Below are 56614 nucleotides of genomic sequence, written 5' to 3'. Positions count from 1 at the left end.
CGAGGTGCAGGTCGCCCGACGGGCTGGGGGCGTAACGGCCGGCGCCGGTCGTTCGTGGGCGGACGGTGTCCGCGGGCCGGGCGTCACTGCTCGGCGAGGGGAGGCGCGGGCTGGACGGGGCGGTCGGTGCGGTCACCATTTCAGCGTAGGCGGGGTGGTCCGACGACACGATCCGGCTCCGGTGCACTGTCAGTCGTCGATGAAATCGGTGAGCCACCGGCGGATCTCGATCAGCGTCGATGAGTCCACCCGGCCGGCGCGGCCCACTACACGTCGGCGGGAGATGGTGCGCACCTGCTCGGTCATGGCCCACGATCCGCGAGGGGGCACATCGCCCCGGAGTCGCACGTGGTTCGACCACTTGCGGTCAACCGACGTCACCGGGACGACGATCACGAGGGTGTCAGCGATCGAGAGGTGCCCGCGGGAGGACACCACCATGGCGGGCCGTCGGCCGCTCTGCTCTCGGCCCACGGTGGGGTCGAGGGTCACCCACACGACGTCGCCGGGTTCGGGATCAGGCATCCTGCACGGAATCCCACCAGTCGGTCTCCTCGCGATAGGAGGCCAGATCGGCCGGATCTGATGCATCGATCTCGGCACGAAGCCGGTCGAACCGCTGCTGTTTCTCGACGAGCGAAGCGAGATAGGCCAGATGCTCGCCCAGCGTGCGGTGCTCGGCGGCCGCCTGATGCTTGAGAACGTCACGCAGCTCACGACTGACCTTGATCGTCGTATGAGTCATACCCGGAGTATACCTTCGCGGGTCGGTCAGCGCGGGGTGCGGCGAACTGTCAGACTGGGCGGCATGAGCGCAGACGACAACACCCGCCTGACCGAGGAGCAGATCGAGGAAGGTCTCGCCGATCTTCCCGGCTGGGCGTTCTCGGAGGGGTCCCTGACCTACACCGCGGTATGCGAGTCGCCGCAGGCCGCGATCGACCTGGTTTCCGCCATCGGGCAGGCGGCGAACGGCCAGAACCACCACCCTGACCTGCTGTGGAGCTACGACGAGGTGACCCTGGACCTGCGCAGCCACGACGTGGATGGCGTCACCCAGCGGGACCTGCGGCTCGCACGCGCGGTGTCGGCGCTGTCGGGAGAGTTCGACGCGACCCCGCTGGGCATCGACGACGTCTGAGCGCCCGCTCCGCCCGCCGGGCGTCGACGACGCCTGAGTCCCCGACTCGCCCCGCCCTGGCCGTTGGCAGAGGCCGCCGCCGGCTGCTCACCGTGCCCTAGATTGCGCCGCCGCCTGCTCACCGGGCTCGAGGTTTCGTCGAGTGGTCGCAGATGCGGGGTTCGGCAGCGGGTGTCTTGGGAAAACGTGAAGGGGTCAGACCACTCGACGATCGGCGGTCCGGTCAGCCGGCGGTCCGCACAGCCGGCGGTCCGGTCAGCCGGCGAACGCGAACGCCGAGGCCGCGCCGGCGAGGTCCAACAGCGGCTGCGGGACGCCCCCGAGCACCAGCGTGACCGCCACCGACACACCCACCACCGCGAGGGTGGCCGGCCGCTGCGCGAACGCCACGTCGGGAGACCCCGCCGCCGCGTCCACATCCCCGTGCGCGGCCGCCGCGCCCGAGTACGCCTGCGCGGCCCCCGCGCCCGCGGGAGCCCCCGCACCCGCCCCACCAGGCGTCTCGCGGAAGAACATCACCACGATCACGCGCACGTAGAACGACGCCGCGATCGCGCTGGAGAGCACACCGATCAGCACGAGCCACACCGCGCCGGCGTCGACCGCGGCGGAGAACACCGCGAACTTGGCGATGAAGCCGCTGGTCAGCGGGATTCCGGCGAGCGCCAGCAGGAGCACCGCGAACGCCCCCGCGATCGCCGGCTGCCGCCTCCCGAGCCCCGCCCACGAGCGCAGGTCGGTGATCTCGGCGCCCTCGGGATCGCGGACCAACCCGGCCACCGCGAACACCCCCACCGTGCTCACCGCGTACACCGCGAGGTAGAACAGCAGCGCCGTAGTCCCGGCGGCCGGCGCGCCGACCATCCCCGTAAGCAGGAAGCCGGCGTGCGCCACCGACGAGTACGCGAGCAGCCGCTTGACGTCGTTCTGCGTCACGCCCACCACGGTGCCCACGACCATCGTCAGCGCGGCCACGGCCCACAGCACGGGCACCCACTGCGACTCGAGCCCGGGCACGGCCACGTAGAAGAACCGCAGGATCGCCCCGAACGCGGCCAGTTTGGTCCCTGCGGCCATGAAGGCGGTGATCGAGATCGGCGCCCCCTGGTACACGTCCGGGGTCCAGTTGTGGAACGGCGCGGCGCCGACCTTGAACAGCAGCCCCACCGACATCAGCGCCACCCCGATCAGCGCCAGGGTGCTGCCGCCCTCGGCCCGCACGGTGGCGGCGATCCCGTCGAAGTCGACGGTCCCCGCATAGCCGTACATCATGGCGATGCCGTAGGCGAAGATCGCCGACGAGAACGCCCCGAGCAGGAAGTACTTGAGCGCCGCCTCCTGCGAGAGAAGTCGTCGTCGTCGGGCCATCCCGCACAGCACATACAGCGGCAGCGACAACACCTCCAACGCGATGAACAGCGTGATCAGATCGTTCGCGGCGGGGAACAGCATGAGGCCGCCGGTGGCGAACAGCACCAGCGGGAACACCTCGGTCTGGGTGACGCCGGCGCGCTCGGCGGCCCGTTCGTTGTCGCCGCCCGGCGCCAGCGCGGCCTGGGGCGCGAAGCCGGCGAGGACGGGCCCGCGGGAGGTGCCCGCGCGTGTTCCGGGAGACGATGACGACGACAACGCCGACACCGCGCCCGCGCCCACCCGTCCGGAAGCGGTCGCCACACCGGCCCGGCCGCGTTCGCTGATGAGCAGCCCGGCACCGAGAGCCACCACCACGGTCGCACCCTGCAGGAACAGCGCCGGCCCGTCGACGGCCACGGCGCCCTCGGCGGTGACGACCTGCGTGCCGGCGAGCAGCAGCACCGCGACCAGCGAGACGGCGAGCCCGCCGAGGTACAGCGCCAGCTGGGTGACGTACCGGGCCCGTGCCGGCACGAACGCCTCGACGAGCACCGAGACGATCGCCGTGCCCAGCACGATGAGCAGGGGCAGGACGGCCTGGTAGTCGATGTCCGGGGTCATCGGGCGGCACCTTCCACGTGGGCGACGGTCGCGGCGACCGCCGGATCGATCACGTCCAGCGCGGGCTGCGGGTAGAAGCCCAGCGCGACCAGTGCCACCACGAGCGGCGCCAGCACCACCCGTTCGCGGACGCTCAGGTCGCGGGTCGACTCGAGCCCCGGCGCAACGGGCCCACCCATCACGCGCTGGTAGGTCCACAGGATGTAGACCGCGGCCAGGACGAAGGTCGCGGTGGCGAGCACGGCGGCCACGGGGTACGGACCGAACGTGCCGACGAACACCAGGAACTCGCTGATGAACGGCGCGAGCCCCGGTAGCGACAGCGTGGCCAGCCCGGCGATGAGGAATACCCCGGCCAGCACGGGCGCCACCTGCTGCAAGCCGCCGTAGTAGGCGATCTCGCGCATCCGGTGCCGCCGCACGAGGAACCCGCTCACGAGGAACAGCGTGGCCGTGGCCAGCCCGTGGTTGACCATGTAGAGCGTCGACCCGGCGGCGGCCTGCTCGGTCCCGGCGAAGATGCCCAGCACGATGAACCCGAAGTGCGAGATCGACGCGTACGCGATGAGCCGCAGCAGGTCGGTCTGGGCGATCGCCATGAGTCCGCCGTAGATGATGCTGATCACCGCGAGCGTGATGAGCACGGGTGCCGCGGTCCGCGCGGCCTCGGGGAACAGCGGGAGGCTGTAACGCAGCAGGGCGAAGGTGCCGACCTTGTCGATCACCGCCATCATGAGCACCGCCGAGGCGGGCGTGGCGGCCACCGCGGCGCCGGGCAGCCAGGTGTGGAAGGGCCACAGCGGCGCCTTGATCGCGAACGCGAGCGTGAACCCGGCGAACAGCCACAGCATCGCACCGGGCGGGATCGAGAGGCTGCCGTCGGCCACGGCGGCGGTGATGAGCCGGTAGTCGAACGTGCCGCCCCCGTCGGGTCCGATCCCGGACCACGAGGTGTACATATACAGCGTGATCACCGCGGCCAGCATGACCAGCCCGCCGAGCAGGTTGTAGATGAGGAACCGCACCGCCGCGCGCGCCCGCTCCGCCCCGTCGTCCGAGCCGCCGCCGAACATGCCGATGAGGAAGTACAGCGGGATGAGCATGGCCTCGAACGCCACGTAGAACAGCAATACGTCGAGGCTGAGGAACGTCACGAGCGCGAGTGCCTGCGTGGCCAGCATGAGCGCGGGGTAGGCCTGCGCGCGCCGACTGTCGGGCCCGCCGGCGTCGCGCCACCCGGCGAGCAGGAGCAGCGGCATGAGCGCGGTCGCGAGCAGCACCATGACCAGTGCCACGCCGTCCACGCCGAGCGAGTAGGTGGCGCCGAACGCGGAGATCCACGGCCGGGACTCGACGAACTGGTAGCGCTCGCCGCCGGGTGAGAAGCCGACCGCCACGGCGACCGCCAGGCCGAGTGCGATGAGGGAGGCGAGCAGGGCGAGGGGCCTCGCCGCGCGTGTCGCTCCCCGGGGCAGAACGACGACGACAATGGCGCCGATCAGGGGCGTCAGCCACAGGGCGGTGAGCAGTCCGGGGCCGGTCACAGGGTACCTCCCACGAGCATGGCCGCGATCACCAGGCCGGCGCCCGCCAGCATGTACAGGGCGTAGGTCCGGGTGAGTCCGGATTGCAGGAGGCGCCCGCGGGCGGAGGCGTCCCCGACGGCCGCCGCGACCCCGGTGGCCGCGCCCGCGACAACGGTGCGATCGACGACGGCCGTGCCGGCCACGACCGCCTGGCCGGGCCGCATGAACAGCGACTCGTTGAGGTCGTCGGCGTAGAGGTCGCGCCGGGCGGCCCGGGTGAGCGCGGAGCCCTCGGGCGCGGTCACCGGGACGGCTCTGCGGCCGTAGAGAACGACCGCCACCGCCACACCCAGGGCCACCACGACCAGCGACAGCGTGGTGACCAGCCACACCGGCAGGACGTGCGCGGCGTGGTGTTCGCCCACAACGGGGGCCAGCCAGTCCTGCAGGCGGCCGCCGATGGCGAGCACCAACCCCGCGAGCACCGAGCCGATCGCGATCACGATCATCGGCCCGGTCATCACCGGCGGCGACTCGTGTGGGTGGGCCTCCGTGTGCCAGCGCTTGGGACCGAAGAAGGTCAGGATCATCACGCGGGTCATGTAAAAGGCGGTCAGTCCGGCGCCGAGCAGCGCGAGCGCCCCGAGCAGGTAGCCGCCGACCGAGCCCGCCCCCGCCGTGCTGCCCAGGTCGAACGCGGCAGAGATGATGCCCTCCTTCGAGTAGAAGCCGGCGAACGGCGGGACGCCGATGATCGCCAGGTACCCCAGGCCGAATGTGACGAAGGTGATGGGCATGACCGCGCGCAGGGCCCCGTAGCGGCGCATGTCCACTTCGTCGTCGAGCCCGTGCATCACCGAGCCGGCGCCGAGGAACAGCCCGGCCTTGAAGAAACCGTGGGTTAGCAGGTGCATGATCGCCAGCGCGTACCCGGCGGGGCCGAAGCCGGCCGCCATGACCATGTAGCCGACCTGGCTCATGGTGGAGGCGGCCAGCACCTTCTTGATGTCGTCCTTCGCGCAGCCGACGATCGCGCCGAACAGCAGCGTCACCGCGCCCACGACGATCACCGCGGTCCGGGCCGTGGGGGCGGCGTCGAAGATCGGGTTCGCGCGGGTGATGAGGTAGACGCCCGCGGTGACCATGGTCGCTGCGTGGATGAGCGCAGAGACCGGGGTGGGGCCCTCCATCGCGTCGCCGAGCCAGGACTGCAGCGGCACCTGTGCCGACTTGGCGCACGCACCCACCAGCAATAGCAGCCCGAGCGCCGTGACCAGGACTGTGCTGGCCGGCCCGTCGACGGCCGCGAACACGCCCTCGTAGCTCAGCGTGCCCAGCTGGGTGACCATGACGAACAGCGCGATGGCCAGTCCGATGTCGCCGACGCGGTTGACGAGGAACGCCTTCTTGGCCGCGGTCGCGGCGGAGGGCTTGTGCTGCCAGAACCCGATGAGCAGGTACGAGACCAGGCCCACGCCCTCCCAGCCCAGGTACAGGACGAGAAAGTTGTCCGCCATGACCAGCAGCAGCATCGCCGCGAGGAACAGGTTGAGGTAGGCGAAGAACTTACGCCGCGCGGGATCGGTGGCCATGTAGCCGATCGAATAGATGTGGATCAGCAGGCCCACACCGGTGATGAGCAGCACGAACACCATCGACAGCTGGTCCAGCCGCAGCCCGAAGTCCACGTGCAGCTCGCCCACGGAGATCCACGTGAACAGGGTCTGGGTGGCGGCCCGCTCGCCGGCACCGCGGCCGGTCATCTCGACGAACTGCCACAGCGCCACCGCGAAGGCGGCCAGCGCGACCGCGCACGCGAGCAGATGCCCCCATGCGTTCGCGCGTCGCCCGATCAGCAGCAGGAGTACCGCGCCGAGCAGGGGCAATGCGGGGACGAGCCAGAGGGCGGGGTCGGCGACGGCCGGCGCGAGGGTGTGCGCGAGGGCGGTGGATGTCATCGTCGTCGTCCCCCTAGTACCTCAGTAGGTCGGCGTCGTCGACCGACGCCGACCTGCGCGAACGGTAGATGGACATGATGATCGCCAGCCCGATCACGACCTCCGCGGCGGCGACCACCATGACGAAGAACGCGATGACCTGGCCCGTGACGTCGCCGTGCATCCGCGCGAACGTCACCAGCGCGAGGTTGGTGGCGTTGAGCATCAACTCGATGCACATGAAGACCACGATCGCGTTGCGGCGCAGCAGGAAGCCGGCGGCGCCGATCGTGAACAGGATCGCGGACAGGTAGAGGTAATACTCGGGGCTCATCGCCGCGCACCGCCTCGGCGGCCCCGCGCGCGGGGCCCGGCCGCCTCGCCGGCGCCGGACCCGCCCGCCTCGCCGGACTCCAGCTCGCCGCCGGCCGCCGCACGATCGCTGTGCCGGCGCAGCACGTCGCTGACCGAGTCGGGGGCGTCGGAGCCGTCGGGCAGTCGGGCGGGCTGGTCGGCGGCGTTGCGCCGCGCGTACACGCCCGGGCTGGGCAGCGGGGTGACGCGGGCGGAGTCGTCGCGCTGCCAGTCGAGGAACCGCTGCTCGGACAGCTGTCGCTGGGTCAGCCGGCCGGTGAACCGCTCGCGGTGCGCCAGCACCATGGCGCCGAGAGTGGCGATGATGAGCAGCACGCCGGTCAGCTCGAACGCCCACACGTGCCGCGTGAACAGCAGCTCGGCGAGTGCGGGCACGTCCTGATGATCGGGCCCGAAGCCGGCGAACGGCCCCAGCTGCGCCCGCGCCAGGCCGGTGGCCAGCAGGATGCCGAACCCGAGCCCCGCCACGATCGCCGCGACCCGGTGCCCGCGGATCCGCTCGACCAGCGAGTCCGAGGACTCCACGCCGATGAGCATCACCACGAACAGGAACAGCATCATCACCGCTCCCGTGTAGACCACGATCTGCCCCACCCCCAGGAACACCGCACCCTGCGCCATGTACATCACCGCCAGCGACACCATGGTCGCCGCCAGGCACAGCGCCGAGTAGACGGCCTTGGTCGCCGAGACCACGCCCAGCGCCCCGGCCACCGCGATCACCGCGAGGACCCAGAACAGCACCGACTCGCCGCCGGACATCAGCTCGCCTCCCCGTCGTACGGCTCGCCCTGCTCGGGCGCGGAGCCGGTGATCTCGCCGCGGTAGTAGTCGCCGTGGTCGGCGCCCGGGTACAGGTCGTGCGGCGCCGGGACCATGCCGGTGCGCAGCGGCGCGAGCAGGTCGTCCTTGGTGTAGATGAGGTCGGTGCGGTTGTCGTCGGCCATCTCGTAGTCGTTCGTCATGGTCAGCGCGCGGGTCGGGCACGCCTCGACGCACAGCCCGCAGCCGATGCAGCGCAGGTAGTTGATCTGGTAGTTCCGTCCGTACCGCTCGCCGGGGGAGTAGCGCTCTTCGGCGGTGTTGTCCGCGCCCTCGACGAAGATCGCATCCGCCGGGCACGCCCACGCGCACAGCTCACAGCCGATGCACTTCTCGAGCCCGTCGGCGTACCGGTTGAGCTGGTGTCGCCCGTGGTAGCGGGGCGCGACCGGCACCTTCTCCTCGGGGTACTGCTCGGTGTGGGCGGGCTTGAACATCGTCCCGAACGTCACCCCGAACCCGGCGAGGGGCTCGAGGAACCTGGGCACCTCAGGCATGGCGGGCCTCCTTGGTCGGCGGCGTGGCGGAGCGCTGGTGGGGGAGCGGGGGGACGGGGAAGCCGCCGGCGGTGGGGTTGAACGGGGCCGGGTCGAATGAGGTCGGGTCGAACGGGGACGGGTCGGAGGCGCCGGAGCCGACGGCGGAGGTGGCCGGGCCGGGTCGGGGGCCGTCGTGCGCGGCGCCGCGTCGGGAAAGGACACGCCTGACGACGACGATGACGGCCACCGCGGCCAGTCCCGCGATCACCATGGCGGGGGTCAGCAGCGCCGACTCCGGGCCGACGATTACCCGGATGGCGGCCACCACCATCACCCAGGCCAGGGAGACGGGGATGAGCACCTTCCAGCCGAAGGCCATGAACTGGTCGTAGCGCAGGCGCGGGAGGGTGGCGCGCAGCCACATGAACACGAACAGGAAGCCCCACACCTTGATGACGAACCACAACAGCGCCCACCATCCGGAGTCGGCGCCGGGGAGGAGGGAGAACGGCAGCGGGGCCCGCCAGCCGCCCAGGAACAGGGTCGCGGCGAGGGCGGAGACCGTGGTCATGTTGACGTACTCGGCGAGCATGAACATCGCGAACCGCAGCGACGAGTACTCGGTGTGGAAGCCGCCCACGAGCTCGCCCTCGGCCTCGGGCAGGTCGAAGGGGGCGCGGTTGGTCTCGCCGACCATCGAGATCACGTAGATGCAGAACGACGGCAGCAGCAGGAACACGAACCACACCCGCGACTGCGCGTCGACGATCCCCGAGGTGGACATGGTGCCGGCGAACAGGAACACGCCCACGAAGGACAGCGCCATGGCGATCTCGTAGCTGATCACCTGGGCCGTGGACCGCAGGCCGCCGAGCAGCGGGTACGTGGAGCCGGACGACCAGCCGGCCAGCACGATCCCGTATACGCCGATCGAGGTCACGGCGAGGATGTAGAGCACGCCCACGTGCAGGTCGGTGAGCTGGAGCGGGGTCCGGTGGCCGAGGATCGAGACCTCCGGTCCGAAGGGGATCACGGCGAACGCCATGAATGCCGGGATCACCGCGATGACCGGGGCGAGCAGGAAGATCGGCTTGTCGACGCCCTTGGGGATCAGCCCCTCCTTGAGGGCGATCTTCACGCCGTCGGCCAGGCTCTGCAGGATGCCGAACGGGCCGACGCGGTTGGGGCCGATCCGCATCTGCATCCAGGCGAGGATCTTGCGCTCGAGGTAGATCGCCGCGAGCACGGTCACCACCAGGAACACGAACACCCCGAGCACCTTGACCAGCACGAGCCACCACGGGTCCGTGCCGAACGCGGTCAGGTCGGCGCTCGTCGTCGCGAGTTCCGAGCCGGTCGCGGCGAGCAGGTGCGGGCGGGTCATGACGCCCCCTCCCCGGCGGTGTCGTCCGGCGTGTCGCCTCCGGCCGCGATGTCCACGAGGTCGCCGGCGGCCGCCCCGAGCGTGACGCCCACCGCCGAGCCCGGCGAGTTCTGCGGCAGCCACACCACGCGGTCCGGCATCTCGGTGACGGCCAGCGGCAGGGTGATCGCGCCGCGGTCGGTCGAGACGGTCACCGGCTGGTCGTCGACGGCCCCGATCTCGGCCGCGGTGCCCGGCGACATCCGCGCGACCGGGCGGCGCGCGGTTCCGGCCAGATGCGGCTCCCCGTCCTGGAGGCGGCCGGCGTCAAGGAGCATCCGCCAGGTGGCCAGCACGGCCTGCCCTCGTTCTGGAGCGGTGCCGGCGTGCGGCTGCGAGGCATCGGTGCGCGCCTGTGCATCTGCGCGCGCGGATGCCGGGCTGAGGGCCTCGCGCACGGCGGCCATCTCCCGGCGTGCGGACTCGACGTCCTGCAGGCCGAACCAGGCGCCCGTCTCCTCGGCGAGGGCATTGAGGACACGCAGATCGGGCATCGCATCGGTGCCGGTCAGCGCGGCGGCGAACGGGCGCGGGCGGCCCTCCCAGGTCAGGTAGGTGCCGGACTTCTCGGCGGTGGGCGCGATGGGCAGGACCACGTCCGCGCGGTCGGTGATCTCGCTTCGGCGCAGCTCGATGCTCACCACGAACCCGGCGGACTCGACGGCGGCGAGGGCGGCGGCCGGGTCGGGCAGGTCCGCGGCCTCGACCCCCGCGATGAGCAGCGCGTCGAGTTCGCCCGCGGCGGCGGCCTCGAGCTGCTCGGTGGTGGCGCGGCCGGGAGCGGTGGGCAGCTCGTCGCAACGCCACAGCTCCGCGAGCGCGTGGCGGGCGGCGGCGTCGGTCACGGGCCGGCCTCCCGGCAGCAGGCCCGGCAGACACCCGGCTTCGAGGGCACCGCGCTCGCCGGCGCGGCGGGGGACCCAGGCCAGGCGGGCGCCGGTGGCGTCGGCGAGCGCGGCCGCGGCGGGCAGGCCGCCCGGGATCGCGCCGAGGCGTTCGCCGACCATGATCACCGCGCCGGGCCGGCGCAGCAGGGTGGAGAGCACGTCGTGGTCTGGTTCGGCGGCGGCGAGTGCGTTGAGGACCTGTGGCTCGACGCCGGGGACGGTCGGCAGCAGGGTGGCATCGGTCTTGAGCACCGCCGGGGAGGCGAAGGGCGCGATAGCGAACACCGGCAGGCCGAGGTCGCGGGCGCAGCGGCGCAGCCGCAGGAAAACGATCGGCGACTCCTCCTCCGGGTCGAAACCCACGAGCAGGGCGACCGGGGCCGTCTCGAGATCGGAGTAGGTGACCGCGGCCGGCGGGCCGCCACCGGGCGCCCGGCCGACCACGCGCTCGGCGAGGAAATCAGCCTCCTCGGCGCTGTGGTGGCGGGCCCGGAAGTCGATGTCGTTGGTGTTCAGGACGGCCCGCGCGAACTTGGCGTACGCGTAGGCGTCCTCGGCCGTCAGTCGCCCGCCGGCCAGCACTCCCGTCCGGCCGCGGGCCGCGGCGAGCCCCTCCGCGGCGACCGCCAGCGCGGTCGACCAGGGCACCGGCACCAGGCCGCCGCCCTCGCCGCGGATCATCGGCGTGGTGAGGCGATCACGAGCGCGTGCGTAGGTGAACGCCCAGCGGCCCTTGTCGCAGTTCCACTCCTCGTTGACCTCGGGATCATTGCCGGCCAGGCGGCGGAGCACCTTCCCGCGGCGGTGGTCGGTGCGCTGGCCGCAGCCGCTCGCGCAGTGCTCGCACACGGCCGGGCTGGAGACCAGGTCGAAGGGGCGGGCGCGGAACCGGTAGGCGGCGCCGGTGAGGGCGCCGACCGGGCAGATCTGGACGGTGTTGCCGGAGAAGTAGGACTCGAAGCCCTCCTCGCCGTACACGCCGACCTGCTGCTGGGCGCCGCGCTCGAACAGGTCGAGGAGCGGATCGCCGGCGATCTGCTCGGAGAAGCGCGTGCAGCGCGCGCACATCACGCAGCGCTCGCGGTCGAGCAGCACCTGCGAGGACAGGGACAGCGGCTTGGGGAACGTGCGCTTGACCTCGGTGAACCGCGACAGCGCGTGCCCGCTGGACAGGGCCTGGTTCTGCAGTGGACACTCGCCGCCCTTGTCGCAGACCGGGCAGTCGAGCGGGTGGTTGATCAGCAACAGCTCCATCACGCCGCGCTGCGCCTTGTCGGCGACCTCGGACGTGGCCTGAGTGCGCACCACCATGTCCGGGGTGACCGGGGTGGTGCACGAGGTGACCGGCTTCGGCGCGCCCTCCACCTCGACGATGCACTGACGGCACGCCCCGGCGGGCTCGAGCAGCGGGTGGTCGCAGAAGCGGGGGATCTCCACGCCCATCCGCTCGGCGGCCCGGATGATCAGCGTGCCCTTGGGGACCGACACCTCGCGGCCGTCGATCGTCAACGTGACCTGCTCGTCAGCGGGCGGGGTCATCGGGGCACCTCCCCGGCGCCGGCGGTGGCGCGATCGGCGAACACGGTGGAGCGACGGTGGTCGAACGGGCAGCCGCCGGGGATGTGGGCCAGGTACTCGTCGCGGAACAGGCGGATGGACGACATGATCGGGGTGGCCGCGGCGTCGCCGAGGGCGCAGAACGACTTGCCGAAGACGTTGTCGGAGATGTCCAGCAGCCTCTCGATGTCGTCTTCCCTCGCGGTGCCGTCCTCGAGCCGCTGCATGATCTGCGTGAGCCAGTAGGTGCCCTCGCGGCAGGGCGTGCACTTGCCGCAGGACTCGTGGGCGTAGAACTCGGACCACCGGAGCACCGCCCGCACGACGCACGTGGTGTCGTCGAAGATCTGCAGCGCCTTGGTGCCGAGCATCGTGCCCTCGGCCGCGCAGCCCTCGTAGTCCAGCGGCATGTCCAGGTGGGCGTCGGTGAGGATCGGGGTCGACGAGCCGCCCGGGGTCCAGAACTTGAGGGTGTGTCCCTCGCGGATCCCGCCGGCCAGCTCCAGCAGCTCACGCAGCGTGATGCCCAGCGGCGCCTCGTACTGACCGGGCCGGGTGACGTGCCCCGACAGCGAGTACAAGGTGAAGCCGGGCGATTTCTCCGAGCCCATCGACCGGAACCACTCGGGCCCGTGCTGCAGGATCGACGGCACGCTCGCGATGGACTCGACGTTGTTCACCACGGTGGGACAGGCGTAGAGGCCCTCGACCGCGGGGAAAGGCGGCCGCAGTCGGGGCTGGCCGCGCCTGCCCTCGAGCGAGTCGAGCAGCGCGGTCTCCTCGCCGCAGATGTAGGCCCCGGCCCCGGCGTGGACGACCAGTTCCAGGTCGAACCCGCTGCCGAGGATGTCCTCGCCGAGGTAGCCGGCCTCGTACGCCTCGGCCACCGCGGCCTGCAGCCGCCGCAGAACCGGGACCACCTCGCCGCGCAGGTAGATGAACGCGTGCGAGGCGCGGATCGCGTACGCGGCGATGATCACGCCCTCGATCAACACGTGCGGCGTCGCCAGCATCAGCGGCATGTCCTTGCAGGTGCCGGGCTCGGACTCGTCGGCGTTGACCACCAGGTAGTGGGGCTTGGCGGCCGGCCCGTCGGGGTCGGCGGGGCCGTCGGCCGGCTGCTGCGGGATGAAGCTCCACTTGCGCCCGGTCGGGAAGCCGGCGCCACCGCGCCCGCGCAGTCCGGCATCGAGGACGGTGGAGGTCACCGCGTCGGGGTCGGTGGCCAGCGCCGCGCGCAGGCCCGTATAACCGTCGTGCGCGAGATAGGTCTCCAGCGTCCAGCTGGAGGGGGCGTCCCAGTAGCGGCTGAGGTACGGCGCGAGTGCCATGTCAGGCCTCCTCGACCGGGGTGGGGGCGGTGTCGTCGCGTGTGGGCCCGCCGGGATCGGGCGCGCGCATATCGTGCTCGCGCGCGGTGCGCAGTCCGGCCAGGGTGGCCTCGCCGGGCGCGCCGTCGTTCGCGCCGGGGCGGGGGTCTGGGAAGCCGGCGAGGATGCGGGAGGTCTCCCGGAACGTGCACAGCGGGGCGCCGCGCGTGGGCGTCACGGTCCTGCCGGCGCGCAGGTCGTCGACGACGCGCCGCGCCTCGCCGGGCGTCTGGTCGTCGAAGAACTCCCAGTTCACCATCACCACCGGCGCGAAGTCGCAGGCAGCGTTGCACTCGATCCGTTCGAGGGTGACGCGCCCGTCGTCGGTGGTGCCGGGCCCGTCGAGGCCCAGGTGGTCGGCGAGGTCGGCGTAGATCTCGTCGCCGCCCATCACCGCGCAGAGGGTGTTGGTGCACACCCCGACGAGGTAGTCGCCCGTGGGCGTGCGTCGGTACATGGAGTAGAAGGTGGCCACCGCCATGACCTCGGCGGGGGAGAGGTCGACGACGACGGCGCAGAACTCGATCCCGGCCGGGGTCAGGTACCCGTCCTCCGCCTGGACCAGATGCAGCAGCGGCAGCAGCGCCGAGCGGGCCTGCGGATACCGGGAGACGATCTGATCGGCGTCGGCCCGGAGGCGGCCCCGCACGTCGGCGGGGTACGCGCGGCGGGCGTCCGGCCGGACGACCTCGCCGGGTTCGTCGGGCAGGCGGCCGAACTGGAGGAACACCGGCTCGCCGCGGGACTGCTGCGGAGTGCTCATCGGTCCACCCCTCCCATCACGGGGTCGATGCTGGCCACGGAGGCGATCACGTCGGCGATCATCCCGCCCTCGCACATGGCGGCGACGGCCTGCAGGTTGGTGAACGACGGGTCGCGGTAGTGCACCCGGTACGGGCGGGTGCCGCCGTCGGAGACCATGTGCACGCCCAGCTCGCCGCGCGGCGACTCGACCGGCACGTACACCTGGCCGAGCGGCACGGGGAATCCCTCCGTGACCAGCTTGAAGTGGTGGATCAGCGCCTCCATGGAGTTGTCCATGATGTGGCGGATGTGCTCCTGGGAGTTGCCGAGGCCGTCGGGGCCGACCTTGAGCCGGGCGGGCCAGGCGATCTTGGGGTCGTCGACCATCACCGGGCCGGGGGCGAGCCGGTCCAGGCACTGCTCGACGATCTTCAACGACTCCTTCATCTCGTCGATGCGGATGACGAATCGGTCGTAGCAGTCGCTGGCAGACCCTGTGACCACGTCGAACTCGTAGTTCTCGTAGCCGCAGTAGGGGTCGGAGCGGCGCACGTCGTGCGGCAGGCCGGTCGCGCGCAGGACCGGGCCCGTCACGCCGAGGGCCATGCAGCCGGTCAGGTCCAGGTAGCCGATGCCGGACAACCGCATCTTCCAGATGGGGTTCTCCCGCAGCAGCATTTCCATCTCGCGGATCCGCCCCGGCAGCACCTCGAGCAGGTCGCGGACCATGGGCACGGCCTCGTCGGGCAGGTCCTGCACCACCCCGCCCGGCCGGACGTAGGCGTGGTTCATCCGCAGCCCGCTGATCACCTCGAACACGTCGAGGATCAGCTCGCGATCGCGGAACCCGAACAGCATCGGGGTGGTGGCGCCCAGTTCCATGCCGGCCGTGGCCACCGCGACCAGGTGGGAGGCGATGCGGTTGAGCTCCATGAGCATCACCCGGATCACCGACGCCCGCTCGGGGACCCGGTCGGTGATCCCGAGCAGCTTCTCCACCCCGAGGCAGTAGGCCACCTCGTTGAAGAACGGCGACAGGTAGTCCATGCGGGTGACGAAGGTGACGCCCTGGGTCCAGTAGCGGAACTCAAGGTTCTTCTCGATCCCCGTGTGCAGGTAGCCGATCCCACAGCGGGCCTGCGTGACCGTCTCGCCCTCGATCTCGAGGATCAGCCGCAGCACCCCGTGGGTCGACGGGTGCTGCGGGCCCATGTTGACCACGATGCGGTCGTCGTCGGCATTGCGCGCGGCCGCGCTGATCGCGTCCCAGTCCTGCCCGGAGGCGGTGAGGATCGTGTCCGAGGCATCGCTGCCCGGGCCGGCGGAGCGGCGGGTGCGGTGCGCGCGGGTGCGGTCGGTGCTCATGAGTACGCCCTCCGCTCGTCCGGCGGCGGTACGGTCGCGCCCTTGTACTGCACCGGGATACCGCCCAGCGGGTAGTCCTTGCGCTGCGGGTGGCCCTCCCAGTCGTCCGGCATCTCGATCCGGGTCAGCGACGGATGACCGTCGAAGATCACGCCGAAGAAGTCGTAGGTCTCCCGCTCGTGCCAGTCCGTCGTGGGATACACGCGGGTCAGCGACGGGACGTGCGGGTCCGAATCCGGGGCGCTGGTCTCCAGCATCACGCGGCGGTTGTGGGTGATGGACTGCAGCGGATACACCACGTGCAGCTCGCGGCCGGTGGCGTCCGGGTAGTGCACCCCGCTGGCGCCCAGCGACATCTCGAACCGCAGCTCCGGATCATCCCGCAGCGTCCGCGCCACCGTCGCCAGGTGCTCCCGCACCACGTGCAGGGTCAGCTGGCCGGCGTGGACCACGACCCGCTCGACGGCCTCGTCGAAGCCCGGCCCACCCTGCTGCCGCAGGGCTGCCGTGAGGCCCTCGATGACAGCGTTGTCGTCGTCGTTCTCATACGGCGGTTCCGACCCGCCCGGCAGTGCCGTCGGGCGGACCAGGCCGCCGAACCCCGACGTGTCCCCCGACCCGCGGACGCCGAACATGCCGCGGCGCTCGCCGACCAGTTCCGGCCCGGCGCGGTGCGCATCGGGCACCGCGAACTCACCGGTTGTAGAGGGGGCGTCGCGGCGGCCGGGTACACCACGTCGGTCGGGCGCGTCACGGAGCTCCGGTGGGTCGCCGCGGTCCGGGTTGTCCGTCATCGGAACATCCCCTCGACCGGGATCAACGGGCGCTCGTCCAGGGCGGCCTGCTCGGCGGCCTTCACCGCCTCCACCCGGTTGACGCCCAGCGGCATCGACTCGATCTTGGTGTGCAGCGTGAGGATGGCGTGCATGAGCATCTCCGGGCGCGGTGGGCAGCCGGGCAGGTAGATGTCGACGGGCACGATGTGGTCGACGCCCTGGACGATCGCGTAGTTGTTGAACATCCCGCCGGACGACGCGCACACGCCCATCGCCAGCACCCACTTGGGCTCGGCCATCTGGTCGTATACCTGGCGCAGCACCGGGGCCATCTTCTGACTCACCCGGCCCGCGACGATCATCAGGTCCGCCTGGCGCGGCGAGGCGCGGAACACCTCCGTGCCGAAACGCGCCAGGTCGTAGCGGCCGCCACTGGTGGCCATCATCTCGATCGCGCAGCACGCCAGCCCGAACGTGGCCGGCCACAGCGACCCCTTGCGGAAGTATCCGGCGAGCTGCTCGACCGTGGTCAGCAGGAACCCGGCCGGCACCTTCTCCTCGAGTCCCATGGCCGTGCTCCTCTCCTGTATCTCGCGTGCTTCCGCGCGTGTCGCGGACGCTGCCGGCTAGTCCCAGCTCAGCCCGCCGCGGCGCCACTCGTAGGCGTAGGCGACGGAGACGTTGACGACGAACAGGGCCATCGCGGCCAGGCCGAACAGGCCCAGTTCGTCGAAGTAGACGGCCCACGGGTACAGGAAGAGGATCTCGATGCCGAAGATGATGAAGAGCATCGCGGTGAGGTAGTACTTCACCGGGAAACGGCCGCCGCCCGCCGGCTGCGGGGTGGGCTGGATGCCGCACTCGTAGGCCTCGACCTTGGCCCGGTTGAAGCGGCTCGGCCCCGCCAGTGACGAGACGAACGACGAGAACACGGCGAACGCGACGGCCAGGCCCCCGAGGACCAGAATGGGCACATACTCGTTCACGTCGGTGTCACTCCCTCGCGCCTGGTCGAGGGCGTGCCTGTGGGCACACCTCTCCTGCAACCGCAGGGGGTCCGGGCGGCCTGTCGTGGTGGGTTCTCCAGGGCCCCGTCTCCCCGGTGATCCGGTTCTCACCGGTCACTGACTGTGACTCTACTCACATAGCTTCGACGGGTGTCGGCACTTCGGGCAGACCGCGTGTCAGGGGTGCGGTCGGGACCCGGTGAGGAGGCCGTTGACCGTGTCGCGCAGCGTCAGTGGGTCGATCGGGTGGGCGACGGAGGCGTCCGCGCGGGACCAGTCCGCGAGCCAGCGGTCGTCGGCACGGCCGATCAGGACGAGGATCGGCGGGCAGTTGTCGAGCTCGTCGCGCAGCTGCTTGGCCAGGCCCAGGCCGCCGGTGGGGGCGGCCTCGCCGTCGAGGATCGCCAGATCGACCCCGCCGGCGTCCAGGTGGGCGATCGCGGCCGGGGAGGTGGCCACCTCGACGTGGTCCAGTCGCGGCAGATCCGGGTGCGGGCGCGTGCCCAGGGCGGAGATGACGCGGCCGCGGGTACTGGCGTCGTTGCTGTAGACGAGCACGCGAAGCGCGACGTCCGGGGCCGTGGTCTCCGTCACGGTCGTAATGCTACCGAGGTGGGCGCGCGCCGGAGCCGGGTTGCGGGTCGGGAGGGCGTGCAACTCGGCCGGGCTCGCACCCGGGCCCGTACCACCATCTCAACGACTTGTTGACAATGAGGCGTTGATGCCCCAACGTGGGTGTATGGATTCCAGGGGCGAGACGGACGAGGCCACGACGGTGGAGGTGGCGCGGCAGCAGCTGCTCGACGCGGGGGCTGACGCGCTGCCGCGACAACCGTGGCAGCCGCACCGGGCGGCGCCCGACGACGTGACGCTGCTGCGCTTCGCAGTCCGCCACGCCAATTCCGCGGTGGGCCAGGCCTCACATGACGACATCCGCGCCGCGCTCGCCCTGATCGAGACCGCACGTGAGGATCTGGACGCCCTCGAGTCCGCGCTGATCCTCATCGCACGCGCAGAAGGGCTGACCTGGCCGGACATCGCGCGCCAGCTGCGGGTCCGCACACCACAGGCCGCGCAGCAGCGGTTCCGTCGGGTGAGCGATCGGGCGAACGAGGTGGGCGGGTGACGGGCGCAGCCGACTTCCCGGTTTTGCACGCCGTCAGGCTCGGAGGATTCAGTTCCTCGGCCCAGGTCGGCGAGCGGGCGATGCTCCCCGGGCCGACCGCCGAGGAGGCCCTTCGCGGACTGGAGCGTCAGGGCCTGGTCGAGTTCGTGGAGTTCGCCGGATCCGGCGGTTGGGTCCTCACCGAGCAGGGCCGTGGGCGCGACGCGGCGCTGCACGCCGACGAGATGTCGGTGCCCGGAGTGCGTCAGCTCGTCGAGGAGGGCGCGGCGGAATTCGAGCGGGTCAATCCCCGGATGGTGCGCACGGTCACCGAATGGCAGCTGGCGACGCCCGCCGGCCGGGTCGCGGCGCGGGGCCGCACGGTCGCAGAACTCGACGAGCTCTACCTGGAACTCGACGAGCTGATTGTCCGGCTCGTACCCGCGGTGCCGCGGTACGGGCGCTATCCCCGGCAGTTCGGGGCCGCCGCCGCGCGGGCCCGGGACGGCATCGACGACGCGATCGCCGGCGTCGGCACCCTGTCGTGCCACACGGTCTGGGCCGAACTCCACCAGGATTTCGTGTCCGGGCTGGGGCGGGAGCGCCGGTGAGCTCTGCCGTGGTCGACCTCGATGCCGCCTGCGGCCCGGAGGTCGGGGGTAAGGCGGCGCCGCTGGCGGAACTGCTGCGTGCCGGGTTCGACGTCCCGCCCGGATTCGTGGTCCCCGTGTCCGTCTTCCGGGACGCGGTCGCCGGTCTCGGCATCGCCGGGCCGACGCAGGAGGTCCGCGAGAAGCTCCTCGCCACCGCACTACCTCCCTCGGTCGACGGCGCCATCGCCCGCGCGCTTGACCGTCTCACCGGGCGATCGGCTTCGGGGTGCGTGGCGGTGCGCTCGTCGTCGTCATCGGAGGACACCGACCGGAGTTCGGCGGCGGGGCAGCACCACAGCGCGCTCGCCGTGCGGGGTCGCGTCGGGGTGCGCGACGCGATCCGGGCGTGCTGGGCGTCGACATGGAACGAGCGGGCCGTCGCCTACCGTGCGCGCGGGGCCCGCGGTGGCCGCGGCGGCCGCAGCGATGAGGGCGCCGGCGCGGACGCGGGGGAGATGGCCGTGCTGGTACAGGAGTGGGTCGACCCGCAGGTGTCCGGAGTGATGTTCACGTGGCCCGGGGTGACCGGCGGCTCGGGCGCGGTCACGGTGATCGAGGCGACGTGGGGGATCGGCGACGGGCTCGTCTCCGGGCGGGTGACCCCGGACTCCTGGACCGTCGACGGGGCCGGCGTGCGCGCTCGTCGGATCGGGGCGAAGGCCGAACGCGGTGATCGGGTCGGCGGGTGGATCGTCACCTCCCCGGTGCCCGCGGCGGACCGGGCCCGGCCGTGTCTCCGCGACGACGACGTGCGGACGCTGCACGGGCTCGGCGTCCGGATCTCGCAGGTGCTCGGTGGTCCGAGGGACGTGGAGTGGGCGCTCGAAGGCGACCGGAACCGGGTCCTCCAGGCGCGGCCGGTGACCGCGGAGTTGCCGGCCCCGGCGCCGCAGGCCCCGGAGCGGGATGTGCTGCGCGGGGTCGCCGGCGCGGCGGGGACGGCCACCGGACGTGTCCGTCACGTGCGGGGGCCGGCGGACTTTCGTCAGGTGAGGCCGGGGGACGTGCTCGTCTGCCGTGAGACCGATCCGGCGTGGACCCCGCTGTTCACCGTCGCGGCGGCGGTCATCACGGAGACGGGCGGGGTGCTCTCGCACGCGGCGATCGTGGCGCGGGAGGTGGGGATCCCGGCGGTGCTCGGGGTGGAGGCGGCGACGGCCCGACTCGCGGCGGACGCAGTGGTCCACGTCGATGGCGGTACAGGGGCGATCACGCTGGTGGGCCGGAAATGAGAGACGCGGCCCGGGCTCGAGAGCTCCGGGCCGCGTCTGCGGCGGAGGATAGGGGATTTGAACCCCTGAGGGGCTATAAACCCCAACCCGCGTTCCAGGCGAGCGCCATAGGCCACTAGGCGAATCCTCCGTGGAGCACTTTACCCAGCCCGGTTAATCGGAGGCAAACCACGGCACGGCGGGCGTGGCGCGGGCGGCGCGTGGATGGCGGACGGGGCGCGTCGCGGGATGGGTCATGTGCGGGCTCGGGGGTCGCACCGCTAGACTCGTCCACGGACCCCGCGCGGCGTCCATCCTGTGAACTCCCCCAGGGCCGGAAGGCAGCAAGGGTCAGCGGGCTCTGGCGGGTGCGCGGGGTCCCCTTATATCTAGAGGGCACCACCATCACCCCAGTTGCCGAACCCGACGGAGGCCACCGTGGCGCTGTCCGATCTCTCCACCGCCGATCTCGCTCAGCTCGAGTCGCAACTGTTCTCGGAGTTTGACGCGCTGGCGGCCACAGGGCTGAGTCTGGATCTGACGCGCGGTAAGCCCTCGCCCGAGCAGCTCGATCTGTCCGAGCGCCTGCTCTCCCTGCCCGGCGAGGGCGACCACATGGCCGGTGGGACCGATGTGCGCAACTACGGCGGCGGTGCGGGTCTGCCCGAGTTGCGGTCGATCTTCGCCGAGCTGCTGGGCGTGGATGTGGACCGGGTGATCGCGCAGGACAACGCGAGCCTGTCGATCATGTACGACCTGCTGACGTTCGCCATGCTGTTCGGCACGCCCGACTCTCTCCGGCCCTGGAAGGACGAGCCGCAGCTGCGCTGGCTGTGCCCCGTTCCGGGTTACGACCGCCACTTCGGGATCACCGAGGCGCTGGGCATCGAGATGGTGCCGGTGCCGCTGGGCCCGACCGGTCCGGACATGGACGAGGTCGAGCGGCTCGTCGCGGAGGATCCGTCGATCAAGGGCATGTGGTGCGTGCCGATCTTCTCCAATCCCACGGGTGCGGTCTATGACGACCACACGGTCTCCCGCCTGGCCCGTATGGTCACCGCCGCCCCCGACTTCCGGGTGATCTGGGACAACGCCTACGTCGTCCACACGCTCACCAACGACTTCCCCAAGGTGCCGGACGTCGACACGATCGCCGCCGAGGCCGGGTACCCGAATCGCTTCCTGCAGGTCTGCTCGACCTCCAAGATCACCTTCGCCGGGGCGGGGGTGTCGTTCCTCTCCTCGTCCAGGGCGAACCTCGACTGGTACCTCGGCCACACCGGGATCCGGTCCATCGGCCCGAACAAGGTCAACCAGTTGGCGCACGCCCGGTTCTTCGGCGACGCCGACGGGGTTCGCGCGCACATGCTCAGGCACCGCGAGAGCGTCGCGCCGAAGTTCGAGGCCGCCGATGCCGCGCTGACCCGGCGGCTCGGTGAGTACGGCGTCGCGAGCTGGGTGATGCCCGAGGGTGGCTACTTCATCGACCTCGAGGTGGTCGACGGCGCCGCGACCGAGACCGTGCGCCTGGCCAAGGAGCTCGGCGTGGCCCTGACGCCCGCCGGGTCGGCCTACCCGTACGGCAACGATCCGGATGATCGCCACATCCGCCTGGCGCCGACCCTGCCGCCGCTGGTGGAGGTGGAGACCGCGATGGATGTCGTGGGGTTGTGCGTGCTGCTCGCCGCCTGCCGCGCTGCTGGCTGACCCGACAACCACGTCCTCCGGCGCGTGCAACAACCGGTCCGGCATCGTTACCGGTTCGGGGGCCAACTGTTGTCGGTGCGTCAGTTCGCGTGAGAGGTCGGCTCCCTCGGGGTGACCTGCGCATCTCCGGCCCGGTGATCTGGGACACGTTATAAAAATCAACCGTGCCGGGACTGACGGGTGTCTGCGGTCTTGACGTGCGATAACTCCGCGGGGCCCGATTGTTGATCGGTCGTCAATAGGGTGAAGGCCTTGAACCCCTCGGGGCGGTCTGGTTGTATCAAACTCGTCCGAGCCGCACGGGTCGGGTGCCGGAGTGCAGCTGAGGGGCTGCGAGGGGCCGGCGCCAATGATCCGGTTCGGGAACCGCGCCGCGGGGTCTGAGGGGGCCTATCGCCGCGCGAGGGACGTCGGGAGGGGCTGCGCATGCGCGGCCCCTCCGGTCATTTCCCCGCATGCCACGTCGGCCGCATGGCCCGGTCGCCGTCCCCATCGTGGTTGTCAGACCCCCTCGGTACCCTCTAGGCGTGGCTCTCTATCGGAAGTATCGTCCCGCCTCGTTCGCCGAGGTCGTGGGGCAGGAGCACGTCACCGATCCGCTCTCGGTGGCGTTGTCCTCCGGTCGTATCAACCACGCCTACCTGTTCTCCGGGCCGCGCGGCTGCGGCAAGACCTCGTCCGCGCGGATCCTCGCCCGCTCGCTCAACTGCGTCCAGGGGCCCACACCCGACCCGTGCGGTGAGTGCGATTCGTGCATCGCGCTCGCGCCCGGCGGCAACGGCACCCTGGATGTCACGGAGCTCGACGCGGCCAGCCACGGCGGCGTGGACGACACGCGCGACCTGCGGGAACGCGCGTTCTTCGCGCCGGCGTCCTCGCGGTACCGGGTGCTCATCATCGATGAGGCCCACATGGTCACCAACGCGGGTTTCAACGCGTTGCTCAAGATCGTGGAGGAGCCGCCGGAGCACCTCATCTTCATCTTCGCCACCACCGAGCCGGAGAAGGTCCTGCCGACCATCCGCTCGCGCACGCACCACTACCCGTTCCGGCTGCTCACGCCGTCGTCGATGCGCGGGCTGGTCGAGCGGATCAGCGAGCAGGAGGGCGTGAACGTCGACCCGACGGTGTTCCCGCTGGTCATCCGGGCCGGTGGAGGGTCGCCGCGAGACACCCTCAGCGTGCTGGACCAGCTGATGGCCGGCGCCGGGGACGAGGGAATCACCTACCCCCGGGCCGTCGCGCTGCTGGGCGCCACCGAGGTCGCGCTCATCGACGATTCCGTGGACGCGCTGGCGGCCGGGGACGGGGCCACGCTGTTCCGGACCGTCGACAAGGTGGTCGAGGCCGGACACGATCCGCGCCGGTTCGCGGCCGACCTTCTGCAGCGGCTGCGCGATCTGATCATGGTGCAGTCGGTGCCGCAGGCCATCGAGCGCGGGCTCGTCGACGCGCCTGTCGAGCAGGCGGACACGATGCGCCGCCAGGCCGAGAACATCGGGCCCGCCACGCTCGCCCGCTGTGCCGACATGGTGCACGAGGGGATGGCGTCGATGCGTGGGGCGACCTCGCCGCGGCTGTTGCTCGAGATCCTCTGCGCCAAGCTCTTGCTGCCGTCGGCGGATGATTCCGTGGCCGCGCTGCTCCAGCGAGTCGAGTCGCTCGAGGCTGGGCGGCCCGCCGTAGGGGGAGGTGCCCCGGCCGCCGCCGCGGGTGTCGGTGGTGGCGGAGGTTCCGCCCCGGGTGGGAGCGGGAGGCCTGACGACGACAACGCGGCCACGGCGCCCGCCGGTCACCCGCCCGTAGCGCAGTCCGCGGGGGCTGCGGCTCCCGCCGGAGGCCGGCCGAAGTTCGTCCGCCGGTCGCAGCAGCAGGCCGCCGATGCCGCGGCCGGCGCGGCTGCGGTGACCCCGCCGACGGCGGTGCCCACTCCCACTCCGCCAGCTCCTGTGCCGCCTGCCGCTCCGGTCGCGCAGGCGACCGAGCCCGCTCCGACCACGCAGAGTCCCGAGCCTGCTCCGGCTACGCAGAGCCCCGAGCCCGAGCCTGCCGCAGAGCAGGCGCCGGGCCAGGCGCAGGCGCCCCGGGCTCCTGAGTCGCAGGCTCCAGCCGCTCAGGCAGAGCCCCCACAGCCGTCCGCCGAGCCCCGGGGTCCCGAGCCCGCGGCCGAGCCGGCTGCCGCTCCGAACCCCGCGGCGCCGGTGGTTCCCGGCGAATCCGTGGCGCAGCAGCAGGCCGACCACCAGACTCCGCACGACGCATCCCCGGCGGCAGCGCCGGCTGAGGAGCAGTCCGATGCTTCGCAGGCCGAGCAGGGGGCCGCACCGCCGTCTGCTCCGACGGACGATCCGTGGCGCGAGCAGCCCGCTGCGGGGCAGTTCCCGGCAGAGCAGCAGGCCCGGCCACAGCAGCCTGAGACGCCCGAGCAGTCACCTCAGGCGGGCGCCGCTCCGCAGCCCGCCCCGCCCGCGGCACCTGCTACAGAACCGGCCCCGGCAGAGTCGGCTTCCGCTGCTCCCGCTGCTGCCGACGCGCGCACAGGCGCGGGTCTTGAGGCCGAGGACATCCGCCGTGCCTGGCCCGCCATCCGTGATGCCGTGCGTAAGCGGACCAGGACCGTCGAGGTCATGCTCGCCGGCGCGACCGTGGCCGCGGTCAACGGCCGGATGATCCACCTGGTCCACGACTACGCACCGTTGGCCAAGCGACTGGCGCAGCCGCACAACGCCACCGCCATCACCGACTCGATCACCGAGGTCGTGGGTGGCGAGTGGACCATCGAGTGCACCTCCGGCAGTGTTCCCGCAGGTGGCGCAGCCCCCGCCACCGATCAGCCGGCGGCCAGGGGAGGCGCGGCAGGCCCGGCCGGCGGGGCTTCCGGAGCGCCCCCGCAGACCGAACCCCGGGGCTGGGAGCGTCGACTCCAGGGACGTACCGAGGGCCGATCCGGTGGCGGGCAGAGCGGGTACGACGACATCCCGCCGCCGCCCGAGGAGCCCGAACCGGAACCCGGCGAACCGGACGCGCCGCCAGCGGCGCCGATCTCCGAGGACGAGATGGTCGACGAGGCCCGCAGCAGCGGCCCGCAGAATCTCGACCACCGGACCGGTGAGGACATCGCGCTGGCACTGCTCAAGGAGCACCTCGGGGCCCGCCCGATCGACCGCTGACCCACCCGCGGCGGCGCGGGCACGGCACTGTGTCCGATCGGACGGTTACGCTGGGTGCCGACCGACCGGGGCCGACCCCGGGCAGGAACAGGCAGAGCCCAGTACACCGCCGAAAGGACCCCAAGATGCAGCCCGGACCCGACATGAACGCACTCCTCCAGCAGGCCCAGCAGATGCAGGCCCAGCTCGCCGAGGCGCAGCAGGAGATCGCCGCGAGCACGGTCGACGGCCAGGCCGGCGGCGGTCTCGTCACCGTCTCCATGCGCGGCACGGGTGAGGTCACCGGCGTGGCGATCGACCCGAAGGTCGTTGACCCGGAGGATGTCGACACCTTGCAGGACCTTCTCGTCGGCGCGTTCGGCGACGCTCACGTCAAGGTCCAGCAGCTCGCCGAGACCCGCCTCGGCCCGCTGGCCTCCGGCGGCGGCCTCGGTGACATGATGGGCGGCCTCGGAATGTGAGCCCGCGGGGCCCGGAATGTTCCGGGCCCCGCAACCCGACGGTGTTCTCGCCGCCGGGACAGCAAGATCACGGGAAGCGCGATGTACGAAGGACCGGTTCAGAATCTGATCGACGAGTTCGGCAAGCTGCCGGGCATCGGTCCGAAGTCGGCACAACGCCTGGCGTTCCACCTGCTGCAGGCCGAGCCGGAGTCGGTCGAGCGCCTCCGTTCGGCACTCCAGGCCGTCGTCGAGGGCGTCACCTACTGCGAGATCTGCGGCACCGTCGCCGCCGCCGAACGCTGCCGCATCTGCTCCGACCCCCGCCGCGACCCCAGCCTCGTGTGCGTCGTCGAAGAGCCCAAGGACATCGAGGCCATCGAGCGGACGCGCGAGTTCCACGGGCTGTACCACGTCCTCGGCGGCGCACTCGATCCCATCAACGGAATCGGACCCAACGAGTTGCGGATCGCCGGACTGATGCGCCGCGTCGGCCAGGAGTTCGAGGGTGCCGAGATCGCCGAGATCATCATCGCGACAGACCCCAACACCACGGGCGAGGCGACCAGCACGTACCTCGCCCGGCTGCTGCGTCCGTTCCCCGATCTCGTGGTGTCCCGCCTGGCCTCCGGCCTACCGATGGGGGCGGACCTCGAGTTCGCCGACGAGCTCACCCTGGGCAGCGCGCTGTCCGGGCGGCGCATCCTCTCCGGAACCCCCGGCCAGGCCGTCGCCCGCGCGGGCGGTGTCCTCCAGCCCGAACAGATGGACACCCCGCCCCGGTCGCCGGTCGCGTCGTCGGCTGAGTCGTCGGCAGCTCCCGCGGAGGCATCCGAGGAGGATTCGGGGACCGGCCCGGACATCAGCTACCCGGGCCGGGCCCCGTCAGAGGTCGAACAGCCGGGCGGCGTTTCCGTGCCACACCGCCCGTAGCCAGTCCTCGCCCAGCCCGAGCCCGATCAGGGCCTCGAGTTGCTCGGCGTACGGGTACGGGATATTCGGGAAGTCCGTCCCCAGCAGGATTTTGTCACCCAGGTCCGCGAGCCGTCCGCGTTCCGCCGGAGGGAACGGCAGGGTCTCCTCGACGAAGTCGGTGAACGCCATGGTCGTGTCCAGGTAGACGTTCGGGTACTTCTCGGTCAGATCCAGGAACTCCGAGTACTCGCCCATCCCCATGTGGGCGATGATCAGCGGCAGCGTCGGGAACCTCTCGAGCACCGCGGCGATCGGCTCCGGCCCCGTGAACGTCCCCGGCACCGGGCCGCCGCCACAGTGGATGACCGTCGGCACCTGCGCCTCGGTCAGCTGCCCCCACACCGGGTCGAGCAGCGGATCGCGAGGGTCGTACTCGCCCACCTGGATGTGGGACTTGAACACCCTCGTGCCGGCGTCGATCGCGTCGCGGACGTAGTCCCCGGCACTCGGCTCGGGAAAGAACGTCGACGTGTGCAGGCAGTCGGGGTGGCGGGACGCGAACTCCGCCGACCACGAATTGAGCCACGCGCCCATCTCCGGCTTGTGCGGGTAGAGCATCGACGAGAACGCCAGCACCCCGTAGGAGCGCAAACGCTCGACACGCGCGTCCTCGGCCTCCCGGTAGGTGATCGGCCACGGGCGGCCGATCTTCGGCCCGGCGGCACTGAAGTAATCCCACACCTTGTCCATCACGTTCTTCGGCATGAAGTGCGTGTGGACGTCGATGATGCCCGGCAGGCCCAGCGGCTCCCACAGCGCGCGCACCTGCGCTGCCTCGACCGCGGGATCGGGAGGGGTCACGGTGCCGGTAAGGGATGCTGGGCCGTGGTGATCACACATGTTCCAGAGGGTAGGTCAGCGCGGCTCAGCGGCACCCGGGATCGGTCACCCGGAGCGTCCGCTCACCCCCGTCGTCGATTCGAGCCGGGGCGGGCCGGCAGATCACCGCCGGGCGGCCGCCATGCGCTCGCGACGCAACTGTTCCACGGCGGCGATGTCGACGGACGGCAGCGAGTCCACGCCCAGCGCCCGGCACAGAAGTAGATCCGCCAGCTCGGGGTTCCGGGCGAGCGCGGGGCCGTGCATGTAGGTCGCGATGATCGATCCCTGCACCACGCCCTCGACCCGCTGGCCGGCGCCACGGCCGGAGGCGGCACCGTCAACGTCGGAAGAGTCGGCCGGGATGCCGTTGCCGACGCCGGAAATGACGCGGCCGAGCGGCTTGGCTGAAGGGCCGAGGACGGTGGCGCCCATGTGGTTCTCGAAACCCGTCAACGGCTGCGACAGCCCGTCGAGCTGCGGCTCGACCGCCAGTTCGCCGATCGACCGGCTCGCCTGCGGCGACGTGGTGATGTCGAGCAAGCCGAGGCCGGGCGCGCGGGAGCCGTCCGAGACGACGAACCACTCGCCGAACACCTGCATCCCGGCGCAGATCGCAAGCACCGGAGCGCCACGCTCGACCGCACGCTGCAGGCCGGGCGACCCGGTCAGGTGCCGGGAGGCCAACTTCTGTGCAGAGTCCTCTCCGCCGCCGACCGTGTAGAGATCGCAGGAGTCGGGGACTTCGTCGTCGAGGGTGATCCGCACGATTTCGGCGTCGTAGCCCCGCCACCGCAGACGCTGGCGCAGGACGAGGGAGTTGCCGTCGTCGCCGTAGGTTCCCATGACATCCGGCAACACCAGCCCGATCCGTACCGTCGACTCGGTGGGCCGCTGCGAGGCGGGGGAGACGGTGTCGAGCGGGGAGACGGTGGATGGCGAGGGGGCCGCGCCGGCGTCAGCTCCGCGGGCTTCGGCCGGGCGGGGAATGCTCTGGTCGTCGGTCATCGCTGCTGCTCCTTCGCGTCAGAGGCGGCGGGGCCGAATCCCGCCGCGGCGATCGCCCGGCCCAGGTCACGGAACGCCGTGTAGTTGGCCAGCACCTCGACCCGGCCGGCCGGGCACCGCCGGATCGCGGCCAGAGGATCCGGTTCGAGCACGTGGTCGATCCCGGCGTACGTCAGCCGAACCGAGAGATCGGCGGCGCGCTCACCCGAGGCGTACACGGACACGCCCTCGAAACTCTCGAAGCGCACGTCCCACAGCCAGGACAAGTCCACGCCGTCGCCGGTCTGACCGTTCACCGCGATCACCAGACCGTCGGCGGAGGTGTCGATCATGCCGAGCGCCTCCTGCCAGCCGGCCGGATTCTTGGCCAACAGCAGGTGCGCGGCGCGCCCGTCCACGTCCACGGTCGAGTAGCGGCCCGCGACGTCGTCGACGCCCTCCACCGCCCGCACGGCGGCGGCCGGGTCCGCACCCATCGCCACCGCCGCGGCCACGGCCTGGGCCGCGTTGCCGCGATTGGCCCGCCCCGGGATCGCCAGACGCATCGGCGCCGAGAACCCGTCCGGCCCGTGGATGGCCTCGTCGTCGACCCACCAGTCCGGCTCCGGCCGCGCGAACTCGCGCCCGTCCGGCAGCGGCGCCGTCGACCGCCAGCGCACCGCGCCAGTCCCATCGACGGTGCGGGTGATCGGCTCGCCGGTCCGCGGGCAGCTCACCGAGTCGCCCGACCACGGAGCGCCAGCGGCCACCCACACCACCGACGGATTGTCGTAGGCGATCGAGGTGATCATCACGTCGTCGCAGTTCGCGACCAGCGTGGCCTGCGGCTGCGCCGCGACCCCGGCCCGCAGCCGCCGCTCGATCGAGTTGATCTCCCCGACCCGGTCCAGCTGGTCGCGGCTCAGGTTGAGCAGCACGATCGCCTCGGGACGCGTGTTCTCCGCGACCGCCGGCGTGTGCAACTCGTCGACCTCGATCGCCGCCAGTCGGGCAGTGCGGTCGGCGCTCAGTGCCGACACGATCCCGGCGTCCATGTTGTCGCCATTGGCGTTGGACGCCACCGGGCCGGTGGTGGCGAGCGCGGCGGTGAGCATTCTCGTCGTCGTCGACTTGCCGTTGGTCCCCGTGACCAGCGCCGACCGCCGCCCTGCGGCGAGCTGCGCCATGAGGCCCGGATCGAGCTTGAGCGCGACCAGGCCGCCGATCATCCCGCCCGACCCGCGGCCCGACACCCGCGACGCCCACGTCGCCAGCCGGCTCGCCGCGACGGCCGCCCGGCCGCGCGCGGTCAGCGCCGTGGGGGGCGCGTCGGACAAGGCCGGGCGGGGGTGCGCGCGGGAACTCATGCGACGAGTCTAGGCAGGCGCGGCCGACAGACGGATGACCATTCCACCGTGCCCGCCACCGGCAGTGATCAGCATCACTCTACGACCGGTCGTGGGAGGACTACAGTCGTCGTTCGTGTCACCACACACGCCGGGCCCCCGGCGAATGACCGCGTCGCCCCGACCAGCCGGCACCGCGCTGGACGCGCGACGCCCGGCGCGCCTCGTGGTGGCGGGATTCCTCGCCGCCGCAGTACTGGGCACACTTCTGCTGATGCTGCCCGTCTCCTCGGCGGACGGCACCTGGACCGCGCCTCTTCCCGCGCTCTTCACCGCCACCTCCGCGGTCTGCGTGACCGGCCTGACGGTGGTCGACACGGCGGTGCACTGGTCGATCGTCGGCGACGTGGTGATCCTCCTTCTCATCCAGGTCGGTGGACTCGGCGTGATGACCCTGGCCACGCTGCTGGGCATGCTCGTGTCCGACCGCCTGGGCCTGCGGATGGGGTTGACGGTCCTCAGCGAACGCCGCGGCGAGGGACTGGGCGACCTGCGGCGCGTGATCCTCGGCATCCTGCGCACTGCGCTCGCGGTGGAGGCGGTCATTGCGCTCGTGCTCGCCGTGCGGTTCCACCTCAGCTACGACATGCACCCGGGCCGGGCCGCCTGGTTCGGCGTGTTCCACGCGGTCTCCGCCTTCAACAATGCCGGCTTCGGCCTGCGCTCGGACAATCTGATGTCCTACGCCACGGACCCGCTCGTGATCTGGCCCATCGCCGCGGCGATCGTCGTGGGAGGCCTCGGCTTCCCGGTGCTGCTCGAACTCCGTCGGCAGCTCGCCGGCCGGTACGAGACCGCTGGTGCGCGGCGCATGATCTCCGTCCACACCCGGCTCACCCTGGCCACGTACGGCGTGCTGATGGTGGTCGGAATCGTGGCGTTCGTGCTGTTGGAGTGGACCAATCAGCGGACGATCGGTGGGTGGCCGGTGATCGACAAGCTCACAGGTGCGGGCTTCCACGGGATCACCGTGCGCACGGCCGGTTTCAACACCCTCGACATCGCCCAGATGCGCACCCAGAGCTGGTTGGTCTCGGATGTCCTCATGTTCATCGGCGGCGGCAGTGCCGGTACGGCGGGCGGCATCAAGGTCACCACGTTCGCGCTGCTCGCCGTGCTGATCTGGTCGGAGGTACGCGGGGAGGCGAAGGTGCACGTCATGCGCCGGTCCGTCGCCCCCGACGTGCAGCGGCAGGCCGTCACCGTGGCGTTGCTGTCCGTCGGACTGGTCTTTGCCGCCACTCTCGCCTTGTCGATCATCACCGAGTACTCGCTGGACCAGATTCTCTTCGAGGTGATCTCCGCATTCGGCACGGTCGGCCTGACGACCGGCATCACCCCGTCGCTCCCAGGGGAGGCGCAGGCGCTGGTGATCCTGCTGATGTACATCGGCCGACTCGGCCCCATCACGCTGGCCACGAGCCTGGCCCTGCGCACCGTCCACCGCCACTACGACTACCCCGAGGACCGGGTCGTGGTCGGTTGACCCGGGCCGTCCCGCACGAAGGAGCACATGATGTTCGGACTTCCCAGACACGGCGGCGACCACGGTCGCGTCGCGGTGGTGGGTCTCGGTCGGTTCGGCACGGCCCTGGCGCGCACTCTTACCGAGCGCGGCATCGAGGTCCTGGCCATGGACGTCGACCCGAAGCAGGTGCAGGCCGTGGCCGACGTGCTCACCCACGCCGTGGTGGCCGACTCCACCGATGACGAGGCGCTACGGCAGGCTGGCGTAGCCGACTACACGCACGCCGTCGTGGCGATCGGCTCGGACATCGAGGCGTCCATCCTCACCACCACTCTGCTCGCAGAGCTCGGCATCCCCGACATCTGGGCCAAGGCGGTCACCGCCACGCACGGCCGGATCCTCGACCGGGTGGGGGCCACGCACGTGGTGTTCCCCGAAGCGGAGATGGGCCGACGGGTGGGGAACATGGTCACCGCCTCGCTGTTGGACTACTCCCAGGTCGACGACGAGCTGGCCCTGGCAAAGACCCATCCACCGGACCGACTGCTCGGGACGCCGATCGACACGGTCGCGCTGGAGGATCGCGAGGGGGTGCGGCTGGTGGCGCTCAAGCGAGACGCCGGGGGATACGCCGCGCCCGCCGAGGGCACGGTGCTCACACCGGGCGACGTGATGGTGGTGTGCGGGCCGCCAGACCGGGTCCGGGATTTCTCGACGCCCCGGTAGTCGGCTCAGAACCTCGCCGCACCGCCGAGTGCGTCCGCCACGTCGTAGGCGAGCTGCGACATCAGATGGTCGGGGGTGGAGTACATGCCGTCCGAGGTGCTGATCACCGCGACCGCGTACCGGCCACTCGCGGTGTTGATGACGGCGACGTCGTGCGACTCCGTGTCCGTCTCGCCGGTCTTGTTGGCCACCGAGCCCGACGGCAGGCGGTCCGGCAGCTTCCAGTTCCGCTCCTGCTGGAGCATCAGCGCCAGCACCTGCCGGGCCACCGCCGGGGTGGTCAGGGACTCGCCGGTCTCGGCGCGACCGTCGGCGGCCCGGACCAGCTCGTTGAGGTAGCCGACGCTGCCGAGCGCGCTCACCCGACTCCAGTCGCCGGTCCACTCGTAGGTGAACGCGCCGCCGGTGTGGAACTCGTCGGCCAACCCCACGCGGTCGGCGATGGCGTTGATCGCCTCGATCGGGGTGCCGACGTCGGGCGCCGTGGGTCCCTCGGCCGCCAGCTCGTACAACACGTTGGCGGCCTCGTTGTCCGAGACCGTGATGGCGTCCTCGAGCAGGTCCCCCAGCCGGCCGTATGGCGTCTCGGCCTCGGGATCGCCGCCCCACGCCTCGAGCGCGCCCACCGCGTAGGCCACCTTGATGACGGAGGCGGCGTAGCGCGGCTCGTCGTTGCCGGCGCACACCACCCGCTCGTCGGCAGAGTCGATGGCCAGCACACACGCCGCCAGTTCGAAGCCCTCGTCGCTTGCCTGCGCGACGGTTCCGGTCAGCAGCGGGCGCACGTCGGCCCACCCGACGGGCAGCCACCGCACGGCGTGGGAGGTGTCCTCGACCCTGCCGTCCGGCGCGGCGCGCTCGGCGGCCGGAACGACGCCCGACCCCCGCGGATGTGCGGCCTGCGACGAGCCCGAGGAGGCGCCGGGAGCGGTCGCGGCGACCCCCAGCAGGGCGGCCAGGCACACCAGCAGATACGCGCCGACCACCCCGACGATCCAGCTGCGGGTGCGGCGGCGCGCCCGTGCCGGGGCATCGCGCAGGAGGGCCGCAGGGGTGTTCGACCGGTACCGCGACACGGCGTCCTCCTGAGCCCGGGCCGGACGTGAGGCCGCCGGCGCTGATCGATCGGCGTCGAGACTAGCCAACGCGTCCGACATGGAGTGATCCGGACAGCGGGCGCAGGGAAAGCGGGGATGTCGGTGGCGCGTGCCACGATGGAGCGCATGGCTGGCTGGGTGGTGGTTGACGTCGAGACCTCGGGGATGACCCCCGCGGTCGACCGGGTGTTGTCGGTGGCGGCGGTGGTGGTGGATGACGACGGCGAGGTGGTCGAAGAGTTCACGAGCCTGCTCAACCCAGGAGTCGATCCGGGGCCCGTCCATGTGCACGGCCTCACCCCGGCGCTGCTCGCCGGCAAACCGCGCTTCGAGGACATCGCGCCGGAGCTGACCCGGGTGCTGGAGGGCCGCACGGTCGTGGCCCACAACGCCACGTTTGACGCGTCGTTCCTGGCCGCCGAGGCCCGGCGGGTGGGCCTGGAGCCGCCGCTGACGCAGTACGTCTGCACGCTCGACTTCGCCGGGCGCCTGCACCTGTCGACCCGGGACCTCAAACTCGCGACGCTCGCCGAGCACTTCGGGGTCGAGCAGCGGTCCGCGCACGACGCGCACGACGACGCGCTGGTGCTGGCCGGCGTGTTCTCCGGCCTGCGTACGGTGGCCGACCAGAAGGGCGCGGCCCCGTCCGTGCGTCAACTCGAGGCGATGGTCGCGCACCCCGAGACCGGCTTCCTGGTGTCCACCGTCTGGGCGGAGGCGGTGGCCGCACCCCGTCTCTGGCGTCCGGCCGGGCGGCTGAAGCGCGGTGGCAGGCTGGTCCAGGGCATGGAGGTGGTGTTCACCCAGGACGTGGATCGCGATCCCGAAGAGATCGTCGGTCTCGTCGTCGACTCCGGTCTCTACCTGGCCGACCGGATCACGTCCCGCACCTCACTCGCGGTGTGCGACGCCCCGAACGCGGTGCGGGGCCGCGCGGCGTTCGCGCGCAAGAAGGGGCTCGAGCTGGTGGGCTCGGCCCGGCTGGTGGAGATGCTCGCGGACGTCGCGCCCGGGCAGCCCGTCGGTTCGGCGCGGCCCGTCGACGACGCGCAGGAGTCGCTCTTCTGACAGGACGCACGGGTCGACGCCAGGCTCGGCGTCCGGCTCGGCGCCCGAGCCTGCGCGTGCGGCCTGCATTTCCGCATCGTGGATCCGGGAGGACGGGGGAACGGCCCGGGGCTGTCATGATGGGGGCAATCGCCATCGCTGTCGAACGAGAGGAATGCCCGTGCCCGCTCCGCAGAACGCCGCCGCCCGCGAGGTCTACGACAAGGAGCGCGCCCACGTACTGGCCCCCTGGTCGGCCTGGGGCGCCTCCGACCCGATGGTCATCACCGCCGCCGAGGGCTGCTACCTCACCGACGGAGACGACAACCGCCTGCTGGACTTCACCTCGCAGCTGGTCAACACCAACATCGGGCACCAGCACCCGGTCGTGGTCAAGGCCATCCAGGATCAGGCCGCCGAGCTGTGCACCATCAACCCGGCGCACGCCAACGGCGCCCGCGCCGAGGCCGCCCGCCTCGTCGCCGAGGTCGCGCCCGCCGGTATGAACCGCGTGTTCTTCACCAACGCCGGTACCGAGGCCGTCGAGCACGCGATCCGCATGGCCCGCCGCCACACGGGCCGCCACAAGACCCTCTCGGCGTTCCGCAGCTACCACGGCGCCACCACCACCTCGATGAACCTCACCGGCGACACCCGCCGCTGGGCCAACGACATGGGTAACACCGGGGCCGTCCACTTCCACGCGCCGTTCCTCTACCGCTCGCAGTTCTACGCGGAGAACGACAAGCAGGAGTGCGACCGCGCGCTCGAGCACCTCGACTCGCTCATCGGCCTCGAGGGGCCGGACCACTTCGCGGCGCTGATCATCGAGTCCGTTCCCGGCACCGTCGGCATCATGGTGCCGCCCGCCGACTACCTGCGCGGTGTGCGCGAGATCTGCGACAAGTACGGCATCGTCATGATCTGCGACGAGGTCATGTCCGGCTTCGGCCGCACCGGCGAGTGGCTCGCGCTGGACAACTTCCGGTCCGGCGACGACGACTGGGCGCCCGACCTCATCACCTTCGCCAAGGGTTCCAACTCGGGCTACGTGCCGCTCGGTGGCGTGATCCTGCACGACCGGATCGCCGCCTCCTTCGAGAAGACCCCGTACACCGGCGGCCTGACCTACGCCGGGCACCCGCTGGCGTGCGCCTCGGTGGTCGCGACGATAAACCTCATGCGCGACGAGAAGATCGTCGAGAACGCGCGCACCATCGGCGAGGAGGTCATCGGTCCGCGCCTGCGCGAGCTCGCCGAGAAGCACCCGTCGATCGGCGAGGTCCGCGGTCTGGGTGTGTTCTGGGCCGTCGAAATGGTGGCGGACCGCGAGACCCGCGAGCCGCTCGCCCCGTACGGTGGTTCTTCAGAGGCCATGGCCAAGACCTTCGGTGCGGCCAAGAAGGACGGCCTGCTGCTGTTCATGAACTACAACCGCTTCCACGTCGTCCCGCCGTGCATCATCACCGCGGACGAGGCGAACGAGGGACTGGACATCTTCGACCGTGCACTCGACGTGGCGGACTCGTATGTGAGGAGCTGATCCGGCGATGGTGCTGGTGCTGAGACTGATCGTCAACACCCTCGCCCTGTGGGTGGCCACGCTGATCGTGCCGGGGATCTCCCTGCGCGAGACCACTGTCATCTACGCTCCGGGCGCCGGCGCGATCGAGGATCAGATCAGCGTGCCCACCGTCACGGCGTTGCTGATCGTGGCGGTGGTGTTCACGCTGGTCAATGCGGTGGTCAAACCGATCGTGCAGCTCCTCTCGCTGCCGCTGACCATCCTCACGCTCGGCCTGTTCCTGCTGGTCGTGAACGCGCTGATGCTCATGCTGACCAGCTGGATCACCGGCGCGGTCCAGCTCTTCGGCGCCGAGTACGTGGTCAGCGGGTTCTGGGCGGCGTTCTTCGGCGCCATTGTGATCGGCCTGGTCAACTGGGTGATCGGGATGTTCCTGCCCACCCGCGCCCGCGACTGACGGGCTCGCCCCGCCCGCTGCCAAACCGCTAGCCGCCGCCCCGCAGCCCGGCCCCCGCGCCCCGCCGCCCCGGCCCCCGGACACCCGTCGATAAGTGGATTTCGCCCGTAACGGCCGAGTGGTCCTGTGCGAAATCCTCTTTTCGACGAGGTGGGGTGCCAAATCGGGCCTCGGTATGGCTGAAGCCGGCCGGGGTGGGTGACGCGCGAACCCGACCTCAGCGTCCGCGGCTGACCCGGACGGCCGCGTCAGCCCTCGCGGGCGAACTGCCGCGGCAGCTCCATGCCGCGCTCAGCGAGGAGTTCGCGCAGCATGTCCGGGTGGTCGGTGATGATGCCGTTCACGCCGATGTCCATGAGGTACTCCATGGTCTGGGCATTGTTGACCGTCCACGGGATGACCTTCAGACCGCGCGCGTGCGCGTTCTCGACCATCTCCGCGGTCACATAGGCCGTGCAGCTGCCCGCACCGATCGTGCAGCTCTGATCGGGGTGGGTGGCGACCGGCGAGTAGGCGACCACACCATCGATAGATGCCGCGGCTGCGACTCCGTCGCCGTCGAAGTCGGCGATATCGATCCCGCCCAGCCACGGTGAGGGCTCAGCGGCGCCGATTCCGAGGAAGTCGTGGTTGGTCAGGGCCACGAGCGGGATCGACGGAGCGAGCTCGTGCATCGCCATCAACGCGCCCCAGTCGAACGACTGGATGGTGACCTGCTGCCCGAGGCCCGAGGCCGCGATCACCTCGTGGACGGCCGAGACGAACTCCTCGCGCGGGGCGGTCTCGTCCGGGGCGCCGGCCTCGACCTTCGTCTCGATGTTCATCCGCACACCGTCCGGGCCGTCGGCGCCATGGGCTTTGACCAGGTCGAAGAGCTCGGACAGCAGCATCATCTGCTGCCCGGGATGCGTGCGCTGATCGGGGTAGCCGGGGCGCTGGAGGGAGCCACAATCGAGGGTCCGGACCTGCTCCAGCGTGAGGTCGTGGATGAAGTGGTCCGTGTAGGGGAACATCGGGTCGCTGGCCACGACGGGCTCGGTGTCTTGGCAGACATCCGTCCGGGGCTTGCGATCGTGAGTCACCACGACCTCGCCGTCGGCGGTCACCTGGGTGTCGAGTTCGAGAGTGGTCACGCCCAGTTCGAGGGCATGACCGAAGGCCTGTGGAGAGCTCTCGACGTTGAGCCCCAGGCCGCCCCGGTGAGCTTGCAGATCGAAACGCATTTCGTCGCTCCCGAGCGAGCCGCCCACATCGAGTGATCCCAGCGAGCCTCCGCCTCCGAGCGAGCCGACCGAGGCTGCGGCGACGGGGAGTGAGGAGGCGGTGAGGAGGCAGCCGAGCACGGTGGCTCCGACCGTGAAGAGGGCGCGAGTACTGCGCATGTGGGGGACCTCGTCGGTAGACGGATCGGCACACCGGCGGGCCCGGGTACCGCTTACCGATGCGACAGTATGCGGCGTCCCCTACGGGTTGTTCTCGGTGGAGTGAACACGAGATGTCGACTGAGGACTGGATCCGCCTCGTTGAAATCGACTGCTCCCCTGCAGGATTCGCAACCGGGCGGGTTGGGTGATCCTGCAGGGGAGCGGCCGAGACGCGTGACGGACTACGCTGGCACGACCCCCGGACCGACGGTGACGCCAGCGGTGCCTTAGGACCCGAACGCGGCCGAGGAGACGGCCCGGGGGGTCCAGCCGTTGGCGGCGTGGTCGCGGATGAACTGCATCTGCGGGTAGAAGGCGTTGCCCGGGCAGGCGGTCCCGCCCCAGTCGCGGTGTCCCGAGACCGCGGGCATCGGACGCGTGGCCCCGCCCTGCGGGTTGCGGTAGGTGATGCCGCCGCGCGGGTTGATGCCAGTGGCGTTGCACAGGGCGCGGACACAGTCGATGGTGGCGCCCACGGCGGCCGCGGTCGGCGGGGTGCTGGTGAAGTTGCCGAGCAGACCGATGCCGATATTGCCGTTGTTGAACCCACCGACGTGCCCGGCGGTCACGACAGGCGGAGCGATGCCCGCGACCGGCGGGACCTGGAAGACCGGGGTGCCCAGTGGAGTGCCGCCGCGGCCCTGGTAGATCCGGCCGTTGGGGTCGATGAGCAGGTGATAGCCCACGTCGCCCCAGCCCAGAGTGTCGGCGTGGTAGTTGTAGACCGCCCGCACGCTGGCCGAATGGTCGGCGAACAGTGCGGAGACGGTGTGGTGGATGGTGATCGACTGCGCGGGGAAGTAGGTCGGCGACCAGCGGTTGCCGGAGACGTCGCCGGCTCCCCAGGCGGCGCGCGGAATGATCGGCAGCCCGAGCGCACCGACGCTGCCGAGGCTGTAGTCGCGCCGCTGGTCCGAGCCGTCACTGAAGACGGTGGCCTCGGCCCCCTCTGCCGCGTCCACCTCGTAGCCCACTGCGCCCCTCGGGGCGGCGACGAGCTCGGAGGCCGGCACACTGCCGCTGTCCGGGGCGGAGTCCAGCAACTCGAGCGGCTGCCAGTCGCCCACCGAGCCGTCGGGGAACGCGAACCGGATGCGTCCGGCGATGTCCTCGGGGCTGGGGAAGGTGACACCCACGTACCCGAGCGGGCCGTTGGGCTGGACCATGCCGCTGCCGGTGGAGATCGACTGCATCAGGTCCTGGGCGGCGCCGAGTGAGCCGGTGGCGAACGGGTTGGCTCCGGCGAGGGGGCCGCGGACGGTCGAGGCGACCGCCGCACCGACCCCGACCGATGCGGCGGTGAGAAAGCCACGGCGAGACACGGGCATATGAGGAACTCCAGACGGGTTGCGTTGACCAGACGCCATGCATATCGGCGCGAACGGCCGCCACATTACGCGCTTGGCGTAACCAAATCGAGACCTCTGTTACCGAAGTGAGACATGTGACTAATGAGGCGCAAGGGACTCCCCTCGGGCCCTCCGCGGGCTCCCCAGCGGCCCGTCAGGGCGCCCAGGTGCGCGCGCCCTCGGTGCTGCCGATGGTCGCCGGATCCGCGTCGGCCTCGTCGGCGTAGGCGCGGTTCACGGCGGAGACCACGGCCCGCAGCGACGCGGTGGTGATGGAGCCGGCCCGGCCGACCCCCCAGAACACGCGGTTGCCGAACTGCACCTCGACGTAGGCGGCCGCGGTGGCGTCGTCGCCGGCGGTCATTGCGTGCTCGGTGTAGTCGAGGATGCGTACCTCGTCGTCGAACATCTCGTTGAGCGCGGTCACGAACGCGGCCAGCGGACCGTTACCCGAGCCGAGCAGCTCGCGGGTCTCGCCCTTCCACTTCACGACGGCCTCGATCGAGTCCTCGCCGTCGTCGGTCTCGGCGGGCACCAGGACCTGCGACATGCGCTCCATGGGCGAGACGCGGTCCAGGTACTCGAGCGAGAAGATGTCCCACATCGCCTTGGGCGTGACCTCACCACCCTCGGAGTCGGTGACGTTCTGCACGATCTGCGAGAACTCCACCTGCAGGCGCCGCGGCAGTTGCAGGCCGTAGTCGCTCTTCATGATGTAGGCGACGCCGCCCTTGCCGGACTGCGAGTTCACGCGGATGACGGCCTCGTACGTGCGGCCCTCGTCCTTCGGGTCGACGGGCAGGTACGGGACCTCCCAGGTGACGTCCTCGACATCCTCGCCGCGCGAGGCGGCCTCGGCCTGCAGGGCGTCGAAGCCCTTGTTGATGGCGTCCTGGTGCGAGCCGGAGAACGCGGTGAAGACCAGGTCGCCGCCGTACGGGTGCCGCTCGGGCACGCGCAGCTGGTTGGCGTACTCGACGGTGCGACGAATCTCGTCCATGTCGGAGAAGTTGATCTGCGGGTCGACTCCGCGGGTCAGCATGTTCATGCCCAGCGTCACCAGGCAGACGTTGCCGGTGCGCTCGCCGTTGCCGAACAGGCAGCCCTCGATACGGTCCGCGCCGGCCTGGAAGCCCAGCTCGGCGGCGGCCACGCCGGTGCCGCGGTCGTTGTGCGGGTGCAGCGAGAGGATGGTGGCGTCGCGGTGCGCCAGGTTCCGGTGCATCCACTCGATCTGGTCGGCGTACACGTTGGGCGTGGCCATCTCGACCGTGGCCGGCAGGTTGATGATGATCGGGTTCTCACGGGTCGCGCCCACGACCTCGGTCACGGCGTCGCAGATCTCCTTGGAGAACGCCAGCTCGGTGCCGGTGAACGACTCGGGCGAGTACTGCCAGCGCCAGTTGGTGTCGGGGTAGTCGCGCGCGATCTCGCTGACCAGCTCGGCGGCGTCGGTGGCGATCTTCTTGATCGCGTCGCGGTCCTTACGGAACACCACGCGGCGCTGCAGGATCGACGTGGAGTTGTAGAAGTGCACGATCACGTTCGTCGCGCCCTCGCAGGCCTCGAACGTGCGGCGGATGAGGTCCTCCCGGCACTGGACCAGCACCTGGATGGTTACGTCGTCGGGGATCGCGTCGTCCTCGATGATCTCCCGCACGAAGTCGTAGTCCGTCTGCGACGCCGACGGGAACCCGACCTCGATCTCCTTGTAGCCCATCCGCACCAGCAGCTCGAACATCCGGCGCTTGCGGGCGGGGCTCATGGGGTCGATCAGCGCCTGGTTGCCGTCGCGCAGATCCACGGCGCACCACTGTGGGGCGTGGGTGATGACCTTGTCCGGCCACGTGCGGTCGGGCAGCGAGACGTCCTCGACCTCCTCGGCGAACGGCCGGTAGCGGTGCCACGGCATGGACGAACCGCGCTGGGTGTTCCAGGCGGGCTGGCCGGGGCGACCCGGCTTGGAGGGGGGAGTGATGGTCGACGACGACGACACGAAAGCGTCAGCGGGATTCATTTCGGGGGCTCAACTTCCCTAGAGGTGCGATCAGTGGAACCGGACCGGCGCGAAAAGATCCCGCGACGGGGAGCCGGTCCGCCTCAGCGGGCCCCGCCGCGGCACCCAAGAAGGAGCACGCGCTGCATGACCGTCACGATACACAGTTTCGGTGTCCGTCACGGTATCGGGATGACGAAGGTCGTGGACTGGCTGGAGGTGCTTTCCGGCCGCGCGCTCGGATCGGCGTCCTCGTCGGTCGCGTGGAACGGGGATCCGGGACCGAGCTCGCTCTCCTCTCCCGAGCGGTGGACCGACCCCCACACGCGGGTGCAGCCGGCCTCCTCGGCGATCTCGACCGCCTTGTCGACGAGCCGGTGAGCCAGCCCCTGGTGGCGGAGGTCCTCGCGCACCCTGATCCCGTAGACGAACAGGTCGGGGCTCTCGCCCAGGTGTCCGGTCTCCACGCCCACGAGCATCCCTACCGGAACATCCTCGTACACGGCCAGGATCAGCATGTTCGAGCCGCGGTCGAGGAAGTCCTGGGTCCACTCGGCGGTGGGCGGCGTGGCGAGCAGGTCGCCGGCGGACAGCACGAGGTCGACGTCGGCGCGTGAGGCTCGACGGATCACGAGCTCCGGCAGGGTCATCTGATCAGTGTGACAAAAACCGCGGCGGTTCGACATGGCGATGTGGTGGTGGGCACGGGTGGGCGGGCTCCGCCGGCTCCTGTGAACGGCATCAGCGATGGGCGATCATCCAGTTGATCCAGCCGTTCTGCGCGGGGATCGACTCGTACCAGGCGGGGTTGGTGCCGTCCGCCCGGCGGCGCGCGTGGTCGGAGCCGGAGTGGATGCCCACCAGGCGGTCACCGTGGAAGACGGGCCCGCCGGAGTCGCCGAAGCCGAAGCCTCCCTGGATGGTGTGGGAGCGGCCGATCCAGGAACCGCCGCGGGGTTCCATCCGCTCGAGACGGGTCAGGCCGGTGAGCACCTCGGCCGAGCGCGGCGCCTGCGGACCGGGCGCGACGCCGCCGAAGCCGTGGAAGCGCAGGATCGCGCCGGGCGCGGGGTCGGTGCCGGCGCGCAGCACGGCCGGGGAGGGCGCGGGGTGGCGGAGCTTGAGGAGCATCAGGTCGCCGGCCGGCGCGTGGTAGGCGGCCGCCGGGGTGTGTCGGCCGAGGCTGCCGGTGTCCAGGGACCCGAACCCGCCGACGATGGTCGGGTTCGCGAGCGAGGCGGTCTCGGCGAAACCGCCCGGAACGGTGCCCATGGTGCCGAAGCCGAGGGTGAACGCGCGCGGGTCGGCCGGGCCGCAGTGCGCGGCGGTGGCCACCCAGAACGGGTCGATCACCACGCCTGAACAGGGCGTTCCGGGGATGCCGTGGAAGGTGGTGATCTGGACGGCCCACGGCGCGGCGCCGGAGGTCGTGCCGCCCACCACCGCGCCGGCGGTGGGGGCCGTGAGGGTGACGGGTGAAACGAGGGTGCCGACGACGACAGCGCCGACGGCCGAGACTGCAGCGGCGAGCCGGCCCAGGCGCGCGGGGCGCGTGTGACTCATGGTGCTTACGGTGCCACAGGGGCGTGTGAGGCGCATAAAATTTAGTGTATGTGAGACATGCAGGCGGTGGGGACCGTGCGGTCCCGCCTCGGCGATCTGCTCAGTGCGTGTTCAGGCGGTGGCGGCGTTGTCGTCGTCGTGGTCGTGAAGGTCGCCATCCGCCGCGGGACCGTCTCCACCCACGGCGCCGTCTCCGCTCACGTCGGCGCCGCGTTGACCACCCGCCACGGCGACACGGCCGGCCCCGGGCGGCCCCGGGCCGACCTCCTTGCGGGCCAGCGCGACCGTCGCCACGGCCATCACCGCCAGCGTCACCGCCAGCAACACCAGGTGCGCGCCGTCCACCTGGAACCGCTCGCCCAACACCAGCACGCCCAACACCAGCGAGATCACCGGCGTCGTGACGGTCGACGCCGGCACCGCCTGGTGCACCGCGCCCGCCTCGAACGACATCTGCTGCAACGTCAACGCCGCCACCGCCGCGACCCCCAGCGCGTACACCTCGCCCGTCGTGGCCACCTCCCACGCGCCACCCTCGTGCCAGCGCTGCGTCACGCCCTTGGTGAACAGCGCCACGTACGCGAACGCCGCGCCGCCCGCCACGCCGAACAGCACCGCGCGGCCCCCGTTGGAGTGCCGGCGCCGCGCGAAGCGCAGGAGGATCCCGACGACGACGAGACCACCCACACACGCCAGCACCCACTCCCAGAAGGTCGGATGCGCTTCACCCCCGGTCGGGCGGCCGAAGATCACCAACACCATCACGCACGCCGTCAGCACGTGGCCCCAGAACAACTCCGTCTTGGACACCTGGCGGTGGTTCATCCACGCGCCCAGCGGCAACGCGAAGATGAGTGAGGTGACCGAGATCGTCTGGACGAGGATCAGCGAACCGAACGCCAGCGCCAGGCCCTGGAAGGCGAAACCGGCCAGGCTGATGAGCATCCCCGACCACCAATAACGGCTGGCGAGAACGCCGAACCGGCCCTCGAGCCGGCCCCCCGCGCGGTCCATCGTCCGGTGGCGCATCACCGTCCCGAGGGCCTGGCTGAGGGCGGACGCGAGGGCCAGGAGAACTGCCGCCCAGGTTTCCGTCATCTATGACGAGTAAACACCTCCCGTAAAGTGGGCACGCGTTAGGCCGAACAACACCGGAAAAAGCCGATCAGCACCGGAAGGGTGTGACCGCGTGGCACTGGTAGTGCAGAAGTACGGCGGCTCCTCCGTGGAGTCCGCAGAACGGATCCGACGGGTGGCCGAACGGATCGTGGATACGAAGAAGGCCGGGAACGACGTAGTGGTGGTCGCCTCGGCGATGGGAGATACCACCGACGAGCTGCTGGACCTGGCGGACCAGGTCTGCCCGTCGCCGCCGCAGCGCGAGATGGACATGCTGCTCACCTCGGGTGAGCGGATCTCCAACGCGCTGCTCGCGATGGCCATCAGCTCGTTCGGGATGGAGGCGTACTCGTTCACCGGGTCGCAGGCCGGGATCATCACCACCACCCGGCACGGCAACAGCCGGATCATCGACATCACCCCGGGCCGCGTCCGCGAGGCGCTCGACGAGGGCAAGATCACGCTCGTCGCCGGCTTCCAGGGAGTGTCGAGGGAGACCCGGGACGTCACGACGCTGGGACGCGGCGGCTCCGACACCACCGCGGTGGCCCTGGCCGCCTCGCTCGGCGCGGACGTGTGCGAGATCTACTCGGACGTCGACGGCATCTACACCGCCGACCCGCGGATCGTGCCCAACGCCCGCAAGCTCGACACCATCTCGTACGAGGAGATGCAGGAGATGGCGGCCGTCGGGTCCAAGATCCTCAACCTGCGCAGCGTCGAGTTCGCGCGCCGCAACCAGGTGCCGCTGCGCGTCCGCTCTTCGTATTCGAACGACCCCGGCACGCTCGTGGCGGGAAATGTGGAGGACATCCCCGTGGAAGACGCACTGCTGACCGGAGTCGCACACGACGCCTCGGAGGCCAAGATCACGGTGGTCGGCATCCCCGACCAGCCCGGCTACGCCGCCAAGGTGTTCCGCATGGTCGCCGACGCAGAGATCAACATCGACATGGTCCTGCAGAACGTGTCGCGCTCCTCCGGTAAAACCGACATCACCTTCACCTGCCCGCTCGAGGTGGGCGCCAAGGCCACCGAGGTGCTGACCAAGGCCAAGGACGAGCTGGGCATCGACCAGGTGCTCTACGACGACAACGTGGGCAAGGTGTCCCTCGTCGGCGCCGGGATGAAGTCGCACCCGGGCGTCACCGCGACGTTCTGTGAGGCCATCTCCGCGGCGGGCGTCAACATCGAGCTCATCTCCACCTCGGAGATCCGGATCTCGGCGCTCGTCCGCGAGGAGGAACTCAACGACTGCGTGCGCGCGCTGCACGACGCCTTCGAGCTCGGTGGCGAGGAGGAGGCGCAGGTCTACGCCGGCACCGGCCGCTAGGTTTCGGCGGGCTGGGGCGGTGTCCCGTTGCAACCCGTCCTACGGCGGCCCGTTCCACGGCAGCCCGTCCCACGGCGGCGCGTTCCACGGCAGCCCGTCCCACGGCGGCGCGTTCCACGGCGGCGCGGCCTACGGCGGCCCGTCCCATGGCGGCCCGTCCATCAGAGGGTTCGGCCCACATCGCTCGAGTGCGTGTGTGCCGAACCCTCTGCTCGTTGGCGTGGCCACGTCCGGGTTGGCTGCCCCGGCCCGGCAGCCCGGGTAGTTCACCCCGTCGCGCTCGGCGGATCGCCCTCGCGAGCTCTGACGCCCTGCCGGATGTCGGCGGCGGTCTGATGCTCGTCGCGGGTGATCATCGTGGTGGTCACCGGGTAGTGCAGCCAGCCGAACTTGCGGATCCGATTCCATCGCGTCAGATCCCTGGCGTGCTGGTCGGGCGCCCGGTGATACTCGCCGTCGTACTCGACCGCGATCTTCAGTCGCCGATTCCCCAGGTCGAGCCTGTAGGGGAGTCCGGGAATCGACACCTGGGTCTCGAAACCCTCGAATCCGTGCTTGTGCAAGAAGAGTCGGGTGCGGGTCTCCCAGGGAGAGTCCATGGCCCCGGTGTCACAGAGTTCGAGCGCAGCGAGGGCCCGCCGCTTGCCCGGCAGGCGTCGCGGGGTCTCTGCGAGCGGTCTGACATCTCGCTCGGGATCGACGCCGATTCTCGGCGATCCGTCGAGTGCGATGACCGCGTTGGTCGGATCGTCCCGCCGTGCGATGTCGAACAAGGCCCACGCCGGCGAGGCTATCCGGCCGAGCCTGGCGGAGCCGAACGTCAGTGTCCCGGTGTGCTCGCGCGGGATCGTGTACTGGCGTCCGATCATCCCGGGCCTGTCGACACGTCGTGTGCCACAGGCGAACTCGTCGATGTAGTCGCGCGGTGCGCCCCTGTGTCCGTGAGCTTCGGCGGCCAGCCAGCCGGTCACCACCGCGTCGGGGCAGAGTGCCGAGATCGCGGCGATCCGCACCATCGGATCCGTCTCGTCGATCCCGTGCGGGATCCAGAGTCCCCGGTGGAGTCGGTTGTAGCCGCTCGCGCCGAGCCGTCGCCCGAGGTCGGGGATGAGATCGCGGGTCCGTTGGGGTGGCCGAAAGTCGCGCATGGGACAAGGATCGACGACGACGACGCCACCACCCCGTCCTGGCTGGCCCGAATGGGCATGGCTTGTGGAGAGTTCAGGGCCTGTGGATGATTCGGTCCGAGGGAGGAGTTCCCGTCATTTCGCACCACGCCCCTCCGTCCTCAAGAGGGTTCGGCGCACCACCTTCTCGCGCGATGCGGGCCGGACCCGCTTATTGACGCGCCGAACCCGCTTCTTGACGGGGCGCTGCTCGGCGCCGCCGTCGGGCCCCGTGACGCACGCCTCGGATCGGTAGGCGCGGGGTCGGTAGGATGGTGGCTCGCCGGTCGGTCGAGCGCAGGACGGAGCACCCGTCCGCGACGGGCCGGGACGACAAGACTTTCAGGAGTTGACCTCGCAGATGACCACTGTCGCCGTAGTCGGAGCCACGGGCCAGGTGGGGCGCGTCATGCGTGCCCTGCTCGAGGAGCGGGACTTCCCGGCCGACAAGGTCCGGTTCTTCGCTTCCGCCCGTTCGGCCGGGACCACGCTGCCGTTCCGGGGCGAGGACATCGTCGTGGAGGACACCGCGGCCACCACCGATGAGGAGCTCCAGGGCATCGACATCGCCCTCTTCTCGGCTGGCGGCACGATGTCCAAGGAGCAGGCGCCCCGGTTCGCGGCTGCCGGCGCCGTCGTCGTCGACAATTCCAGCGCCTGGCGCAAGGACCCGGACGTTCCCCTGGTGGTCTCCGAGGTGAACCCGGGCGCGGCCAAGAACCCCCCCAAGGGAATCATCGCCAACCCCAACTGCACCACCATGGCCGCGATGCCGGTGCTCAAGGTGCTGCACGACGCGGCGGGGCTGAAGCGGCTCGTGGTGTCGACGTACCAGGCGGTGTCGGGCTCGGGGCTGGCCGGCGTGGACACGCTCAACGACCAGGTGACCAACAATGTGGCGGCCGGGCACGAGCTGGTGCACGACGGCAGCGCGCTGCAGGCCGGAGAGACGGGGCCGTACGTGGCGCCGATCGCGTTCAACGTGCTGCCGCTGGCGGGCGCGATCGTCGACGACGGTTCCGAGGAGACCGACGAGGAGCAGAAGCTGCGCAACGAGTCGCGCAAGATCCTCGACATCCCGGGGCTGCCCGTGGCGGGCACCTGCGTGCGCGTGCCGGTGTACACGGGCCACACGCTGACCATCAACGCCGAGTTCGCCGAGGACATCACGCCGGAGCAGGCGCGCGAGTTGCTGTCGAAGGCCCCGGGTGTGAAGGTCGTGGACGTGCCGACGCCGCTCGAGGCCGCGGGCATCGACGAGTCGCTGGTCGGTCGCATCCGTCAGGATCAGTCGATCGAGGGCAACAAGGGGCTCAACCTGGTGGTCTCGGGCGACAACCTGCGTAAGGGTGCGGCGCTCAACACCATCCAGATCGCGGAGCTGCTGGCCAAGTAGCGTTTCGAGCGTCGCCAAGAGCGTTCCACGCACATCGCCCGAGAGGCACGTGCGCGGTACGCCTTTCTCGTTGGGCCGACGGGGAGGACGGGGGGAAACGAGGGACCGAGGGGACGACGACGACGAGGCCTGCCCCGTCCCCCCGTGAAGAGAACCGCCGCCCGGTATCCGTACCGGGCGGCGGCTCTCTCGTCTGTCCGCGGGGCGGTGTCCGCGCCGTGCCGGGGGACCGGTCGGTAGCCCGGCTACTGACCGTTTGAGAGCAGTCGCTCTGTTACTGTCTGACGCATGCCTCGCCCACGGGTCCACGATCTCGACCGGCTGCTCGACGCCACGGAGCGGCTGGCCGTGGAGTCCGGCCCCGCTGCGGTCACGGTTCGCGCCATTTCCGATCTGACGTCGGTCTCCAACGGCGCCATCTACAACGCGTTCGGCTCACGAGCGGGTCTGGTCGGGCGTGTCTGGCTCCGCGCGGCCCGGCGGTTTCTCGCCCTGCAGCAGGACATGGTGCGGGCCGCCCGGGCGCCTGGCATAACGCGCAGCCAAGAGCCGGACCCGGGGTCGACGGCCGCGGTCGGCGCGGTGGTCGACGCGGCAATCGACGCCGTGGTCGCTGCAGCGGATGCCCCCGCACGGTTCCTCACGGAGCGCCCGGAATCGGGGCGGTTCCTGCTCGCGGTCAGCCGGACGGAGCTCCTCGGGTCCGCCGACCTGCCCAACGACCTGGCTGCGGAACTCGACGGTCTCGACGAGGAGCTCACCGACCTGTTCGTGGCGCTGTCCAGCGATCTGTGGGGCCGAGGCGACCGGGCCTGCGTTGACGTCGTGAGGGACTGCGTCGTGGAACTACCGACCGCACTGCTGCTCCGCGGACGCCGGGACCCGGACACGTCGGCCCGCCAGCGGATCGCCGCCTGCGTGCGCGCCGTGCTCGCCCTGGGACCGCCACTCGACGCACGCGGACCGGCAGACCCGGCCGGATCCCCCGATTTCATCGACAGAGAGGACCACCACCAATGACCCCCACACTGAGCTGGCACGAGGACGTCGCCGTCCTGACGCTCGGACACGACGAGAATCGTCTGTCCCCGGACTTCCTCGACGCCGTGAACGCCCGACTGGACGAGGTGGAGACCTCCGCGAGAGGACTGGTCACGGCCGGTTCCGGCAAGTTCTTCTCGAACGGTCTGGACCTGGAGTGGCTCATGGCCAACCCGGATCGACTCGACTGGTACGTCGACCGGGTCCAGCAGTTGTTCAGCCGCGTCCTGACGTTCTCCCTGCCGACGGTCGCCGCCGTCAACGGGCATTCCTTCGGGGCCGGCGCCATGCTCGCCATGGCCCACGACTTCCGGGTGATGCGGGCCGACCGGGGCTACTTCTGCTTCCCGGAGGTCGACATCAACATCCCGTTCACCGTCGGTATGGCCGCGCTCATCCAGGCCAAGACCACCCCGCAGACCGCCATCGCCGCGATGAGCACGGGACACCGCTACCCCGGCCCGGAGGCCAGCGAGGCCGGACTCGTGGACGCGACGGCGCCGGAGTCGGAGGTCATCACGGCTGCGGTGGAGCGTCTGCGGCCGATCCTCGGCAAGGACCGCAAAACCCTCGGGGCCATCAAGGCCACGATGTTCAGTTCCGTCACCGAGGCGCTTCGGCAGAGCTCGGAAGGAGAAGCGGGGTAACACGGATTCGGCCGCACGACGAGAGCCGCCGCTCGGTATCGCACACCGGGCGGCGGCTCTCACGTGATCACGGGCCCGGCGTCTCGCTGCCGGACGCCCGGGCCTCCTCGGAGCTAACCATCGAAGCCGTGAGCGAGCACCTCGAAGGCCTCGTCGAGCAGACCCGCCAGGGAGGAGTCGCCCTCGCGTTGCCGTGTCGCGTGCTTCCTCAGCGTGGCGCCGCACGCGGCCATGCTCAGATCCACCGTGAGTCGGGCGCGGAACTCGGTTCCGTTCTGTATGCGCTGACGGACCGATTCGTACAGAGGGCCGAGGATGTCCTCGATGTCGGGTCGCCTCTCCGGACCCAGGACGAACCCGATCCGCTCACCGAGTACGGCGAGGTTTCCGAGGGCGACGATGTCGTCCTCGGGCCGGGTGTAGGCCTCCTTGAGGATGCCGTGGAGGATGCGCAGTGCGGACATGTCAGAGGGCGCGTTCTCCACCTGCTTCGCCCACCGCGCGACCTGTTCGCGGACGAAGTACAGGAACGCGTCCTCGCGGCGGGCGAAGTAGTTGTGGAACGTCCGCGTGGAGACGCCGGCCCGTTCGGCGATGGCGGCGACGGTGGCCCCCTCCACGCCATGGCTGACGAGGAGTTCCACCGCCGCCACCGAGAGCCGTGTCCGGGTGTCGGCCTTCTTGCGCTCGCGCAGACTAGTCACGCTGCCGGCTCCCGGCACCCCCGTCGGAGGTCTCGCCACGGTCCTCGTGCTTCCCGGCGGCGGGAGACTGGTCGGCCACCGTCATCGAGGAGTGGCGTCCGGCGGCGACGGCGTCCCGGGACTCGTGCGGTCCACCGGCGACGTTGTCGTCGTCGTCCTTCTCTTCCAGGGCGGAGCCCTCGACGTCGACGGAAGGCAGGATCCGATCGAGCCAGCGCGGGATCTTCCAGGCGTTCTCGCCGAGCAGGAACATCACGGCCGGGATGATGGTCATGCGGACGATGAAGGCGTCGAAGAACACCGCGACCGCCAGGGCGAAGCCCATCACCTTGATGAACTGCTCGTCGATCGTCATGAAGGCGGCGAAGACGCTCATCATGATCAGTGCGGCGGCGGTGACCACGCGGGCGCCGTGCTTGAACCCGTTGGAGACCGCGTTGTGCGCGGTCTTGCCGTGGACCCAGCCCTCGCGCATCCGGGTGACCAGGAAGACCTGGTAGTCCATGGCCAGGCCGAACACGATGCCGATGAGCATGATCGGCAGGAAGCTGATGACCGGCTGCGGATCGGAGATGATCCCGAGCCAGCCCTCCTGCCAGATCGCCACCGTGAGCCCGAAGGTGGCAGCCACCGACAGGGCGAAGCCCAGCGCGGCGATCAACGGCACCCAGATGGACCGGAAGACGAGCATGAGCAGCAGGAACGCGAGTGCGAGCACGATGCCGACGTAGGGGAGCAGGACCTCGGAGAGTCGTTCGGAGATATCCTCGTAGATCGGGGTGACGCCGGTGACCGAGTAGGTGCCACCGGTCTGCGCCTCGAAATTACCGACCCCGCCGCGGATGCTCTCCAACACGTCCGCGGCGCGTTCGTCGGTGGCGCCGTACTCGGGGGTGATGAGCACCTGTGCCGCGTCGCCGGCCTCGTTCGGCTCGATGATCTGGGCGTTCCGTACGCCGTCGATCGACTGGATGTCCGTTGCCGCGGTGGCCCACGCCGCGGTCCGCTCCTCCTCGGGGACCGCGAGGGTGTCGACGAAGGCGATCATCGGGGCGTTGCGCCCGGGGCCGAACTTCTCCGCGGTGATGTCGTAGGCGATCCGGTTGGGGGTGTCGGGGGCCATGGTGCCGTCCGAGGGCATGGCCAGTCGCAGGTTCACGGCGGGCAGCGCCAGCAGGATCAGCAGGAGGATGCTCGCCGCGCCGAAGAGGATCGGGTGCGCGCGCACCCGGCGGACCCACGTCAGGCCCATCGTCGGCTTCTCGTCCTCCGGGTCCGGGGCCTTGACGCCCCCGATGCGGGCGCCGAACACCTTGGTGCCGACTGCGCCGAGGATGGCCGGTAGCAGCGTGATCGCGACGAGAACCGCGATCGCGACGGTGGCGGCGGCGGAGAGCGCCATCGCGGTGAGGAACGGGATGTTGATGATCGACAGCGCGGCCAGCGCGATGAGGACGGTCAGCCCGGCGAAGACCACCGCGGAACCGGCCTTACCCACGGCGAGTCCGGCCAGGTGGGCCCGCTGACGGAAGTCGATCTCCTTGAGTTTGGCGGCCAGTTCCCGCGGCTCGAGGTCGTTGCCACCGATGTACTTGACGAGTTCCGTGCGGTAGCGCGAGACGATGAACAGGGCGTAGTCGATGCCCACCGCGAGACCGATCATGGACGCCAGCGTCGGCGTCATGGTGTTGATGGTGTCGGTGAACCGGGTGGCCGCGAAGATGCCCGCGATGCCGATCCCCACACCGATCACTCCGGTGAGCAGCGGCATGCCGGCGGCGATCAGAGAGCCGAAGGTCAGGGTGAGGATGATCGCGGCGACGGCGATGCCGATGATCTCGCCGGTCGCGCTGATCTCGTTCATCTGGAACGCGTTGCCGGAGTAGGCGATGGTCAGCGTGTCCTGGTACTCGGCGACGAGATCGGCGAAGGCCTCCTGGTCGGCGGCCTCGACTTCCATCGTGCTCTCGGCTGCGAACTCGACCTGGACGGTGCCGGTCGTCTCGTCCTCGCTCAACGGGCTCAGGGCCGCGATGTCGGCGTCGATCTGCTCGGGCGGGAGCCCCTGCGCGGCCTTGGCCTCCGTCATCTGCTGCGTCATACCCTCGGCCGCCAGGACCGGGTTGACGATCGCGTCCGTCGCGGTGAGGTAGTCGAGTTCACGGACGTCGGCGAGGAAGGCGTCGACGTCCTCGCTCACCGCGGGGTCGGTGAGCGTCGTGCCCTCGGGCGCCTGGATCACGACGGTGCCCGTGGGCGCCTGCAGTTGATCCTCCGAGCCGGCGAACCGCTCCTGCATGGCCTCCTGGGTCTCGATGGATTCGAGTCCGGGGATCGAGAAGGTGGTGCTCGTCTGCTGCGACAGGGTGGCTGCGGCGGTGCCCATGCCGATGATCAGCAGCAGCCAGGCGGCGATGAACCTCCACCTGTGCAGATAGGCCGATCGTCCGATGCGGTAGAGAAATGTCGCCATGCTGCAGGATCCTCGGGTCGGGGGATGTGCTGACCCGTGGAGTTTTGCAGGAACACTGCACGATTGCACGGCCGTGCAAAGAAATGTGGCCAAGCTCTCCCGCGTCGCGGCCCGCGTCGGCTCAGGGGTGGTTCCAGCTGGTGACCGGCTCCTGCACGTTGCCGTCGGAGTCGTAGGTGTAGAAGCCCTCTCCGTCGCCGAGGCCGGCCTTACCGGCGTCGATGCCCTTCTGGAGCAGGTCGGCGAACTTGATCCGCGCCGGGTCGCCGGAGGCGCGGGCGATGTTGGCGGCGACGTTGAAGCCGACGGTGTCGTAGACCTGGAACGGGCCGGCGGGCGCGCCGGTGGCGGTGCGCCAGACGTTGTCGATGTCGGCGGGGTTGGCGATGCCGTTGACGTAGAGCTCGGCGCCCGCGTTCAGCCAGGGGACGAGCAGGCCGTTGAGCAGGTATCCGGGCGTCTCCTTGAGGACGGGCACCGGCACGAGTCCGATCTCGGCGGCGAACTCGAGGACGATCTCGAAGTATTTCCGGTCGGTCTGCTGCGCGACCATCACCTCGCCGGTGTTGTAGCGCCAGACGAGGTTGGCGAAATGCAGGGCGAGGAACTTCTCGGGCCGTCCGGTCTCGGCCGCGAAGTCGCTGGGGCGGAGCGTGGAGGTGTTGGTGGCGAAGATGGTCTTCTCGGGCGCGCTCCGGCCGATCTTCGTCCACACGTCCTTCTTGAGGTCGAGGTTCTCCGGTACGGCCTCGATCACCAGGTCGGCGTCGGCGACGGCCTCGGGGATGTCGGTGGTGGTGCGGATGGAGGCGACGGCCTCGTCGAAGCGCTTCTCGTCGAAGTCCGGCAGGTCGCGCCTGTAGTAGTCGCGCATCCATTCCCACCGCTCCGGAAGCTTGGCCAGGAGCTCGTCGGAGATGTCGTAGCCGGTCACGGTTTTCCCGTGGTAGGCCGCCTGCATGATGATCTGGGAACCGAGTACACCGGTTCCGAACACGGTGACGTTCGTGATGTCCGTCATGACTGACTCCTCTCGCCCGGGGTGGCGCCCCCGGGGCCTGTCGTGGTGCTGGTCGTGGATTCGGTGGTTGGTGTGGCGGCGGGCTCGGTGGGGCCCTGCCGTCGGGCGCGCGCGTACTCGTCCGGCTGGTGCACCACGACCTGTGTGCGCCTGCGGGTGAGGTAGTCGCGGAACCACGACACGAGTGCGGCGGCACGCTGGGACCAGCCCGACAGCAGGACGAGGTGCACTCCGAGCCAGGCAAGGAAGGCGAGCATGCCCTGGATCTGGAACCGGCGCGGGCCCATCTCCGCGATCGCGTGGCCGCGGCCGACCATGGCCATCACGCCCATGTCGCGGAAGCGGAACGGCTTCCGTGCTCGGCCTTGGAGGTCCGCGCAGATGTTGTCGGCCGCCCAGGTGCCGGATTGTTTGGCCACCGAGCCCAGTTGGGGCAGTGCGCGGCCCTTGGCATCGGTGATGTTCGCGGCGTCGCCGAGGACGTACACGCCCGGCAGGCCGGGGGCGGTGAGGTCGGGTTCGACGTCCACGCGCCCGCCGCGGCCGGTCGTCAGACCGGCGGGCTCGAGCAGTCCGGAGGCCTTGAGCCCGGCCGTCCAGATGACGATGGCGGCCGGCAGCTCGGTACCGTCCTCGAGCGCCACGCCGCTGGTGGAGACCGAGGAGACCGCTCTGCCCAGGTGGATCCGGACGCCGAGCTCTTCGAGGCTGCGGCGGGTGTACTTCTGCGAGCGCTTCGAGAACGGCGGCAGGACGGTGTCCACCATGTCGACGAGGTGCACCTCGCACTGCGCGGCGGCGAACTCGTCCGAGTAGTACTCCGACACCACGAACTTGATGTTCTCCGCGATCGCGCCGGCGGTCTCGACACCGTTGGGGCCCGCCCCCACCACGACCACCGCGAACGTGCCCCGGCGCTCCGCGGCGTCGCGGGTGGCGGCGGCTCTCTCGAGCGCGCCGAGCATCGCCGAGGACAGGCTGGTGGCGTCGTCGACGGAGTACAGCGGGTACGCCAGCTCGCGCGCTCCCGGGGTGTCGAAGAAGTTGGGTTCGGACCCGGTGGCCAGCACGAGGATCCGGCCGCGGTACGTCAGCCCGTCGTCGGTGGTGACGGTCTTGGCGGCGGCGTCGACGGAGGCCACGCGCGCGGTCCGGATGGTCACGTGCTCCCGTTGGCGATGCAGTATGCCGCGCAGCGGGCGCGCCACGGTGGAGATCGCGATCTGCGCGGTCGCCGCCTGGTAGAGCAGGGGCTGGAACTGGTGGTAGTTGTTCTGGTCGAGCAACAGCACGTCCACGCCGGAGCGTCCCAGTTGCTTGGCGGCGTAGAGGCCGGCGAATCCGGCACCCACGATCACCACGTCGTGTTCGATCGCCGGGAAATCGTCGGCGGGATCAGTGTCTTCTGCCGCTGTGTTCGCCATGGCTAGTCCTTACTCGGCCCGTGAGGAGATGTCCACCGCGCGCCACCGCGCGCCACCGCCCGCGGCCGGACCGGTCGTGCCTACGCCGGGCCGGTGCCATAGTGGGAATCGCACGTCCCATCGTGTCCGGGCGTACAGCCTCGACAGGTGGCCACATCGCACGACATCGCGCAGCTCGACCCCGTGCGGGTCGGGGCCTGCACCGAAGAGAGGAATGCAGATGGCTATCAACGACGACGACATCACCACCTCCGGCGCGCAGGGAGAGGGCACCGCGGACGGCGGCTCCAACCCGGGCGGGCATGACGGCGGCGCTGACGGTTCCGCGTCAGCGGGCGAGGGCACTGCCGACGGCGGCTCGAACCCCGGCGGCCACGATGGCGGCGCTGACGGCTCGGCCGGCGAGGGCACTGCCGACGGTGGCTCCAACCCGGACGGGCACGACGGCGGCGCTGACGGCGCGGCCTGAGCGAAGGTGCTCGAGCGGTGCGTCGCACGCGGCCGGGATGAGTTCGCGGCGGACTACTGGGGTCAGCAGCCCCTGCTGAGTCCGGCGGCCCGCCTGCCGCGCGACTTCTCCGACCTGCTCACGCCGGCGATGGTCGACGAGATCATCGCCGAACGTGGGTTGCGCACGCCGTTCATCCGGATGGCGCGGGAGGGCGCGCTCGTCGACCGGGCGTGCTTCACCCGCACCGGCGGGTTCGGCGCACTGATGCCCGACCAGGTCGACCCCGACGGCGTACTCACGGAGTTCGCCGCCGGGGCGACGATCGTGTTGCAGGGTCTGCACCGGTTCTGGCCGCCGATCATCGACTTCGTCCGCGGCATGACCTCGGATGTCGGCCACCCGGTGCAGACCAACGCGTACATCACCCCGCCCGCCAACCGGGGATTCGATCCGCATTACGACGTGCACGACGTGTTTGTCCTCCAGGTCTCCGGTACCAAGCGCTGGCGGGTGCACGAGCCCGTCCATCGCCACCCGCTTCCCGACCAGCCGTGGACCGATCACCGCGAGGCGATCGCCGCTCGCGCGGTGCAGGCCCCGGTCATCGACGCGGTGCTCGAGCCGGGGGACTGCCTCTACCTGCCGCGGGGCTGGGTCCACTCGGCCGAGGCACAGGGTGACACCTCTATCCATCTCACCGTGGGCGTGTCCCCCTTCACCGGACACGACGTCGCCACCGCGGTGATCGAGGCACTGGCCTCGGAGGGTGAGTTGCGCGCGTCGCTGCCGCTCGGACTGGCCCCGGTCAACGCCGCACGGACCGAGGAGCACACCCGCCGGGTCCTCGATGTACTGGCCGGGCTGATCGCCGAGAAGCAGGAAGAACTCGGAGCGCTCGCCGGCGACGCGCTCGCAACGCAGTACCTCGATCTGACGCGCCCCGCCGCGGTCCGCCCGCTGGCCACCCTCGACGCCCTTGCCGCGCTCGATGCCGACACCGCCCTGCGGTGGCGCGACGGCCTCCACGGCTCGATCGACCCCGCCCGCGCCGATTCTGACGTCGCCGCCGACTCTCACGCCGCCGCCGACTCGGCCACGGTGGTCCTGCGGCTGCCCACCAAGTCGATCACCTTCCCGGCGGAGTGCGCCCCCGCTCTGCGCGCGGTGCTCGACGGCGGTCCCGTCAGCGCCGCCTCGCTACCGGGTCTGGATGTGGACGACGGCCTCGTGGTGCTCCGCCGCCTGCTGCGGGAGGCAGTACTGGTGGCACTGTGAGCAGGCCTGCGGACTGGGAGCCGTGTAGTGACTCCGCGCTGCGCCGCGGCGATCCA

Annotated in this window: 51 protein-coding genes, 1 tRNA gene, 1 other RNA gene and 1 pseudogene (1 of these 54 only partly in view); 20 read left to right on the top strand and 34 right to left on the bottom strand. The window is 70.7% G+C overall.

Annotated features, from left to right (window positions below):
• The 3 genes from gluQRS to ACWGLC_RS11980 form a co-directional block, all read right to left on the bottom strand.
• Positions 1–10 carry the 5' end (the start) of a tRNA glutamyl-Q(34) synthetase GluQRS gene (gluQRS, locus tag ACWGLC_RS11990; protein ID WP_452100124.1) on the bottom strand. The gene continues 848 nt to the left of window position 1, outside the view, so the window shows 10 of its 858 coding nt (coding positions 1–10); its start codon is at positions 8–10; the stop codon falls past the left edge of the window.
• A 179-nt stretch (positions 11–189) separates the two neighbouring features.
• Positions 190–525: a type II toxin-antitoxin system PemK/MazF family toxin gene (locus tag ACWGLC_RS11985; RefSeq protein WP_452100113.1), complete on the bottom strand. Its 336-nt coding sequence runs from the start codon at positions 523–525 to the stop codon at positions 190–192.
• Positions 518–745: a hypothetical protein gene (locus ACWGLC_RS11980; RefSeq protein ID WP_452100112.1), complete on the bottom strand. Its 228-nt coding sequence runs from the start codon at positions 743–745 to the stop codon at positions 518–520. Before ACWGLC_RS11980 ends, ACWGLC_RS11985 begins: the two co-directional genes overlap by 8 nt.
• A 63-nt stretch (positions 746–808) precedes the next feature.
• On the opposite strand from ACWGLC_RS11980, the gene ACWGLC_RS11975 reads away from it, so the two are divergent.
• The gene (locus ACWGLC_RS11975; protein ID WP_452100111.1) at positions 809–1141 is read left to right on the top strand and encodes a 4a-hydroxytetrahydrobiopterin dehydratase; all 333 of its coding nucleotides are present in this window, start codon (positions 809–811) and stop codon (positions 1139–1141) included.
• Between the two features lie 255 nt (positions 1142–1396).
• On the opposite strand, the gene nuoN is transcribed toward ACWGLC_RS11975, so the two are convergent.
• From nuoN to ACWGLC_RS11900, 15 genes are all read right to left on the bottom strand, one after another.
• Positions 1397–3115: an NADH-quinone oxidoreductase subunit NuoN gene (gene nuoN, locus ACWGLC_RS11970; protein ID WP_452100110.1), complete on the bottom strand. Its 1719-nt coding sequence runs from the start codon at positions 3113–3115 to the stop codon at positions 1397–1399.
• Positions 3112–4659: an NADH-quinone oxidoreductase subunit M gene (locus ACWGLC_RS11965; RefSeq protein WP_452100109.1), complete on the bottom strand. Its 1548-nt coding sequence runs from the start codon at positions 4657–4659 to the stop codon at positions 3112–3114. Before ACWGLC_RS11965 ends, nuoN begins: the two co-directional genes overlap by 4 nt.
• On the bottom strand, positions 4656–6599 hold the full coding sequence (gene nuoL / locus ACWGLC_RS11960; protein ID WP_452100108.1) for an NADH-quinone oxidoreductase subunit L: 1944 nt from the start codon (positions 6597–6599) through the stop codon (positions 4656–4658). The genes ACWGLC_RS11965 and nuoL overlap by 4 nt, the downstream gene beginning before the upstream one ends.
• Positions 6600–6612: 13 nt before the next feature.
• Entirely contained in the window at positions 6613–6912 is a 300-nt protein-coding gene (gene nuoK / locus ACWGLC_RS11955; RefSeq protein WP_230931117.1) for an NADH-quinone oxidoreductase subunit NuoK, read from the bottom strand.
• Positions 6909–7715 (bottom strand): NADH-quinone oxidoreductase subunit J, encoded by an 807-nt coding sequence (locus tag ACWGLC_RS11950; protein WP_452100107.1) that lies wholly within the window; start codon positions 7713–7715, stop codon positions 6909–6911. The genes nuoK and ACWGLC_RS11950 overlap by 4 nt, the downstream gene beginning before the upstream one ends.
• Positions 7715–8263 (bottom strand): NADH-quinone oxidoreductase subunit NuoI, encoded by a 549-nt coding sequence (nuoI, locus tag ACWGLC_RS11945; protein ID WP_452100123.1) that lies wholly within the window; start codon positions 8261–8263, stop codon positions 7715–7717. Before nuoI ends, ACWGLC_RS11950 begins: the two co-directional genes overlap by 1 nt.
• Before the next feature lies 1 nt (position 8264).
• Positions 8265–9638 (bottom strand): NADH-quinone oxidoreductase subunit NuoH, encoded by a 1374-nt coding sequence (nuoH, locus tag ACWGLC_RS11940; protein WP_452100106.1) that lies wholly within the window; start codon positions 9636–9638, stop codon positions 8265–8267.
• Positions 9635–12103, bottom strand: a complete 2469-nt coding sequence (locus tag ACWGLC_RS11935; RefSeq protein WP_452100105.1) for an NADH-quinone oxidoreductase subunit G — start codon at positions 12101–12103, stop codon at positions 9635–9637. Before ACWGLC_RS11935 ends, nuoH begins: the two co-directional genes overlap by 4 nt.
• Entirely contained in the window at positions 12100–13452 is a 1353-nt protein-coding gene (gene nuoF / locus ACWGLC_RS11930) for an NADH-quinone oxidoreductase subunit NuoF (protein WP_452100104.1), read from the bottom strand. Before nuoF ends, ACWGLC_RS11935 begins: the two co-directional genes overlap by 4 nt.
• A gap of 1 nt (position 13453) precedes the next feature.
• A complete protein-coding gene (gene nuoE / locus ACWGLC_RS11925) occupies positions 13454–14254 on the bottom strand; it encodes an NADH-quinone oxidoreductase subunit NuoE (protein ID WP_452100103.1) in 801 nt (266 codons plus the stop codon).
• Positions 14251–15600, bottom strand: coding sequence for an NADH dehydrogenase (quinone) subunit D (gene nuoD, locus ACWGLC_RS11920; RefSeq protein WP_452100102.1), 1350 nt, complete (start codon positions 15598–15600; stop codon positions 14251–14253). The genes nuoE and nuoD overlap by 4 nt, the downstream gene beginning before the upstream one ends.
• Positions 15597–16235 carry an NADH-quinone oxidoreductase subunit C gene (locus tag ACWGLC_RS11915; protein WP_452100122.1) on the bottom strand — a complete coding sequence of 213 codons (639 nt, stop codon included), beginning with the start codon at positions 16233–16235 and terminating at the stop codon, positions 15597–15599. The genes nuoD and ACWGLC_RS11915 overlap by 4 nt, the downstream gene beginning before the upstream one ends.
• A 155-nt stretch (positions 16236–16390) precedes the next feature.
• A complete protein-coding gene (locus tag ACWGLC_RS11910; RefSeq protein ID WP_230931110.1) occupies positions 16391–16945 on the bottom strand; it encodes a NuoB/complex I 20 kDa subunit family protein in 555 nt (184 codons plus the stop codon).
• Positions 16946–17002: 57 nt separating this feature from the next.
• Positions 17003–17362 carry an NADH-quinone oxidoreductase subunit A gene (locus ACWGLC_RS11905; RefSeq protein WP_230931109.1) on the bottom strand — a complete coding sequence of 120 codons (360 nt, stop codon included), beginning with the start codon at positions 17360–17362 and terminating at the stop codon, positions 17003–17005.
• Positions 17363–17560: 198 nt separating this feature from the next.
• Entirely contained in the window at positions 17561–17977 is a 417-nt protein-coding gene (locus ACWGLC_RS11900) for a hypothetical protein (protein ID WP_452100101.1), read from the bottom strand.
• A gap of 145 nt (positions 17978–18122) precedes the next feature.
• On the opposite strand from ACWGLC_RS11900, the gene ACWGLC_RS11895 reads away from it, so the two are divergent.
• The 3 genes from ACWGLC_RS11895 to ACWGLC_RS11885 are packed head-to-tail and all read left to right on the top strand — an operon-like array spanning position 18123 to position 20373.
• Positions 18123–18509: a hypothetical protein gene (locus ACWGLC_RS11895; protein WP_452100100.1), complete on the top strand. Its 387-nt coding sequence runs from the start codon at positions 18123–18125 to the stop codon at positions 18507–18509.
• Positions 18506–19099: a hypothetical protein gene (locus ACWGLC_RS11890; protein ID WP_452100099.1), complete on the top strand. Its 594-nt coding sequence runs from the start codon at positions 18506–18508 to the stop codon at positions 19097–19099. The genes ACWGLC_RS11895 and ACWGLC_RS11890 overlap by 4 nt, the downstream gene beginning before the upstream one ends.
• Entirely contained in the window at positions 19096–20373 is a 1278-nt protein-coding gene (locus ACWGLC_RS11885; RefSeq protein ID WP_452100098.1) for a PEP/pyruvate-binding domain-containing protein, read from the top strand. Before ACWGLC_RS11890 ends, ACWGLC_RS11885 begins: the two co-directional genes overlap by 4 nt.
• 42 nt (positions 20374–20415) lie before the next feature.
• Here ACWGLC_RS11885 and ACWGLC_RS11880 read toward each other — a convergent pair.
• Positions 20416–20503, bottom strand: a tRNA-Ser gene (locus ACWGLC_RS11880).
• 141 nt (positions 20504–20644) lie between these two features.
• Here ACWGLC_RS11880 and ffs point away from each other — a divergent pair.
• The 5 genes and pseudogenes from ffs to recR all read left to right on the top strand — a co-directional run.
• An RNA gene (gene ffs / locus ACWGLC_RS11875) (signal recognition particle sRNA small type) lies at positions 20645–20739 on the top strand.
• Positions 20740–20790: 51 nt separating this feature from the next.
• A complete protein-coding gene (locus tag ACWGLC_RS11870) occupies positions 20791–22059 on the top strand; it encodes an aminotransferase class I/II-fold pyridoxal phosphate-dependent enzyme (RefSeq protein ID WP_452100121.1) in 1269 nt (422 codons plus the stop codon).
• A 527-nt stretch (positions 22060–22586) separates the two neighbouring features.
• Positions 22587–25229, top strand: coding sequence for a DNA polymerase III subunit gamma and tau (locus ACWGLC_RS11865; RefSeq protein WP_452100097.1), 2643 nt, complete (start codon positions 22587–22589; stop codon positions 25227–25229).
• A gap of 125 nt (positions 25230–25354) precedes the next feature.
• Positions 25355–25690 carry a YbaB/EbfC family nucleoid-associated protein gene (locus tag ACWGLC_RS11860; RefSeq protein ID WP_344992187.1) on the top strand — a complete coding sequence of 112 codons (336 nt, stop codon included), beginning with the start codon at positions 25355–25357 and terminating at the stop codon, positions 25688–25690.
• Between the two features lie 81 nt (positions 25691–25771).
• Positions 25772–26377: pseudogene (recR, locus tag ACWGLC_RS11855) on the top strand (recombination mediator RecR); the annotation flags it as partial.
• Between the two features lie 177 nt (positions 26378–26554).
• Here the strand turns inward: recR and ACWGLC_RS11850 are convergent.
• The 3 genes from ACWGLC_RS11850 to ACWGLC_RS11840 all read right to left on the bottom strand — a co-directional run bounded on the left by ACWGLC_RS11850 (position 26555) and on the right by ACWGLC_RS11840 (position 29817).
• Entirely contained in the window at positions 26555–27484 is a 930-nt protein-coding gene (locus ACWGLC_RS11850; RefSeq protein ID WP_452100096.1) for an amidohydrolase family protein, read from the bottom strand.
• A 102-nt stretch (positions 27485–27586) separates the two neighbouring features.
• Positions 27587–28471, bottom strand: coding sequence for a type 1 glutamine amidotransferase (locus ACWGLC_RS11845; RefSeq protein WP_452100095.1), 885 nt, complete (start codon positions 28469–28471; stop codon positions 27587–27589).
• Positions 28468–29817, bottom strand: a complete 1350-nt coding sequence (locus ACWGLC_RS11840; protein ID WP_452100094.1) for a MurT ligase domain-containing protein — start codon at positions 29815–29817, stop codon at positions 28468–28470. Before ACWGLC_RS11840 ends, ACWGLC_RS11845 begins: the two co-directional genes overlap by 4 nt.
• Before the next feature lie 115 nt (positions 29818–29932).
• Between ACWGLC_RS11840 and ACWGLC_RS11835 the strand changes: the two genes are divergently transcribed.
• Positions 29933–31342: a TrkH family potassium uptake protein gene (locus ACWGLC_RS11835; RefSeq protein ID WP_452100093.1), complete on the top strand. Its 1410-nt coding sequence runs from the start codon at positions 29933–29935 to the stop codon at positions 31340–31342.
• 27 nt (positions 31343–31369) lie between these two features.
• Positions 31370–32050, top strand: coding sequence for a potassium channel family protein (locus tag ACWGLC_RS11830; RefSeq protein WP_452100092.1), 681 nt, complete (start codon positions 31370–31372; stop codon positions 32048–32050).
• A 5-nt stretch (positions 32051–32055) separates the two neighbouring features.
• On the opposite strand, the gene ACWGLC_RS11825 is transcribed toward ACWGLC_RS11830, so the two are convergent.
• Positions 32056–33126, bottom strand: a complete 1071-nt coding sequence (locus tag ACWGLC_RS11825; RefSeq protein ID WP_452100091.1) for a serine hydrolase — start codon at positions 33124–33126, stop codon at positions 32056–32058.
• A 117-nt stretch (positions 33127–33243) separates the two neighbouring features.
• Between ACWGLC_RS11825 and ACWGLC_RS11820 the strand changes: the two genes are divergently transcribed.
• From ACWGLC_RS11820 to ACWGLC_RS11810, 3 genes are all read left to right on the top strand, one after another.
• Positions 33244–34215, top strand: coding sequence for an exonuclease domain-containing protein (locus ACWGLC_RS11820; RefSeq protein WP_452100090.1), 972 nt, complete (start codon positions 33244–33246; stop codon positions 34213–34215).
• A gap of 154 nt (positions 34216–34369) precedes the next feature.
• The gene (locus ACWGLC_RS11815) at positions 34370–35737 is read left to right on the top strand and encodes an aminotransferase class III-fold pyridoxal phosphate-dependent enzyme (protein WP_452100089.1); all 1368 of its coding nucleotides are present in this window, start codon (positions 34370–34372) and stop codon (positions 35735–35737) included.
• Between the two features lie 7 nt (positions 35738–35744).
• The gene (locus ACWGLC_RS11810; protein ID WP_452100088.1) at positions 35745–36176 is read left to right on the top strand and encodes a phage holin family protein; all 432 of its coding nucleotides are present in this window, start codon (positions 35745–35747) and stop codon (positions 36174–36176) included.
• Between the two features lie 248 nt (positions 36177–36424).
• On the opposite strand, the gene ACWGLC_RS11805 is transcribed toward ACWGLC_RS11810, so the two are convergent.
• The 6 genes from ACWGLC_RS11805 to ACWGLC_RS11780 form a co-directional block, all read right to left on the bottom strand.
• Entirely contained in the window at positions 36425–37558 is a 1134-nt protein-coding gene (locus ACWGLC_RS11805; protein WP_452100087.1) for a glycerophosphodiester phosphodiesterase family protein, read from the bottom strand.
• Between the two features lie 269 nt (positions 37559–37827).
• Positions 37828–38928: a peptidoglycan recognition protein family protein gene (locus tag ACWGLC_RS11800; protein ID WP_452100086.1), complete on the bottom strand. Its 1101-nt coding sequence runs from the start codon at positions 38926–38928 to the stop codon at positions 37828–37830.
• A 175-nt stretch (positions 38929–39103) separates the two neighbouring features.
• Complete coding sequence (gene leuA / locus ACWGLC_RS11795; RefSeq protein WP_452100085.1) at positions 39104–40966, bottom strand: 2-isopropylmalate synthase; 1863 nt, start codon at positions 40964–40966, stop codon at positions 39104–39106.
• 158 nt (positions 40967–41124) lie between these two features.
• Positions 41125–41595 (bottom strand): GNAT family N-acetyltransferase, encoded by a 471-nt coding sequence (locus tag ACWGLC_RS11790; RefSeq protein WP_452100084.1) that lies wholly within the window; start codon positions 41593–41595, stop codon positions 41125–41127.
• A 91-nt stretch (positions 41596–41686) separates the two neighbouring features.
• The gene (locus ACWGLC_RS11785; protein WP_452100083.1) at positions 41687–42508 is read right to left on the bottom strand and encodes a trypsin-like serine protease; all 822 of its coding nucleotides are present in this window, start codon (positions 42506–42508) and stop codon (positions 41687–41689) included.
• Positions 42509–42619: 111 nt separating this feature from the next.
• A complete protein-coding gene (locus ACWGLC_RS11780; RefSeq protein WP_452100082.1) occupies positions 42620–43606 on the bottom strand; it encodes a DMT family transporter in 987 nt (328 codons plus the stop codon).
• 91 nt (positions 43607–43697) lie between these two features.
• Here ACWGLC_RS11780 and ACWGLC_RS11775 point away from each other — a divergent pair, with 91 nt between their 5' ends.
• Positions 43698–44960, top strand: a complete 1263-nt coding sequence (locus ACWGLC_RS11775) for an aspartate kinase (RefSeq protein WP_452100081.1) — start codon at positions 43698–43700, stop codon at positions 44958–44960.
• Between the two features lie 266 nt (positions 44961–45226).
• Here the strand turns inward: ACWGLC_RS11775 and ACWGLC_RS11770 are convergent, their stop codons facing one another.
• Complete coding sequence (locus tag ACWGLC_RS11770) at positions 45227–46108, bottom strand: endonuclease domain-containing protein (RefSeq protein WP_452100080.1); 882 nt, start codon at positions 46106–46108, stop codon at positions 45227–45229.
• Positions 46109–46487: 379 nt separating this feature from the next.
• Here ACWGLC_RS11770 and ACWGLC_RS11765 point away from each other — a divergent pair, with 379 nt between their 5' ends.
• From ACWGLC_RS11765 to ACWGLC_RS11755, 3 genes are all read left to right on the top strand, one after another.
• On the top strand, positions 46488–47522 hold the full coding sequence (locus ACWGLC_RS11765; RefSeq protein ID WP_452100079.1) for an aspartate-semialdehyde dehydrogenase: 1035 nt from the start codon (positions 46488–46490) through the stop codon (positions 47520–47522).
• 288 nt (positions 47523–47810) lie between these two features.
• Positions 47811–48542: a TetR/AcrR family transcriptional regulator gene (locus ACWGLC_RS11760; RefSeq protein ID WP_452100078.1), complete on the top strand. Its 732-nt coding sequence runs from the start codon at positions 47811–47813 to the stop codon at positions 48540–48542.
• Positions 48539–49210 carry an enoyl-CoA hydratase/isomerase family protein gene (locus ACWGLC_RS11755; RefSeq protein WP_452100077.1) on the top strand — a complete coding sequence of 224 codons (672 nt, stop codon included), beginning with the start codon at positions 48539–48541 and terminating at the stop codon, positions 49208–49210. Before ACWGLC_RS11760 ends, ACWGLC_RS11755 begins: the two co-directional genes overlap by 4 nt.
• A 113-nt stretch (positions 49211–49323) precedes the next feature.
• Here ACWGLC_RS11755 and ACWGLC_RS11750 read toward each other — a convergent pair whose 3' ends face one another.
• The 4 genes from ACWGLC_RS11750 to ACWGLC_RS11735 all read right to left on the bottom strand — a co-directional run bounded on the left by ACWGLC_RS11750 (position 49324) and on the right by ACWGLC_RS11735 (position 54832).
• Positions 49324–49914, bottom strand: a complete 591-nt coding sequence (locus ACWGLC_RS11750; RefSeq protein ID WP_452100076.1) for a TetR/AcrR family transcriptional regulator — start codon at positions 49912–49914, stop codon at positions 49324–49326.
• A complete protein-coding gene (locus ACWGLC_RS11745) occupies positions 49907–52387 on the bottom strand; it encodes an MMPL family transporter (RefSeq protein WP_452100075.1) in 2481 nt (826 codons plus the stop codon). Before ACWGLC_RS11745 ends, ACWGLC_RS11750 begins: the two co-directional genes overlap by 8 nt.
• A gap of 121 nt (positions 52388–52508) precedes the next feature.
• The gene (locus ACWGLC_RS11740) at positions 52509–53408 is read right to left on the bottom strand and encodes a 3-hydroxyacyl-CoA dehydrogenase (protein WP_344992119.1); all 900 of its coding nucleotides are present in this window, start codon (positions 53406–53408) and stop codon (positions 52509–52511) included.
• Positions 53405–54832, bottom strand: a complete 1428-nt coding sequence (locus ACWGLC_RS11735; protein WP_452100074.1) for an NAD(P)/FAD-dependent oxidoreductase — start codon at positions 54830–54832, stop codon at positions 53405–53407. The genes ACWGLC_RS11740 and ACWGLC_RS11735 overlap by 4 nt, the downstream gene beginning before the upstream one ends.
• Positions 54833–55052: 220 nt before the next feature.
• Between ACWGLC_RS11735 and ACWGLC_RS11730 the strand changes: the two genes are divergently transcribed.
• Both ACWGLC_RS11730 and ACWGLC_RS11725 read left to right on the top strand, forming a co-directional pair.
• Positions 55053–55301, top strand: a complete 249-nt coding sequence (locus tag ACWGLC_RS11730) for a BatC protein (protein ID WP_230931076.1) — start codon at positions 55053–55055, stop codon at positions 55299–55301.
• A 6-nt stretch (positions 55302–55307) separates the two neighbouring features.
• The gene (locus tag ACWGLC_RS11725) at positions 55308–56558 is read left to right on the top strand and encodes a JmjC domain-containing protein (RefSeq protein WP_452100073.1); all 1251 of its coding nucleotides are present in this window, start codon (positions 55308–55310) and stop codon (positions 56556–56558) included.
• Positions 56559–56614: the final 56 nt, after the last annotated feature.

The sequence above is a fragment of the Dietzia sp. NPDC055877 genome (genome assembly GCF_053615975.1).
Note: the sequence above shows the minus strand (reverse complement) of the source record. Positions and strands in the feature narration are given on the sequence as shown.

Excerpts from the sequence above, each read along its gene's own strand:
- ACWGLC_RS11915 (WP_452100122.1), bottom strand. The coding sequence starts at position 16,235 with ATGTTCGGCGTCCGCGGGTCGGGGGACACGTCGGGGTTCGGCGGCCTG.
- ACWGLC_RS11935 (WP_452100105.1), bottom strand. The coding sequence starts at position 12,103 with ATGACCCCGCCCGCTGACGAGCAGGTCACGTTGACGATCGACGGCCGC.
- ACWGLC_RS11735 (WP_452100074.1), bottom strand. The coding sequence starts at position 54,832 with ATGGCGAACACAGCGGCAGAAGACACTGATCCCGCCGACGATTTCCCG.
- ACWGLC_RS11975 (WP_452100111.1), top strand. The coding sequence starts at position 809 with ATGAGCGCAGACGACAACACCCGCCTGACCGAGGAGCAGATCGAGGAA.
- ACWGLC_RS11845 (WP_452100095.1), bottom strand. The coding sequence starts at position 28,471 with ATGACCGACGACCAGAGCATTCCCCGCCCGGCCGAAGCCCGCGGAGCT.
- ACWGLC_RS11985 (WP_452100113.1), bottom strand. The coding sequence starts at position 525 with ATGCCTGATCCCGAACCCGGCGACGTCGTGTGGGTGACCCTCGACCCC.
- ACWGLC_RS11755 (WP_452100077.1), top strand. The coding sequence starts at position 48,539 with ATGACCCCCACACTGAGCTGGCACGAGGACGTCGCCGTCCTGACGCTC.
- ACWGLC_RS11805 (WP_452100087.1), bottom strand. The coding sequence starts at position 37,558 with ATGCGCAGTACTCGCGCCCTCTTCACGGTCGGAGCCACCGTGCTCGGC.
- nuoN (WP_452100110.1), bottom strand. The coding sequence starts at position 3,115 with ATGACCCCGGACATCGACTACCAGGCCGTCCTGCCCCTGCTCATCGTG.
- ACWGLC_RS11895 (WP_452100100.1), top strand. The coding sequence starts at position 18,123 with ATGGATTCCAGGGGCGAGACGGACGAGGCCACGACGGTGGAGGTGGCG.
- ACWGLC_RS11785 (WP_452100083.1), bottom strand. The coding sequence starts at position 42,508 with ATGAGTCACACGCGCCCCGCGCGCCTGGGCCGGCTCGCCGCTGCAGTC.
- ACWGLC_RS11730 (WP_230931076.1), top strand. The coding sequence starts at position 55,053 with ATGGCTATCAACGACGACGACATCACCACCTCCGGCGCGCAGGGAGAG.
- ACWGLC_RS11860 (WP_344992187.1), top strand. The coding sequence starts at position 25,355 with ATGCAGCCCGGACCCGACATGAACGCACTCCTCCAGCAGGCCCAGCAG.
- nuoF (WP_452100104.1), bottom strand. The coding sequence starts at position 13,452 with ATGGCACTCGCGCCGTACCTCAGCCGCTACTGGGACGCCCCCTCCAGC.
- ACWGLC_RS11765 (WP_452100079.1), top strand. The coding sequence starts at position 46,488 with ATGACCACTGTCGCCGTAGTCGGAGCCACGGGCCAGGTGGGGCGCGTC.
- ACWGLC_RS11760 (WP_452100078.1), top strand. The coding sequence starts at position 47,811 with ATGCCTCGCCCACGGGTCCACGATCTCGACCGGCTGCTCGACGCCACG.
- ACWGLC_RS11840 (WP_452100094.1), bottom strand. The coding sequence starts at position 29,817 with ATGAGTTCCCGCGCGCACCCCCGCCCGGCCTTGTCCGACGCGCCCCCC.
- nuoH (WP_452100106.1), bottom strand. The coding sequence starts at position 9,638 with ATGACCCGCCCGCACCTGCTCGCCGCGACCGGCTCGGAACTCGCGACG.
- ACWGLC_RS11830 (WP_452100092.1), top strand. The coding sequence starts at position 31,370 with ATGATGTTCGGACTTCCCAGACACGGCGGCGACCACGGTCGCGTCGCG.
- nuoK (WP_230931117.1), bottom strand. The coding sequence starts at position 6,912 with ATGAGCCCCGAGTATTACCTCTACCTGTCCGCGATCCTGTTCACGATC.
- ACWGLC_RS11820 (WP_452100090.1), top strand. The coding sequence starts at position 33,244 with ATGTCGGTGGCGCGTGCCACGATGGAGCGCATGGCTGGCTGGGTGGTG.
- ACWGLC_RS11950 (WP_452100107.1), bottom strand. The coding sequence starts at position 7,715 with ATGTCCGGCGGCGAGTCGGTGCTGTTCTGGGTCCTCGCGGTGATCGCG.
- ACWGLC_RS11815 (WP_452100089.1), top strand. The coding sequence starts at position 34,370 with ATGCCCGTGCCCGCTCCGCAGAACGCCGCCGCCCGCGAGGTCTACGAC.
- nuoD (WP_452100102.1), bottom strand. The coding sequence starts at position 15,600 with ATGAGCACCGACCGCACCCGCGCGCACCGCACCCGCCGCTCCGCCGGC.
- ACWGLC_RS11745 (WP_452100075.1), bottom strand. The coding sequence starts at position 52,387 with ATGGCGACATTTCTCTACCGCATCGGACGATCGGCCTATCTGCACAGG.
- leuA (WP_452100085.1), bottom strand. The coding sequence starts at position 40,966 with ATGAATCCCGCTGACGCTTTCGTGTCGTCGTCGTCGACCATCACTCCC.
- ACWGLC_RS11740 (WP_344992119.1), bottom strand. The coding sequence starts at position 53,408 with ATGACGGACATCACGAACGTCACCGTGTTCGGAACCGGTGTACTCGGT.
- ACWGLC_RS11910 (WP_230931110.1), bottom strand. The coding sequence starts at position 16,945 with ATGGGACTCGAGGAGAAGGTGCCGGCCGGGTTCCTGCTGACCACGGTC.
- ACWGLC_RS11780 (WP_452100082.1), bottom strand. The coding sequence starts at position 43,606 with ATGACGGAAACCTGGGCGGCAGTTCTCCTGGCCCTCGCGTCCGCCCTC.
- ACWGLC_RS11810 (WP_452100088.1), top strand. The coding sequence starts at position 35,745 with ATGGTGCTGGTGCTGAGACTGATCGTCAACACCCTCGCCCTGTGGGTG.
- ACWGLC_RS11800 (WP_452100086.1), bottom strand. The coding sequence starts at position 38,928 with ATGCCCGTGTCTCGCCGTGGCTTTCTCACCGCCGCATCGGTCGGGGTC.
- nuoL (WP_452100108.1), bottom strand. The coding sequence starts at position 6,599 with ATGACATCCACCGCCCTCGCGCACACCCTCGCGCCGGCCGTCGCCGAC.
- ACWGLC_RS11770 (WP_452100080.1), bottom strand. The coding sequence starts at position 46,108 with ATGCGCGACTTTCGGCCACCCCAACGGACCCGCGATCTCATCCCCGAC.
- ACWGLC_RS11980 (WP_452100112.1), bottom strand. The coding sequence starts at position 745 with ATGACTCATACGACGATCAAGGTCAGTCGTGAGCTGCGTGACGTTCTC.
- ACWGLC_RS11850 (WP_452100096.1), bottom strand. The coding sequence starts at position 27,484 with ATGTGTGATCACCACGGCCCAGCATCCCTTACCGGCACCGTGACCCCT.
- nuoE (WP_452100103.1), bottom strand. The coding sequence starts at position 14,254 with ATGAGCACTCCGCAGCAGTCCCGCGGCGAGCCGGTGTTCCTCCAGTTC.
- ACWGLC_RS11790 (WP_452100084.1), bottom strand. The coding sequence starts at position 41,595 with ATGACCCTGCCGGAGCTCGTGATCCGTCGAGCCTCACGCGCCGACGTC.